The 57,671-nt window shown below is 43.6% G+C and carries 60 protein-coding genes; 6 read left to right on the top strand and 54 right to left on the bottom strand.

Annotated features, from left to right (window positions below; all coding sequences use genetic code 11):
* Positions 1-26: 26 nt before the first annotated feature.
* From D6024_RS21775 to D6024_RS21705, 14 genes are all read right to left on the bottom strand, one after another.
* Complete coding sequence (locus tag D6024_RS21775; RefSeq protein WP_121356934.1) at positions 27-1,055, bottom strand: fatty acid desaturase family protein; 1,029 nt, start codon at positions 1,053-1,055, stop codon at positions 27-29.
* Between the two features lie 343 nt (positions 1,056-1,398).
* Entirely contained in the window at positions 1,399-1,818 is a 420-nt protein-coding gene (locus tag D6024_RS21765; RefSeq protein ID WP_121356932.1) for a PepSY-like domain-containing protein, read from the bottom strand.
* Positions 1,819-2,530: 712 nt separating this feature from the next.
* Positions 2,531-3,004, bottom strand: a complete 474-nt coding sequence (locus tag D6024_RS21760) for a VOC family protein (RefSeq protein ID WP_121356931.1) — start codon at positions 3,002-3,004, stop codon at positions 2,531-2,533.
* Positions 3,005-3,219: 215 nt separating this feature from the next.
* Complete coding sequence (locus D6024_RS21755) at positions 3,220-3,429, bottom strand: hypothetical protein (RefSeq protein WP_121356930.1); 210 nt, start codon at positions 3,427-3,429, stop codon at positions 3,220-3,222.
* Positions 3,426-3,923 carry an SRPBCC family protein gene (locus tag D6024_RS21750; protein ID WP_121356929.1) on the bottom strand — a complete coding sequence of 166 codons (498 nt, stop codon included), beginning with the start codon at positions 3,921-3,923 and terminating at the stop codon, positions 3,426-3,428. The genes D6024_RS21755 and D6024_RS21750 overlap by 4 nt, the downstream gene beginning before the upstream one ends.
* Positions 3,920-4,240, bottom strand: coding sequence for an ArsR/SmtB family transcription factor (locus D6024_RS21745; RefSeq protein WP_121356928.1), 321 nt, complete (start codon positions 4,238-4,240; stop codon positions 3,920-3,922). Before D6024_RS21745 ends, D6024_RS21750 begins: the two co-directional genes overlap by 4 nt.
* Before the next feature lie 216 nt (positions 4,241-4,456).
* Entirely contained in the window at positions 4,457-4,867 is a 411-nt protein-coding gene (locus tag D6024_RS21740) for a VOC family protein (protein WP_121356927.1), read from the bottom strand.
* Between the two features lie 95 nt (positions 4,868-4,962).
* A complete protein-coding gene (locus D6024_RS21735) occupies positions 4,963-6,123 on the bottom strand; it encodes a DUF1624 domain-containing protein (RefSeq protein ID WP_121356926.1) in 1,161 nt (386 codons plus the stop codon).
* A 24-nt stretch (positions 6,124-6,147) separates the two neighbouring features.
* Positions 6,148-7,023 (bottom strand): alpha/beta hydrolase, encoded by an 876-nt coding sequence (locus tag D6024_RS21730; RefSeq protein ID WP_121356925.1) that lies wholly within the window; start codon positions 7,021-7,023, stop codon positions 6,148-6,150.
* A gap of 186 nt (positions 7,024-7,209) precedes the next feature.
* Positions 7,210-7,929, bottom strand: coding sequence for a LytR/AlgR family response regulator transcription factor (locus D6024_RS21725; protein ID WP_121356924.1), 720 nt, complete (start codon positions 7,927-7,929; stop codon positions 7,210-7,212).
* Entirely contained in the window at positions 7,895-8,968 is a 1,074-nt protein-coding gene (locus tag D6024_RS21720) for a sensor histidine kinase (protein ID WP_121356923.1), read from the bottom strand. The genes D6024_RS21725 and D6024_RS21720 overlap by 35 nt, the downstream gene beginning before the upstream one ends.
* Positions 8,969-9,111: 143 nt before the next feature.
* Positions 9,112-10,008, bottom strand: coding sequence for a DoxX family protein (locus D6024_RS21715; RefSeq protein ID WP_121356922.1), 897 nt, complete (start codon positions 10,006-10,008; stop codon positions 9,112-9,114).
* Between the two features lie 147 nt (positions 10,009-10,155).
* Positions 10,156-10,596 (bottom strand): DUF1569 domain-containing protein, encoded by a 441-nt coding sequence (locus D6024_RS21710; RefSeq protein WP_121356921.1) that lies wholly within the window; start codon positions 10,594-10,596, stop codon positions 10,156-10,158.
* A gap of 154 nt (positions 10,597-10,750) precedes the next feature.
* Positions 10,751-11,743: a GlxA family transcriptional regulator gene (locus tag D6024_RS21705; RefSeq protein WP_121356920.1), complete on the bottom strand. Its 993-nt coding sequence runs from the start codon at positions 11,741-11,743 to the stop codon at positions 10,751-10,753.
* Between the two features lie 153 nt (positions 11,744-11,896).
* Here D6024_RS21705 and D6024_RS21700 point away from each other — a divergent pair, with 153 nt between their 5' ends.
* Positions 11,897-12,355 carry an SRPBCC family protein gene (locus D6024_RS21700; RefSeq protein ID WP_121356919.1) on the top strand — a complete coding sequence of 153 codons (459 nt, stop codon included), beginning with the start codon at positions 11,897-11,899 and terminating at the stop codon, positions 12,353-12,355.
* Entirely contained in the window at positions 12,356-12,838 is a 483-nt protein-coding gene (locus D6024_RS21695; protein ID WP_240410118.1) for an SRPBCC family protein, read from the top strand. It begins immediately after the preceding gene.
* Positions 12,839-13,167: 329 nt separating this feature from the next.
* Here D6024_RS21695 and D6024_RS21690 read toward each other — a convergent pair whose 3' ends face one another.
* The 4 genes from D6024_RS21690 to D6024_RS21675 form a co-directional block, all read right to left on the bottom strand.
* The gene (locus D6024_RS21690) at positions 13,168-13,740 is read right to left on the bottom strand and encodes an ester cyclase (protein WP_205573347.1); all 573 of its coding nucleotides are present in this window, start codon (positions 13,738-13,740) and stop codon (positions 13,168-13,170) included.
* 38 nt (positions 13,741-13,778) lie between these two features.
* Positions 13,779-14,081: a phosphoribosylpyrophosphate synthetase gene (locus D6024_RS21685; RefSeq protein ID WP_121356918.1), complete on the bottom strand. Its 303-nt coding sequence runs from the start codon at positions 14,079-14,081 to the stop codon at positions 13,779-13,781.
* A gap of 62 nt (positions 14,082-14,143) precedes the next feature.
* Positions 14,144-14,488, bottom strand: coding sequence for a carboxymuconolactone decarboxylase family protein (locus tag D6024_RS21680; RefSeq protein WP_205573346.1), 345 nt, complete (start codon positions 14,486-14,488; stop codon positions 14,144-14,146).
* A 74-nt stretch (positions 14,489-14,562) separates the two neighbouring features.
* Positions 14,563-14,919 (bottom strand): cupin domain-containing protein, encoded by a 357-nt coding sequence (locus D6024_RS21675; RefSeq protein ID WP_121356917.1) that lies wholly within the window; start codon positions 14,917-14,919, stop codon positions 14,563-14,565.
* A 970-nt stretch (positions 14,920-15,889) separates the two neighbouring features.
* Between D6024_RS21675 and D6024_RS21665 the strand changes: the two genes are divergently transcribed.
* The gene (locus D6024_RS21665) at positions 15,890-18,568 is read left to right on the top strand and encodes an alkaline phosphatase family protein (protein WP_121356915.1); all 2,679 of its coding nucleotides are present in this window, start codon (positions 15,890-15,892) and stop codon (positions 18,566-18,568) included.
* A gap of 1,071 nt (positions 18,569-19,639) precedes the next feature.
* On the opposite strand, the gene D6024_RS21660 is transcribed toward D6024_RS21665, so the two are convergent.
* The 5 genes from D6024_RS21660 to D6024_RS27640 all read right to left on the bottom strand — a co-directional run bounded on the left by D6024_RS21660 (position 19,640) and on the right by D6024_RS27640 (position 25,207).
* Positions 19,640-20,404 carry a COG4705 family protein gene (locus tag D6024_RS21660; protein WP_121356914.1) on the bottom strand — a complete coding sequence of 255 codons (765 nt, stop codon included), beginning with the start codon at positions 20,402-20,404 and terminating at the stop codon, positions 19,640-19,642.
* Positions 20,405-20,527: 123 nt separating this feature from the next.
* The gene (locus tag D6024_RS21655; protein WP_162944927.1) at positions 20,528-20,725 is read right to left on the bottom strand and encodes a hypothetical protein; all 198 of its coding nucleotides are present in this window, start codon (positions 20,723-20,725) and stop codon (positions 20,528-20,530) included.
* Positions 20,726-21,523: 798 nt separating this feature from the next.
* Positions 21,524-21,826: a hypothetical protein gene (locus D6024_RS21650; RefSeq protein ID WP_121356912.1), complete on the bottom strand. Its 303-nt coding sequence runs from the start codon at positions 21,824-21,826 to the stop codon at positions 21,524-21,526.
* A 223-nt stretch (positions 21,827-22,049) separates the two neighbouring features.
* The gene (locus D6024_RS21645) at positions 22,050-24,509 is read right to left on the bottom strand and encodes a TonB-dependent receptor domain-containing protein (RefSeq protein ID WP_121356911.1); all 2,460 of its coding nucleotides are present in this window, start codon (positions 24,507-24,509) and stop codon (positions 22,050-22,052) included.
* 284 nt (positions 24,510-24,793) lie between these two features.
* Complete coding sequence (locus tag D6024_RS27640) at positions 24,794-25,207, bottom strand: phosphatase PAP2 family protein (protein ID WP_121356910.1); 414 nt, start codon at positions 25,205-25,207, stop codon at positions 24,794-24,796.
* 298 nt (positions 25,208-25,505) lie between these two features.
* Here D6024_RS27640 and D6024_RS21635 point away from each other — a divergent pair, with 298 nt between their 5' ends.
* Positions 25,506-25,937, top strand: a complete 432-nt coding sequence (locus tag D6024_RS21635) for a PepSY-like domain-containing protein (protein WP_162944926.1) — start codon at positions 25,506-25,508, stop codon at positions 25,935-25,937.
* Positions 25,938-26,144: 207 nt separating this feature from the next.
* On the opposite strand, the gene D6024_RS21630 is transcribed toward D6024_RS21635, so the two are convergent.
* The 4 genes from D6024_RS21630 to D6024_RS21615 all read right to left on the bottom strand — a co-directional run bounded on the left by D6024_RS21630 (position 26,145) and on the right by D6024_RS21615 (position 28,728).
* Positions 26,145-26,477, bottom strand: a complete 333-nt coding sequence (locus D6024_RS21630; protein WP_162944925.1) for a DedA family protein — start codon at positions 26,475-26,477, stop codon at positions 26,145-26,147.
* Positions 26,478-27,022: 545 nt separating this feature from the next.
* The gene (locus D6024_RS21625; RefSeq protein ID WP_121356907.1) at positions 27,023-27,589 is read right to left on the bottom strand and encodes a dihydrofolate reductase family protein; all 567 of its coding nucleotides are present in this window, start codon (positions 27,587-27,589) and stop codon (positions 27,023-27,025) included.
* A 77-nt stretch (positions 27,590-27,666) separates the two neighbouring features.
* Positions 27,667-28,089: a tetratricopeptide repeat protein gene (locus tag D6024_RS21620; RefSeq protein WP_121356999.1), complete on the bottom strand. Its 423-nt coding sequence runs from the start codon at positions 28,087-28,089 to the stop codon at positions 27,667-27,669.
* A gap of 108 nt (positions 28,090-28,197) precedes the next feature.
* Complete coding sequence (locus tag D6024_RS21615) at positions 28,198-28,728, bottom strand: Crp/Fnr family transcriptional regulator (protein ID WP_121356906.1); 531 nt, start codon at positions 28,726-28,728, stop codon at positions 28,198-28,200.
* 356 nt (positions 28,729-29,084) lie between these two features.
* Between D6024_RS21615 and D6024_RS21610 the strand changes: the two genes are divergently transcribed.
* Complete coding sequence (locus D6024_RS21610) at positions 29,085-29,654, top strand: cupin domain-containing protein (protein ID WP_121356905.1); 570 nt, start codon at positions 29,085-29,087, stop codon at positions 29,652-29,654.
* Between the two features lie 5 nt (positions 29,655-29,659).
* Here D6024_RS21610 and D6024_RS21605 read toward each other — a convergent pair whose 3' ends face one another.
* The 15 genes from D6024_RS21605 to D6024_RS26885 all read right to left on the bottom strand — a co-directional run bounded on the left by D6024_RS21605 (position 29,660) and on the right by D6024_RS26885 (position 43,941).
* Positions 29,660-30,061 (bottom strand): winged helix-turn-helix transcriptional regulator, encoded by a 402-nt coding sequence (locus tag D6024_RS21605; RefSeq protein WP_121356904.1) that lies wholly within the window; start codon positions 30,059-30,061, stop codon positions 29,660-29,662.
* Between the two features lie 185 nt (positions 30,062-30,246).
* A complete protein-coding gene (locus tag D6024_RS21600; protein WP_121356903.1) occupies positions 30,247-31,158 on the bottom strand; it encodes an amidohydrolase family protein in 912 nt (303 codons plus the stop codon).
* A 216-nt stretch (positions 31,159-31,374) separates the two neighbouring features.
* The gene (locus D6024_RS21595; protein ID WP_121356902.1) at positions 31,375-31,713 is read right to left on the bottom strand and encodes a hypothetical protein; all 339 of its coding nucleotides are present in this window, start codon (positions 31,711-31,713) and stop codon (positions 31,375-31,377) included.
* 226 nt (positions 31,714-31,939) lie between these two features.
* Positions 31,940-32,965, bottom strand: coding sequence for an LLM class flavin-dependent oxidoreductase (locus D6024_RS21590; protein WP_121356901.1), 1,026 nt, complete (start codon positions 32,963-32,965; stop codon positions 31,940-31,942).
* A 475-nt stretch (positions 32,966-33,440) separates the two neighbouring features.
* A complete protein-coding gene (locus tag D6024_RS21585; RefSeq protein WP_205573345.1) occupies positions 33,441-34,226 on the bottom strand; it encodes a bestrophin family protein in 786 nt (261 codons plus the stop codon).
* Between the two features lie 214 nt (positions 34,227-34,440).
* On the bottom strand, positions 34,441-35,535 hold the full coding sequence (locus D6024_RS21580) for a ligand-binding sensor domain-containing protein (RefSeq protein ID WP_121356900.1): 1,095 nt from the start codon (positions 35,533-35,535) through the stop codon (positions 34,441-34,443).
* Positions 35,536-35,789: 254 nt separating this feature from the next.
* Positions 35,790-37,112, bottom strand: a complete 1,323-nt coding sequence (locus D6024_RS21575) for a phosphatidylserine decarboxylase (protein ID WP_121356899.1) — start codon at positions 37,110-37,112, stop codon at positions 35,790-35,792.
* A gap of 281 nt (positions 37,113-37,393) precedes the next feature.
* The gene (locus D6024_RS21570) at positions 37,394-38,050 is read right to left on the bottom strand and encodes a DUF1579 family protein (protein WP_121356898.1); all 657 of its coding nucleotides are present in this window, start codon (positions 38,048-38,050) and stop codon (positions 37,394-37,396) included.
* Positions 38,051-38,129: 79 nt separating this feature from the next.
* Positions 38,130-39,491: an IS110 family RNA-guided transposase gene (locus D6024_RS21565; protein ID WP_121356897.1), complete on the bottom strand. Its 1,362-nt coding sequence runs from the start codon at positions 39,489-39,491 to the stop codon at positions 38,130-38,132.
* A 420-nt stretch (positions 39,492-39,911) separates the two neighbouring features.
* Complete coding sequence (locus D6024_RS21560; RefSeq protein ID WP_121356896.1) at positions 39,912-40,268, bottom strand: helix-turn-helix domain-containing protein; 357 nt, start codon at positions 40,266-40,268, stop codon at positions 39,912-39,914.
* A 5-nt stretch (positions 40,269-40,273) separates the two neighbouring features.
* Positions 40,274-40,549 (bottom strand): type II toxin-antitoxin system HigB family toxin, encoded by a 276-nt coding sequence (locus tag D6024_RS21555; RefSeq protein ID WP_240410116.1) that lies wholly within the window; start codon positions 40,547-40,549, stop codon positions 40,274-40,276.
* A 324-nt stretch (positions 40,550-40,873) separates the two neighbouring features.
* The gene (locus D6024_RS21550) at positions 40,874-41,815 is read right to left on the bottom strand and encodes an alpha/beta fold hydrolase (protein WP_121356895.1); all 942 of its coding nucleotides are present in this window, start codon (positions 41,813-41,815) and stop codon (positions 40,874-40,876) included.
* Between the two features lie 177 nt (positions 41,816-41,992).
* Positions 41,993-42,445: a DUF5990 family protein gene (locus D6024_RS21545; protein ID WP_121356894.1), complete on the bottom strand. Its 453-nt coding sequence runs from the start codon at positions 42,443-42,445 to the stop codon at positions 41,993-41,995.
* Between the two features lie 165 nt (positions 42,446-42,610).
* Positions 42,611-43,237: a hypothetical protein gene (locus tag D6024_RS21540; protein WP_121356893.1), complete on the bottom strand. Its 627-nt coding sequence runs from the start codon at positions 43,235-43,237 to the stop codon at positions 42,611-42,613.
* Positions 43,238-43,455: 218 nt separating this feature from the next.
* A complete protein-coding gene (locus tag D6024_RS26885; protein WP_162944924.1) occupies positions 43,456-43,941 on the bottom strand; it encodes a hypothetical protein in 486 nt (161 codons plus the stop codon).
* 394 nt (positions 43,942-44,335) lie between these two features.
* On the opposite strand from D6024_RS26885, the gene D6024_RS21530 reads away from it, so the two are divergent.
* Entirely contained in the window at positions 44,336-45,379 is a 1,044-nt protein-coding gene (locus tag D6024_RS21530; protein WP_121356891.1) for an IS110 family RNA-guided transposase, read from the top strand.
* A 438-nt stretch (positions 45,380-45,817) separates the two neighbouring features.
* On the opposite strand, the gene D6024_RS21525 is transcribed toward D6024_RS21530, so the two are convergent.
* The 12 genes from D6024_RS21525 to D6024_RS21470 form a co-directional block, all read right to left on the bottom strand.
* Positions 45,818-46,663, bottom strand: coding sequence for a hypothetical protein (locus tag D6024_RS21525; protein WP_121356890.1), 846 nt, complete (start codon positions 46,661-46,663; stop codon positions 45,818-45,820).
* 13 nt (positions 46,664-46,676) lie between these two features.
* On the bottom strand, positions 46,677-47,753 hold the full coding sequence (locus D6024_RS21520; RefSeq protein ID WP_162944923.1) for a hypothetical protein: 1,077 nt from the start codon (positions 47,751-47,753) through the stop codon (positions 46,677-46,679).
* A gap of 282 nt (positions 47,754-48,035) precedes the next feature.
* Entirely contained in the window at positions 48,036-49,139 is a 1,104-nt protein-coding gene (locus tag D6024_RS21515; protein ID WP_162944922.1) for a hypothetical protein, read from the bottom strand.
* 416 nt (positions 49,140-49,555) lie between these two features.
* The gene (locus tag D6024_RS21510; RefSeq protein WP_162944921.1) at positions 49,556-50,782 is read right to left on the bottom strand and encodes a tyrosine-type recombinase/integrase; all 1,227 of its coding nucleotides are present in this window, start codon (positions 50,780-50,782) and stop codon (positions 49,556-49,558) included.
* 1,000 nt (positions 50,783-51,782) lie between these two features.
* The gene (locus tag D6024_RS26880) at positions 51,783-51,959 is read right to left on the bottom strand and encodes a hypothetical protein (protein WP_162944920.1); all 177 of its coding nucleotides are present in this window, start codon (positions 51,957-51,959) and stop codon (positions 51,783-51,785) included.
* Entirely contained in the window at positions 51,943-52,356 is a 414-nt protein-coding gene (locus D6024_RS21500; protein ID WP_121356885.1) for a hypothetical protein, read from the bottom strand. Before D6024_RS21500 ends, D6024_RS26880 begins: the two co-directional genes overlap by 17 nt.
* A gap of 77 nt (positions 52,357-52,433) precedes the next feature.
* A complete protein-coding gene (locus D6024_RS21495; protein WP_121356884.1) occupies positions 52,434-52,733 on the bottom strand; it encodes a helix-turn-helix domain-containing protein in 300 nt (99 codons plus the stop codon).
* Between the two features lie 148 nt (positions 52,734-52,881).
* Positions 52,882-54,090, bottom strand: coding sequence for a site-specific integrase (locus D6024_RS21490; RefSeq protein WP_121356883.1), 1,209 nt, complete (start codon positions 54,088-54,090; stop codon positions 52,882-52,884).
* Between the two features lie 656 nt (positions 54,091-54,746).
* The gene (locus D6024_RS21485) at positions 54,747-55,169 is read right to left on the bottom strand and encodes a UPF0158 family protein (RefSeq protein ID WP_121356882.1); all 423 of its coding nucleotides are present in this window, start codon (positions 55,167-55,169) and stop codon (positions 54,747-54,749) included.
* Between the two features lie 161 nt (positions 55,170-55,330).
* Positions 55,331-55,879 carry a hypothetical protein gene (locus D6024_RS21480; RefSeq protein ID WP_121356881.1) on the bottom strand — a complete coding sequence of 183 codons (549 nt, stop codon included), beginning with the start codon at positions 55,877-55,879 and terminating at the stop codon, positions 55,331-55,333.
* A gap of 234 nt (positions 55,880-56,113) precedes the next feature.
* A complete protein-coding gene (locus D6024_RS21475) occupies positions 56,114-56,521 on the bottom strand; it encodes a hypothetical protein (RefSeq protein WP_121356880.1) in 408 nt (135 codons plus the stop codon).
* 169 nt (positions 56,522-56,690) lie between these two features.
* Complete coding sequence (locus D6024_RS21470) at positions 56,691-57,227, bottom strand: hypothetical protein (protein ID WP_121356879.1); 537 nt, start codon at positions 57,225-57,227, stop codon at positions 56,691-56,693.
* Positions 57,228-57,671 lie beyond the last annotated feature (444 nt).

The following is a 57,671-nucleotide window of genomic DNA, read 5'->3' as shown; positions in this document are numbered from 1 at the left end:
ACGATCCCAGAAATACGATCTGTGCTTTACTTCATCATGATGCGCCGGGTACGCGAACTTAAAAACGCCTGTATCTCAACACTGTTTTGCAGTTCCCCGTCAAGTGAAACAAATTTCTTAGCCAAGTAGCCGTAGTTTTTTGTCATCAGTAAGAACCAGATCTGGAAGTAATCGAGCCCGCTAAAAACAACCGCTCTGTTCGCCCTGTACTTATCGATATTCTTTAAAAAATCAGCCGGCATCTCCGTCCAATGCATGGCCGACCGCAGGTGATGACCGATGTGGTAGCCGTCGTTAAAACATTTTTTGTTATACACCGTATTGATACAGGTGATACTGTTGGTGTAAATATTATCGGGCTGCGCTTTATCAATAAAAGCATGTTGTGCCCAATTGCCCGCCATCATGGAAAAACGAGTGAACAGCAAGGGGCCAATAAAAACAACCAGCGTTGCCGTTAGGTTATAAAAGCAAAGGGCCACCATCAAAAGTATATAAATAGTTTCGCCGGTCAGTACCCTCCAGGCAAACTTATGCCGGTTCTTTTTGCTAAAATAGAATGAGAGGTGCAGCACCCCGAAAAAATAAAACTGAAGTAGGTAATGTAAGAAGGACCGGATGCTGTCGCGCCGGTACTTCATGGTGGAGCTTAAGTCCTCTTCCAGGTTATTTTCTGCATGGTGCATCGCAATATGATGATGGAAATATGTTTCAGGTGTCTCACCAAAGAAAAGCCCCAGGAACCAATGTATGTATTTGGTAAGAAAGGAGTACTGCTTTTTAAACAGCTTGCGGTGACAGGTATTGTGTAGCATGAGAATGTACGGCCCAAGGAAAAAAATATATAGCCCGGTATACGCCAGGTAAAAAAGCCAGTGAATGCCTTGGGCAAAGAAAAGAACCAGCGCAAATGGAACAACCGTGAACGTAATTTTCAGGGTGAGGTAAATAAAGGGAAGATCTCTTTTATCATTTATGAACCTCAGTATAAAGTCATCAAACAGGCTTGTGCGGTCGTTTGGATGATAAGTAGGGTCGGTTATTGTAATTGTCATATATGCTGATCAAGTTTTACAAAAAATATTTGTCGGTAGACCAGTCAAAGATTCATGCCAACCAAGGCCGAACCATGGAACTAGAAGGACCTTTCTACAATTACCGAGCTGATTTCGATAGTGTTGAGGTGAGAGAATGGGGAAGAACTTGGCATATCCTGTGGCAAAAGTTGTTGTTTAAGCTAAAGCAATCACAACCTGGAAGAATAGGTGAAACAAAGACAGTGTATTTGCGTTCCACGCAGGTATCGTCAGTGAATTTGGGCCTGTCGGTTGCGTAAAAAACAAAGGCTTATAGAAATAAGTCTTTTGATGTATTCGAGCTTGCCATAAACCCATCGGTTCAATCCTTGCCAAGGTACTTTCCATTCATATCAAAAATTAGGTCTTTCCGGTTAATTTCTGCCTCGTAGGTTTGCGTTCCTCTCGCGTCAGTTACCTTGCCCGCTTCCTTAATTTTTGCGCCGTTGAAATGTGCCTTCACATAAGTCACCACAGAGGCTGGCAACTCGCTTATTTCAATCGCATTGACAATTTCAACAAAATTGCCTGCGTGTGTAAACATTGCCGAATTATCCTCGCCGGATTTACCGCCCCAATTGGCCTCGTAGTTTCCTTTTTCTTTTTCCCAGGTCACCTTGGCGGCTTGGGGATATTTTTTTGTAAACGAAGTTTTGACAGCCGCAGGAACAGAAATTCCTTTTTGTGCATTAGCTACCAGGATTGCCAACAAGAGTACGGTCATACTGATTAGCTTTTTCATGAGATTTTTAATTAAGGCATAAACCTACCCGGTGATTCTGTAGAAATTTTGGCGTTGATGGGTAACGTGACCGTATTCACAGTTTATTTATGTTAATGAACCGGTAATTACTTTCCTGGCAATTTGAAATGCACCGTCAATACTCTGTACTCAGCCCGGAAAGTCATTGAATAGTGAATCTCTTGTCACGCCTTTCTCCCATTGAACATCAATGGCAAAATCGAGCAATGTGCCCTTCTATATTACATAAGCTTTGTTTCTGAAGAAAGAGCTATTATCATTGAAACAGTTCTCAAAACGACCCAATTGATGCTAAACGCGGGTAGTTCTCCCTCGTGTCACCTATTTTGAATTTGCATATGAAATTCACTGTCATAGAACAACTTATTCCAAAAGGTTCAAGTCCGGCAGGAGCCACGTAAGTAGTTTCAAAATCAGTCAATCCCTTGCATGGTAAATAACAAGCACCGCCTCTGCCTGTCAGCAAACACCCAATTTGTTATACAGCAGGTTTTTAATTGAAGAAGCTCTGAGCACGCTTATCTTCTATTGAACATAAATGGCAGAATCAATAGAAAAGACCTTCGGTGTAACGAAGGTCTTCTCACAAAACTTCATTTTTTATGATAGTCTACACCGAAATGTGGGTACCCCGCAATTAACCCTACACGAGATTGACTACTGGCATGAACCAATTCCTACCCGACAAACTTCATGCGGACGGCTTGTTGTTTTCTTTCAAGTATTCTTCAATGACAATCTTCCTCTGCTTCATCATTACTTTTGAAGCGTTGGGTTTGCTCATAAGTTCACCCAAATTCTTTGGCAACACTTGCCATCGAAGTCCGTATTTGTCGATGCACCAACCGCATTGCGATTCCTTTCCTTCGGAAGTAAAATAGACCCAATACTTGTCAATTTCAGTTTGGTCTTCACAATAGAGCACAAAAGATACAGCGTCATTCAGCGGATGATGTTCTTTCGCCGTGTTCAGAAAGACATAGTTACTTCCAAAGATGGTCACCTCACACATTTCGCTTTTCCCGCTCGGGGTGTCGCCAAGCGGCACGATTTTACCATGCGAAAAGTCACCGGAAAAAATGTTTCCGTAATACGCGATAAGATTTGCAAGACTGCCTTCATCAGCAGTAAACCATATGTTTGGGACGATTTTGTTCTTTTTCATGGATGTATTTTAAAGTTTGCTAAAATGTGCTTTTCGCCAAAGCTGTCTCATAAATCAGTAATCCTGTTTTTACAATGCTTACAGGCAGAGAATGGTCCGAAGAAGGCCATGCACCCTAAATCCTCAGATGAAACGAAGCACACACTAACAGGAGTACTACCTTTTAATAATGTTGGTCACCCTTGCCTGGCTTTTACTTTTGAAGCGCATCCTTCTTATTCCAATTCTTCACAATCAAATTTGTGCCATTTTAGCAAGCCTGTTATTTTGCGAACGACATCCTCTTCGCTGTCAATGCGCAAAATCTTATCGCAGTCATCGAGGTCAAAATTCCATTTTGCTGCCGGTAACAGGTTATCAATGTGTGGTGCCAGGGCCTTCGCCTGAAGCCTTGTTCTAACAGATGTTTTGAAAACGTAAATCATTTCCCGGATAAGGTTGCCAGCAGGTTTTCCAGGTTGTTCAATGACATTTTCATTCCCTTCGTGAAGCCATCAAGGATTCGCTCCATCCTTTCCAGGGATTCATTGTAAATAGAGATGGTCACTTTTGTTGTACCGTTCTGCTCACTGAACGTATGATCCCATTCAGAACCCGGTAATTCGGGGTTTTCGTCTTTGTCGGCAAAAGCATTGTACATTTTAAAGTTGGTCTTTGGTGTAATGGAAGTATATTCCTGAATGGCCCAACGTTCCCCGCCGTCGGGGCTGATCATCGCATAGAATCGTTTGCCGCCGACTTTAAAATCCTGGTATTTTGTTTTGGCTGTCATGGGGTGAGGTGGCAACCATTGGTCCAAAAGTTCCGCTTTGGTAAACGCATCCCAAACCAATGAAAGTTCAGCGTCAAATTCCCGGGTGATGTTGACCGTTTTTGCGGCTTTGTCAACGGTGAAATCAAAGACTAAGGTGTTGCTCATTTCTTCTGTTTTTTTATGGTTGATAATACATTGTCAAGTTGATTGAATCGGGTTTCCCAAAGTTTCCGGTATTGACTAAGCCAGTTGTCAACCTCTTTCAATTTTTGGAGTTCGAGTGAGTAGTAAATCTCCCGGCCTTGTTGTTCTTGCTTTACGAGTTCGCATTCGGTTAAAATGCGGAGATGTTTAGAAACTGCTTGTCTTGTCGTATGGAAGTTCTCGGCAATGGCGTTGGGCGTCATGGCCTGCAACGCCAGTAAGGCGATGATGGCCCGCCTCGTTGGGTCAGCGATTGCTTGAAAAATGTCCCGTCGCATGTTGCTTAAATTTTTTGCTTATGAAACCAACTGGTTGCAAATATATACGCAACCAGTTGGTTTCGCAAATTTATTTCAGTGTAGCTGATTAAATTTTTTCACCCAATATAAACGTTTGCCAACACCATCAACCGACCAACGTTTCACCTTACTAATTTCTCTTGCCTTACGATTGATACACCAAAAAACTTTCGGTATATCGGGATTGTAATGAGTTTAACTTTCGTTCAGCAACATCCAGGACGTTCCAAATTTGTCACGCAGCATGGCAAAGCGATTGGCAAAAAATGTCTTCTCCATCTTCATAAAGATTTCGCCACCCTCAGAAAGCAGGGCATAGACTTCTTCTGCCTTCTCGGCCGTATCAAATCGCAGGGTGAGGTAAGCGCTGCGCATCGGCTCAGCATTTGGGACGTCGGCGCCCCTCACAATTGTACCGCCAATCTCCACGATGGCATGAAGAATCGGTTTCGTCCATTCTATCGGAAAATGGGGAGGCGGTTGCTGATGCGCAGCCATCATCATGATCTTACCTCCAAGGTGCTGTTCGTAAAACTGAACAGCTTTTTCACAATGCCCCGGGTAGTTGATGTAAATGTCAAGTGCGATGGATTGTTCGGTCTGCATGATTATAAATTTTATTCAGTGCATTTAAGAAGCGGTTGACTGAATGGCAAAACATCTGGCAGGTTTACGTACGTTACTGCTACACGTCGTACCGGTCACAAGTACCGCAGCCATCGTTTCTCCCGGTGTTGTTCTTTGTACTGTCCATACCATTTGCACAGTGGATACAGGGCCGCCACCACTACGAGCCAGATCAGATAAACCCATCCAAGTTCAACGCCGCTTGTGCCCTTCGGCCGGCCAAAGTTGGTTCCAAATACGAGGTCAGACGAGTGATATCCCTGCAGAAAAACAATCAGAAACATGATCGGGTGAATAATGTACCAGTGAACGAGGAAATAAAACAGTGGCACTTTGCCGTAAACAGTTGTGATCCTGGCAAACGCATTTGTCAGGCCCTCTGCAAGCGCCAGCAGCAAAAACATGCACCCCAATGTTACCAGCGTGAACTCCAGGGAAGGCGGATACTTGGTAACGTTCATAAAGGAAAGAAAAGTGAAAACTCCATTTTTCTGCGAACTCCATGGCACAGGGTCGCCATAGATGTTAAAACCACGAACAACAAGAAAGAAAGCCAGCGAGATAGCTCCAGATTTCAGGAAAATGGCTCTCCGTTTCTTTTCCGTGTTTTCAAACAAGCGACCTGCTGCAAAGCCGGTTAAAAGGATGCCCAGCCATGGAATGGGTGGATAGCCCATTATAAACAGCCGACCTTCATCAAAAGGAAAAGCAGCCGGTCCGAAAAGCGGCATTAAGACCTGCTTGAAAAAGGAACTTTCTGGTAAAGGAACCAGCGGCGCCAGGTCATGAAGAAAAATAATCGTGAAGCCAATGATGGCGATGGTTTTTACAGATGCCTTTATCAATAAACTAAGAACAATAAATCCAACTCCAATGGCTGCAATGACATCAAATAGCAACACATTAAAATGAATGTCGAACCACACGCCGAAGTTAACCAAGGTAAATTCCAGGATCACCAGCCAAATTCCCCTTGTCAGCAGAAACCGCCTGGAAGCAGCGACGTCCACTTGGCCTTTAAAGGAAAGATAAGCGGAGGTGCCAGCCAAAAAGACAAAGGTAGGCGCACAGAGGTGGGTAATCCACCTTGTGAAAAAAAGCAGAGGAGTCGTAGTCAGGAGATTGGTTGGCTGTTGGCTTATAGAGTCAACATGAATCAAATCACGGGTATGGTCCAGGGCCATAATAATCATCACAATTCCTCTTACAATATCAATGCTGCGAATACGGTTCATGCTGCTGTTTTTGATGGGCTGGGTTTAGTTTTTCTTTTCTGACAAGGCAGGATTTAGCAAGCGCAACGCATTGGATACAGCCTGGTGAAGAATTGTCCCATGGTCCTCGTTTGGCAGGTAATCGAACCAAACCGAAACAGCCTTGCTTTTGGTTCCTTTTAATTTATCAGCCAACAGATTGGCATCCACTTCCATGACGCGTGGATTGTCGCCGGGAACCAGCCCTTCTTTTCCAACGCCGACATAAATCTTCGTCCTTAGTGAGAAGCTTTTGTTTAGCAACAACGGTTCCCCTGCCAGCAGCGAGCCGTTGTCCCACCACAGGCTTGGTGATACAATGATGTATTGATTGAACAATTGCGGCTTTTTGAACAAGATCTCCGTTGCCAACAATCCACCCAATGACTGGCCAATGATTGTTTTGGAGCTGTTGACATTGAATTTTCTTTCAATAAAGGGCTGAAGCTCCTTTTCGATAAATGAAATGAAATTGGCGGAACGACCGGCCGTTTGGTACTTTTTCCGGTCTTTTTCAATGGTGGTTGGGAAGGTAAAATCCCGACGCCTGTCGACGGTTGCAATGCCTACCACAATGGATTGAGGCACCCGGCCTACCCACAGAAAGCTGTTGAACTGGAATAGTCCTGCAATATAAATGAAATCCTCGTTCGCCGACCCATCCAGTAAATAAACAACCGGGTACCTTGTCGTGTCGGCTTTTTGATATCCTTCCGGAAGATAGATGTTCAAAACCCGCTTCTCCCCCAGTACGTCCGATTTCAATTCTTCGATAACACCAAGAATAAACGGTCTGCCGGTTTCAGTTGTCTTCGAACCATTGTTTTGCGTGTTCCCGTGAAGGGCAAGGAAGAGCAAAGTGATAATGAAAAAATGTTTCATAGTTAAGTGTTCCTGTACGATTTGATGAAAGACTGTCAGCGCCGATGGCGACTTTTTCGTTCATTAGTACAGATTTATTTCGCCAATCTACTGACCGATTGAGTCGGTGTTATAACTATTCATTGAACAACACACATTATCCTACAGAAAACTGTTTTCGTGGAAAAGAGATGACATTAGGTAAGGCTATTCTTTGGTTCCTTCCAGGACTTCCATCACCTGCTCTTTGTAATTTCTTCCAATTGGCAGCAGCTTACTGCCGATTTCAACGTCAGTCGCAGAAAAGGTTTCAATCTTATTCCTGGCAACAATGAATGACCGGTGTATGCGCAGGAAATGATGACGGGTCAGAAGCTCTTCGATTTGGTTTAACTGGAATTTAGTCAAAATGGATTTATGCGGTGTGGTGATGCGGATATATTCCTTCAGGCTTTCGATGTACAGAATCTCATCCAGGAAAATCTTCACCATTCTTTTATTGACGTTAAAAAACAGGTATGCTTTTTCTTCGGAAACCGGAACGGAACGGTGAGCATGGCTAGTGACCTGAATCGCCTGTTGCAGTTTGTTTACGGCCATCAAAAAGCGGGGCCATTCAATGGGTTTTAAAAGGTAATCCACCACGTTCAACTCATATCCCTGCAGGGCATATTCCTGGTAGGCCGTTGTAACGATGACTTTCGGGGGATGCTGCAATGTCCTGATAAAATCAAGGCCTTTCAGCTTTGGCAGATGAATATCCAGGAACATAAGGTCAATCGTTTGCTTTTGCAAGATCTCCAGCGCATAAATAGCATCGACGCACTTGGCCTTCAATTCAAGAAACGGAACCTGGTTGATATAATCTTCCAGCACTTCCGCAGCCAGGGGCTCATCTTCCAGAATAAGACAACTGATTTTTTTCATGCGCTTTTAAATTAACGAAAAGTGAAACGCTAAAAAGAGCGTCTTCGTTGTTGACCTGCAGGCTGTAGCCCGGGTACATTAGCTCCAGCTGCCGCTTTACGTTTCTCAACCCGATGTTTTCATTTACGCCATTCGACCCCGATTTTTCCTTCGTGTTCTCTATTGTAAAAGCCAGGCTGCCGTTTTGAACAATCAGCTCAATGTGAATTGATGAATCAAAATGACTTTCTCCAGGACCATGTTTAAATGCGTTTTCTACAAAAGGAAGCAGCAGCAACGGTGAGATTTCTTCATTGCTGTTGTCTATTTCCCGGTAAAAGTTAACCGTCAGCCGGCTGTTGTACCGGAGCTTTTCCAGTTCAATATAATCATCCAGTATCTTTACCTCCTCTCCAATTTTTATCAATGGCTTTGCACTCTCGTACAGCATAAACCGCAGCAGCTTGGATAATTTCATCACCACTTCAGGCGTCTGGTCGGATTTTTTCCTTGCCAGTGCATAGATGTTGTTCAATGTATTGAACAAAAAATGCGGATTGGTCTGGTTGCGAAGAAATTTCAACTCTGCCTCCAGTTTCTCCCGCACCAGGCTTTTTTCTCTTTCCCTGGCAGCAGCCTGCAGCCGCACTTGTTTGATGACAATGGCTGCACCCGAAACAAACCCGATATCCATCAGTGCCACAAGAAGTCCCAATGGGTAAAAGATGGTATGACCATCATTCCAGTGATAGATAAAAGGATTGACAACATACACCACGAGTGTCCTGTAAAGGAAGATGGTGAACAGTAGGGCAAAAACAGCCGTAACGATGCCTCTCTTGTAATCAGCCCTGCTGGCCAATTGTTTCAGTAAGACCCAAAGAACAAAATAAGTGAACAATAATTTTGGCAACAGGATGACCAGGCAGTTGACAGCAGCGAAGGCAAAATCAATTGGAGTAGGCTTTGGCAGCCGGGTCAAATTCACAAAAAAAATCAGGAGCACATCCTGAACAAAATAAAGGCTCCAGAAAGCCAGGTGTAAGCCGATTTTTTTCATGAGGAATTAAATTTCAGCAAAAAAGACACATCGATACAACAAATCTGCAAACAACTCTCCCGAAAGCATAAACAGCATTCTTTTTTGTTCAACGAAGAACAGTATCTAAAACGAAATTTGGCTTATTGCCTCTCCAAAGTTCTTCAGACCCGGATACGACTTTTTTCCACAGTATTACTGGGCCAACTGGCTTTCGCGACTTTGTTCTCTGGGTGCTTGTTTGTTTGTGAGAGCACCAATGCCACCCCGCAGAAAAGAAGGGCATCAAAAGCACTAACGATGGCATTTCCGTTTCCGGCAGCAGGATTCGCAATAGCGCCTGGAACATGAACGAGAAAGAACCAAAGGAAAAGCATGGTGGCCAACAACAAGGCAACTGGCTTTAAAAACAGCTTTAAGGCGATAGTAAAGCCAGCTCCGATCAGGGCAACGCCTCCAAAATAGGTCCAGAATTCAGGCATGCCCAACCACTTCGGTACCATTAGGGAAATAAACTGGCTGTACGCAAAATGGCAACACCCAAAGAGGAACATGGTTGTGCAAAAGAACAATCGTCCAACGGGAGCCAACTTTGCAATTAACAGATTGAACGAATGCCCTTCCCGGCCTGATGAGATTTCCTTTTTGTAAGAACCGGCGAGGACAAAAGCACCTCCGCAAAAAGCCAGTTCTTTCAGCAAATCACCCCATGACCCAAGATGAGAAAGTTTGTGCGGGTAAATAAACAGCAAGTAAGGAATTTGGCAAGTGAGGATAAGCACAAAAAAATAAAGTCCAACGTACAGGCAGACATTCCCTGGCGCCAGGGATTTCGTCTTCAACATGCCGGTGATCACTCCTCCCAACAGGACCATGGCAAGTCCCGTGACAATGGCAAAGACACTGTGTTGGTGTGCCCAGAAAGGAAAGGCCGGGAGTATCTGTGGTCTGAAATCTAAAATAACCAATTGCTGTATCCCGTAAGCGATGATGCCTGTTCCGTAAAAGATCTGTCCTGTTTTTAGAAGTGCATTCATGTGTGCTGATTTCGTGAAGAACAACCAGCAATCAAATTCACCAAAAAATCAGTTTGAGAAGTGAAAACTCAACGAACAACAACTTGCAACACACAGACAACCCTTATCATTTCAGTTCTGCTTTGACGCTTCACCTAAACGTCCTGTCCAGTACAGCTTCGCCACACTGATTTAACAATTGAATTGCCGCAGATGGTGGTCGATGTGTTTATAGGCCATGCGGCCGGCTTGCTCCGCAGTGAGCTTACCAAAAAATGGATGGACAAAGCCGGCGTTCTGCCGTCTGCCGTGTTCTGCAAGAAGGTTGATCCATTCAGCTTTTGCGGCTGCGACATTGCCGCCTCCTTTTATTCTGAACGAGGGAACCGTCGGTAAGTTCCGCTTCATCGGTTCATCTTTCAGCATATCCTTCAAGGCTATTTTCCCAAACAGACGCCCAAGAAGAGACTGGCGGTATTGTTTTTTGCCCAGCAACATTTCTTCCCAAAGAATGCAGTGTTTCAGCATCTGACAGACACTCATTTTACCCCATTGGGCTGTGCTATCTTCACTAAGTGAATGAATCCTGTGGATCACCTCTTCTCTTGTTGATTGTTCAAAAACTGACTTCATTTGAAAGGAATTGGTTTGTTGCAACAAACATATTTTTTATCCTCCAGATTGATGCTGTTTGAAAGCGACAAAAGAAAGGCTGACTGCGACAAACAAAGCAGCACAACGAATTTGTTGAAAGCAGGAATACCACTGGTCATACCACGCCTTGCGGTCAATTCATTAACTCAAATCTATCCTTGTTGTATTTACTACGATATTCCAGAGGAGATAAACCTGTTATCCTCCGGAAGACGTCACGAAACGCTTTTGGATCTGTATAACCAACGTCATACATGACTTCATTCACATTTTTCCTGGTAGCCTCAAAAGCTTTTTTTGCCGCTTCAATTCTCACCCGTTGCAAGTATTCGACAGGCGTATTGCCAGTGGCTTTTATAAATCTCCGGTCAAAGTTTCTTCTGCCAACTGCATACGTAGTGGATAACCGTTCCATTGATATTTTTTCATTCCAATGGCTTTCGATATAAGCCTGTGCCTGCTTTATCACTTCATCACCGTGTGATTTCAGGCCCTTGAATATGATGAAAGGTGACTGACTTTGCCGGTCCATCTCAATCTGGAAGACTTTTGAGCAGTAAATGGCGGTTTGCCTGCCATAATATTTTTCCACCAGGTAAAGGATCAAATTCAAAAAAGAATAAGCGCCGCCACTGGTATAAATTCCTTTTTCGTCAGTGATCAGTTTATCAACCTGCAAATGCACTGCAGGAAACATCTTCCTGAAACTGTCAGTCACCGCCCAATTGGTGGAGCAGATGCCACCATCAAGCAAACCGGAAGCAGCCAGTAAAAAGGCGCCGGTGCAAATACTGGCAACCTCCGCGCCATTTCTGTATTGCTGTTCAATCCAACGGACCAGTGGCACGTTTCTCTTCACTGCTTTTTGATAATTGTGATTCAGGGAAGGAATGATTATGAGATCGGTCTTCGCGATGGCTGAAATATGTGTATGCGGTTTTACGGAAAACAATCCATCATGGTATTCCACCTTCTTAGCAGTACCGGCTACTTCAATTTTAAACAGCGCTCTTCCTCCTGATTCCTTCTGGTAAGCATTGGCTCTTGTAAATATTTTATAACTGCCAACGATGCTGCTGATGTTGTTTCCTTCTCCTTCAGGTACAACGATGGTGAGATGCTTCATGCAAGAACTTTACGCAAAAATAAGCACATGCCCTGTCCAAATCAACCCGTCAGAATGTCCATTTCACCACCACTTAAAGCCATAAATGGGAGGTAAGTTTACATCTGATATTTAAAGAGAAATAACAAAATAGGAATCAATAAAACGTAACTCATGGTCAGCATCATTCATCGCATCGGTATCAGGTCAGCGCAAGACAAGGTTTACAACGCCCTATCAACAATAGACGGTCTTGCCAACTGGTGGACAGAAGAAGTGGAAGGTGAGGAAAAAAAGGGCGGAAGGATCAAATTCACGTTCCGCACAAAGGAAGGCGAGGTAAAAGGGCAAATGGTAATGGAAGTAAAGGAACTGAATCCACCAAATAATGTAAAGTGGCAATGTGTTGATGGGCCTGATGAATGGATCGGAACGGATCTTACGTTTGATCTGTCACAACAGGACGATCAGACGATCATCGTATTTGGACACAGGAACTGGCAGGAAGCCATTGAGTTCACTGCGCATTGCAGCATGAAGTGGGCCGTGTTCCTTTTAAGCCTTCGGGATTATGTGGAAACAGGCAAAGGGAGACCTTCACCCGATGATATTAAAATTGATAACTGGAATTAAATGCAAAAAATGAAAAGCCAGGATTTCACGACCACCATTTTGGTGGAACGCACACCGGAAGAAGTGTACAAGACCATCTTAAATGTAAGAGCATGGTGGTCGGGATTATTTGATGAAAAGTTTGAAGGAGCCTCCGAAAAAACAGGAGATGAATTCAGCTTTCGTGCTGGTGGCGGGGTTCATCACACAAAACAGAAACTGGTAGAACTGATACCAGGAAAAAAGTTGGTTTGGCTTGTGACAGATGCAAGTCTCAGCTTTGTAAGAAAAAAAGATGAATGGAAGGGAACGAAGATGTGTTTTGAGATTTTTCGCCAAGAGGACAAAACCAAAATTGTTTTCACTCACGCTGGGTTAGTTCCAGAGTTTGATTGTTACGACACTTGCGCACCGGTATGGACACAATACATACATGAGAGACTTGCGGAGGCATTGCGTTCCGGAGTGACAGTTGTGGATTCTCCAAAAACGACGCTTTCATAATACCAGCCCGGCAAGTTATTGAATAGTGGATCTCTTAGATGATTTCCTCGTTGAACATCACTGGCAAAATAGAGCAATGCGACCTTCGGTGTATCGAAGCTTTTGTTTCTGGAGAAAGAGCCATTATCTTCGAGACAGTTCTCAAAACGAGCTGAAACGAAGCAAAACGCGGGTCGTTCACCCTCGTGTCACCTATTTCTTTTTTGCAAGTGTAATTTACTAATCAACAACTACTTACCTGAAAAGATTCAAGTCCCTCAGGATCCACAGAGTAAGTTTCAAAATCAGTCAATCCCTTGCACCGCAAGATGTAAAACATCTTCCGGCGCTTATTGCGCCAAACCAATTTGCTTCATGAATGACTGGTTGTCCCAATGCAAATATTCTTCAATCATTTTTCCATCTTTCCAATGGCCAATGGTAGACATGCTCAATTTAAATTTTTTGCCGGTGGGTTGAATGACCTTTCCATTACCCAAGTCCATCGGTTTTGAGAAGGTGCCTTCCATTTCGCCAATAACGGCCGTCCAGTCGCCGCTTCCAAATTTTACGGGGTGGCTGGTAATCTTCGTATCTGGTGCGAACGCAAACATCGGTGTCAGCATATTTATATGGTTGGGATATAAACCCGTAGTAACTGTTCCGTCAGGATAATATACTTTGATGTTCTCATCGTGGCTTATAGCAAAGCTGTCCCATTTTTGATGGCTGTAAAATTGAAAGTCGAGACTATCAAAACGTCTCAGTCTTTCCTGCGTTAGTTGATCGTTGTTTGTCGAAGCTGTGTTATCAGTTTTTGTATTGTCAGCGTTAGTTTCTGATTTCCGATTGTCATTGCAAGACAATAGCAAAATGCCTGCAAGCATTGCTGAAAAAACGAAGCCGAAGGTTTTCTGTTTCATTTTGTTGGTTTTATTGTTAAGTAAAAATGCTGTAGACTTTAACGGGCAATTTTTAATTTATTCACCATCTCCGATGTAAGGCTATCTGCATAGACACCGTAAGCATCTACTATGGTACCTTTCAGTCCATCCTTTGATGATATCGCATAAATAATGGCATTGTCATCCGGGTTGCTGGCACCTTCAAAACGATAAAACTTATCGATCACGAATTCTTCCGGATATAGCTTTATATCGGGGGACACACATTCTACACAATCCGGTTTCAGGTTGAAGTCTAAGACATAGCCCTCCTCTTTCAGTGAATTGAGGGTATCAAAAACAGTTGAATAGGTATTCATGTTAAATCTTTTTTGAAGATTGCTTAGGACGAGTCATCTTTTTAAACTTGGCATTAATAACATTACACTGAAGTTTTTGCATTGAAGGCATCTATTACCCTTGATGAAAAAATCAAAGCGGCTCCGGCATTTACCGCTACGGCTACACTCAGTGCTTCAATAATTTCTTCTTTGGTGGCACCCTCTTTAATGGCAGCATCCGTGTGTGTTACAATACAACCATCACATTGTCGGGTAACGGCTACCGCTAAGGCAATTAGCTCCCTTACTTTTGGGCCAAGTAAATTGGTAGCATTTCCTGCGTTGCTAAGTCCGCGGTATCCTTTCAATATCTCGTGGTTGGCTCTGCCTATCTCCGCATTGTTGGAAGCAATTTGCTTTTGATATTCATTCCAGTCTAGCATCATGGTTGAAAAAATTAAGGTTAATAAAATAAATACTGCGCATACAATATACCGGTCAATGCAGCTTTGCGGTTCCGTTAATCAGGCAGCGTGATAAAAACGGATTTTCTCGCCTTTGGTTCCAGGTTTCTGGTCCGGTGGCCCTTTCCTTCAGTATCTTCTAATAATAGCACTTCGCCAGGCTGAAATCGCCTTTTTTCACCCAACGTCGTTTCAATTTCTATTCCGCCATCAATCAGTATAAGGTACTGCTTTTGCGGAGCATTGTGGAAATTATAATCATAGGATGCTTCCACTTCCCGAAAAATGATGGACTTCACGGGCAGGGCTTCTGATAATTTTCCAATGTCGCCTGCCTCTTTCAATGGAAAGGCTATGTCTTCAAATCTTGTATCACCATTGCTATCGCTGTATACTCTTGTTACCGGAAACATAGCATTGTATTTAAGTAGTAAATAGCAGTTTTTTTACCTGGACTATTTTATCCTGATTGATGGTGTGTCCCATAGTAACATAAATCTTTTCTGTAACCGCCGCATTCATATCTTTTAGTAGGTTAGTGGTAGAGTATATTCTTTCAAGGGGTATATGCTGGTCAGGATCGCTAGAGCCTATGAATATGGGAGTGTTCTGAAAATCGCCTGGCAAGGGATTGAACACCAAATTTAGTACTGCCCTCCTATCCAACTCGGCACCAATGGCAAAATCGAGAGCTTCGACCTACGATCTGTCGTAGGTGTCATTTTGGGATGATTACTGAAACAAAAGAATTCTTGAAAACGATAGCTGTTTATCTTTGAAAAAGTTCTTCAAAACGAGCCAAAACGATGCAGAACGCGGGTCGTTCACCCTCGTGTCACGTATTTCTTTTTTGCAAGTGTATTTTGCCGACAGACAACTGTTTACCCGAAAAGGTTCAAATCCCTCAGGAGCCGCCAGGTAAGTTTCAAAATCAGTCAATCCCTTGCACCGTTGGGAACAGAGCGCTGGACAGGATCATCCTTTCAGCTGAATTAAGCAATGACGATGAGTATATCTGCGCACAAAAACGCCAGCTGATCGTCAAGCACGAATTGACTATCCTTGCACTACAGGAAGCCCCGTGTTTTATCTTGAAGCGTCTTCACGTATGAATAAAAAAGAAAAGTAACTTCGGTGGTCGTGATGAACAAAACCGGTGGTAAATTATTTGTTACTTTAAAAAGTGATTGGTACCCCGAAACATTTGAGAAACTAAATGAAGATTTGCTAATGATGGAAACAATTAAGGACTACTCTTAGTGCTACCTTTTTCAAAGTAAATCTTTCCTCCGAAGTCAGTTTGCCTGCATCAACTTTATCTCAACCTTTCTTTTTTATTTTTACGCCACTCTTTTACCTATTACCAATTTAGCCGGAATAAGAATGAACAACCTTTGTAAAAACACATTTTCTTTCTTTTTTGCCATCACCACACTTTTCAGCCTTCCCTCCTGTTTCTTTCAGAAGGGATACAGGCTTTCAGAAGGAAGCTACCATAGCTCATATGACGATACTACATTGACGGTTGAAAACCGTTCGATCCTTCTGCCCTACAACCGGTTTATTGATCCCGCTGGCACCGTAATCCGCTTTGGAAGAGTCTCGCTTGAAAACCATAGCCTCGACCTCGCGTTGTTGCCTGCACGCAATCAGATGGTAGTGGAAGACCGCTATGGTCTTGCCTTCATCGATCATGCAACAAAAAAGCTTTTATTCCACCTGGACTACCCCGAGCCAGCCTACCGTGGTTTTATGAGCACGTTTTCCGGCATCAAAGTGTTGCAGGAAAACAATGTCACCCGCATTTTCTGGGGCGCTGCCAATCCGACGACCAAAGTTTCCGTTGTGATGGAAGCTGTTTGGGACGGCAAGAAAGCGTCCCTCAGCGATGCCATCCCGTTCAAGCCGGTTGCGCCAGCACCCATGTCGCTGCCCAATGATCTGGCACTGCGAAAAGAAGACGGTGAAGATTACCTGTATGTCGTCTTAAACGGAAACAACCAACTGGTAAAACTCCGGCTTCGTGACAAACAGGTGGTCTGGACGGCAAATACCGGGATGGCTCCTTTCGGTCTTGCGCTGACTGCCACAAGAGCATATGTAACCAATTGGGCCGGTCCGGTACCAACAGACACGAGGCGGGAAACAGCCGGTATTCCGTACGGGGATGTCTACGTGGACCCGCGCACAGGTGCTACAGCTCTGGGTTCAGTGTCGGTCATTGCTTTGCCAACGGGCAAAATGGAAAAGGAAATTGAAGTCGGTTTACACCCCAATGCGATCATCAGCAGTAAAGATGAAAAACGCTTGTACGTCGCAAACGGCAACAGCGACAATGTTTCCGTGATCAATACAGTAACCAATAACGTAATTGAAACAGTACCCGTTGGCCTGAATGCCGGCTTGAACAAGTTTATTGGCGCTTCTCCCAATGCCCTGGCCGTGGACGAGACAGGTGCCAGGTTATACGTTGCCAACGGGATGGATAATGCCATCGCTGTTGTTACACTTGGCGCTTCCGCTGCTGCAAACGGGAAAGAAACTACAGGAGTTGAAGGATTTATCCCAACCGAGGCTTATCCTTCCGGTCTTGTTATCAGCGACAACAACTTGCTTGTTGCAAACCTGGAAGGCGAAGGCGCACGGGCATCAAACAACAAACGATACAGTTCGCACCAGCAGGAAGCTACTGTTTCCATTATTCCGCTCCCGGACAAAGCCACGTTAACCAGGTTTACCAAACGGGTTGAAAATGCCAACCTTCTGTTCCGGACAAAGCTCTCCCAATTAACACCCAGGACCAATATGGCTCCCAGGCCAGTGCCGGAGCGAATTGGTGAGCCTTCTGTCTTCAAGCATGTCCTGTATATCATCAAAGAAAACAAAACCTACGACCAGGTACTAGGTGATATGCGGGAAGGAAACGGGATGCCGTCGCTATGTGTTTTTGGCGACAGCGTTACACCCAACCAGCATCAATTTGCCAGAGAGTTTCAGCTATTGGACAACTATTACGTTTCCGGTAAGTCATCCGCCGAAGGACATTCCTGGACGGATGCGGCGATTGTTACCGACTATGTCGAAAAAAATGTGCGGGCCTGGTACCGGAGTTACGGGCATGTGTTGACCGATGCACTCATCTACAACAAAGAGGGCTTCCTGTGGAACAACGCATTGGATCACGGCAAGACCGTTCGCATCTATGGGGAAGCCTGTACACCCAATTTGAAAAAAGGACTTGGCTGGAAAGATGTTTACCAGTTACACAAGGAAGGAAAAGAGGTTCCGTTTGAGAACGAAACGACCATTTCACGGGTAAAGCCCATTATGTCGGAAACCTTCCCGTGCTACGAGGGACAAACCTTTTCGGACCAGATCCGTGCAGATGCCTTTATCAAAGAATTGGCTGGGTACGAAAGAATGCCGGGTGATTCGTTGCCGCAACTTATGATCATGGCCTTGCCAGCCGACCACACGGCGGGAATGAGAGAAGGCTTTCCAACACCCAGGGCTGCCGTTGCAGACAATGATTTGACGGTGGGAAGAATTATCGAGGCACTGAGCAAAAGCCGTTTTTGGGATTCGACGGTAGTCTTTATCACTGAGGATGATTCGCAGTCGGGATGGGACCATGTATCGGCTTACCGGACCACGGGTTTTGTGGTGAGTCCTTTTTCCCATTTGCAAAAAACGGTTCACACCAACTATAACCAAACCTGCATTGTACGCACCATCGAGCAAATCCTGGGCATTCCGCCCATGAACATCATGGATGCAACCGCATTGCCGATGTTTGACTGCTTCAGCGATACGAAAAATACCAGTCCCTATGCTACGATCACCAACAAAATTCCGTTGGACGAATTGAACAAGCCCGCCAACAGTTTATCAGGCAAAGCCAAAAAGTATTCGGAGCTTTCTTCATCACCACTGTTTGCCAAAATTGACAGCGGCAACGATGACCTGCTGAACCGAATCATCTGGTATGCCACCATGGGTGATAAGCCTTATCCCAAAAAGATGACGCTTCCGAAAAAAGAAAGGGACGATGATGACGATTAAGCTTCCTTTTCCAGGCAAAATACACTTACCCTAAACCTCGATAACACTCACCATCAGGTAGAGCTGATTGCTAGAGAAATGACAAACAATCTTTAAGCGGTTTGCGATCAATTTATCCCGGCTGCAAGTTGTTGGGGACTGAAATTGTCAACCCCATCTCTACATTCGTATCCATGGTAGGATCGAAAAGACTAACCTACACTGGGCCGGGTAAGAGATTGAATATACCATCCAGTTGTCCCCTCCTATCCAACTCGGCACCAATGGCAAAATCGAGAGCTTCGACCTACGATCTGTCATAGGTGTTCTTCTGGAATGATTACTGAAACAAAAGAATTCTTGAAAACGAAAGCTGTTTATCATTGAAAGAGTTCTCGAAACGAGCCGAAACAACGCAAAACGCGGGTCGTTCTCCCTCGTGTCATTTTTTCTTATTGCAAGTATATTTTACTGATCAACAATTGTTTACGCCAAAAGGTTCAAGTCCCTCAGGATCCACCTAAGTAGTTTCAAAATCAGTCAATCCCTTGCAAATCAGTGGTGAACGCAGGGGGCTTTTTCTTTTATACCCCTCGGAATTACCCGCCTTTCGTCAGTTTTTAAGTCGCTCTTTTTTCACCGGGAAAATTCAGCACAACTGCCTTTTGTAGTTTGCAAAATATTTTCAACTGGTTCAAAAAATGGTTACAGTATCACCGACTTCACCTTCAAAACCATTTGTTATCAAAGACACCAATCACAATTATGGAGGCGGCTGCCTTTCAATTTTTCTTTTAAATGAAAATTAGCCGTTAGAATACCAGCACCAAACTGCAATTGGAAACGCATTAGTTGTTTCAAAGTTTTTATAAAATATCCATTGGTTCAACTAGCAATGGTCTTGGCCCTTTCATTATCAAACAAATCGCGGAGCTTCCGGCTTTATTTTTACGAACAACTTCACCGTTAACTAGCATAGTTCACTGTTCATTTCCATCCGGCAAATGCATGCCCTGCTTCTTAATTGACGATTGCACAAAAGCAGCTTCTGTTTACAAAACAAATTGCTGGAAGTTCAACCTGCATTTGCCATCACACATATGAAATATTATTTGCTTTTGTATTCCGTTGCGAAAAGTACATGAGGATCGCCATCAGTGCAGCCGTTACCAGGGCTGCGATGCCACGGCTAAAATTCAGGCCGCCTTTCTCAATCGGCTTTGTCAAAAAATCGCCAAAGGTGGCGCCAAAAGGACGGGTGAAAATAAAAGCAATCCAAAAGAGCAAAACTTCATTCAGCCTCGTGAAATAATGCAACACCACCACTAGCAAAATAATCCCCGCTGTAATGGCCGCACCTACCAAGTAGCTCAATCCCAGATCATCGCTCAAAAAATCGCCAAAGGCAGTTCCAAGGCTATTGGAAATTAAGATGGCACCCCAATAGTAAAGTTCTACGCGGCGTTGTGTAACAGGGTACACTTTAATTTGCCCTTCATGGCGATACCAGGCATACAACATAAGAAGTAAGGCGGTAAAAAGAAGGAGAGATCCCCAGGCATATCCTACACCCAAAGTGCGGTCCATCAGATCTGAAATTTCGGTGCCTACCGTAGTGGTGCCGATGATCACCAGCCAGTAAGTTGGCGCTAAATACGTTTTCTGACGGAGTTGTAAAAACAGAACAATCAAAAAGAAAAGCAAGGTGATCAAAAGGCCTACAATATAGCCGAGGTTTAGCGACATTGAAAAGAAGTCACCCAATATTTCACCAAGCGTGGTGGCCAAAATTTTCAGAACCCAGAAGATCAGTGTGATCCTGGCGACCTTGTTGCGTGCAATGTCTTTGTTTTCCATATTTTGCTTTTTAGGGATAACCGATTCTCCTACCTTTTAAAATTTCATACCTGATTATACAAAGCCGCAGGTTGCCTGTAGCAGTGTTCTTTCTTTTAGCCATATTTTTAAAAAGCAAAGCCCTCAGAAGAGGACTTTGCCGTCAGCGCTGACCTTTTCTGTCGTCAAAAAATTACCATACACTTCAGACAACACATTCCAGTTCGCTATCTTGCCTTCATAGGTAATTTCTCTCTCGGCACTGGTTGTCACAACTGCTTTGTAAGTAATGCTGTGGCCGCTGCTGCAGCCAGGTGCTTCTTCACAGGTTACTTGTTTCATAGTGTCCGCGAGCATGTAAGTTGCCGTCCGATTCTGTTTACATTTTGAACTTTCAATTGCAAAAAGAGGGATTAACCAAACCGTAAAGAAATACAAACATTGCTTTCACAACCTGGGGAAAGCACCAGCGGAACAGCAAAAGGATTCTCCATCTTCTTTGGTTAACCCCAGTTTGGAGCGGGACCGGGATTTACTTATCCTTAATTTATGGCGCCTTCTTTTCAGGCTGAAAAAGCGCATTTTTTCTGAATTTAAATAACATGTTTGCAACGCTTCATGTTTTTTCACAAGACAGATAAAACTCGTTCTTGCCTTTATAGGAAATGCCCTTCACCTGCCAGTCGACCGTTCGATCTTTTGTTAAGGCCAACTGTTGCGGTTGCCCGGAAAAAAATTGTCGTCTTTAAAGCCGTTGAATATCTACAGGAAAGGACGCTTGTAACCTTCTTGGTAGCCGACAAGTGCCAATTCATTTCCATCAGTAAGCGCCGTGTCAGTAACGAGGCCTTTAGTGTCGAAGAAGGCAAACGACCTTGCCGCATAGGGTCCTGGTGTTTTTGGCAATGCACATAGCTGCGTTTTCAAATCACCCTTCGTTTGGTGAATACATAAAGCGAGTCATGGCAACTAGGCATCGCCTCACAGTCATAATTATTCGTTTTTTCTGACCTCACCACGCCTTAATCCGGAAATCGGAAGACAATGAGTTCACCATCTACGGCGATATCCGGTTGGTTACCAATAGCGATTTCAGAATTCTTATAATGCTCCTCTTTCCTCTGACACCTTTGTTATCACCTACATCACCCACATAGAGATAGTCCTCATCAACCGCAACTGCTCCACATCATATGTCCGGTACTTTCTAACAGGAACGACCTGAATAACATTGCCCTGAAGGTCGAGTTTGAAAATATTTGCGTCGGCATTCCTGGTGTTACTGATAGCCCAAAGGGCATCGCCATCCTTTGCCGTACCGGAGATTTCGTGGAGTGTGGAAGGGAGTTCTTTTTTGTAAACGAAAGGAACAGTTTGCCCTGTTACTTGAATCGAAACAAAAGGAGTATCTGTTTTTTGAAACTTTTCGTTTACGACTGGCAAGCCATTTGTCGCGGCAGGGTTTGTGAAAACACATCAACTGAACCAAGGAGAGCAACCATCAACAACAAACCTTTTCTCATCGCGAATTATCTATTCTCAAACTATACACCGAATCTGAAAAAAATTTGAAGGAAAAAACTTCTACAGTTCAATTTTTCTCCAAAATTGTGGCAATCACAATGCCTGAAGCGTCGCCCCTGCCGCCGGGAGTGTAGGGCAAAGCTTACTGTTCAACCGGGACATTCATATTGTTGCCACCTTCTTCCCTCTTTGGCTTGAATTCAAGCTTTCCAAACTTCCAGGCAAAACTTAATCCAAAGGAACGGAAGGGAATTTTGCGAATACTGGTGGTGGTAAAATTGGAACTGAATAATCTGGTCTCCTGATTGATGTATTCGCTGAACGGATTTGTGGTGGTAAAAGCAAGGCTTCCTTTCTTGTTCCAGAACTGTTTGCGCAGCGCAATGGTATAAAATGTAAAGGATGGATAGAAGCCTTGTGCTTCACGCCGCGATGAATTGAAGTTTCCAAAAAATTCGCCGCTGAATGTTGGAGTGAACTGGTAAGCCGTGTTGATGTTAAACCGGTAATTGAAACTAAACGAATTAAAACCGGGATCAAGAATATTGATGGTGTGGCGGTGAAAAAGGAAGGCATTTGACCGCACCGTAAATTTATCAGATACATGAATGTCAGCAAAGAGACTGACACCTACATTCTTTTCCATTCCAATATTCTGACGGCGGTTGATGGTTACGTTTGTATAGACCGAATCACCCACCTGATAAGAAGGATAATAGGTAAGATAGGGCTGGATGTCGTGGTCGTTCATCCGGTAAAAAAGGCTTACCATAAAGGACCCAAGATTTTCCATTTCCTTGCTATAGCCCAACTCAATCCGGTTACCAATTTCCGGTTGGAGAGAAGGATTGCCTGCCGTTAAATTTTTGGGATCATTGGTATTGACAAAGGGGTTCAGGTCATGGTAATCGGGACGCTCGATCCTCCTGGAATAACTCAGTTTCAGGCTTTGCTTTTCATCGATATTTTTTGAAAGGTATACAGAAGGCACAAACGTATTGTATCCCGGCACTTTTATCTGATGCAGCGTATTGGAATAATACGAATTGATTTCTGTACGCTCATAGCGTCCGCCAATCTTTGCATTCAGGATTTTACCAACGGGAAAACTAATCTCGGAATACAGCGCATAAACGTATTGGTGATAGTCCAGCCCGTTGGATAAAGAAGAATTGAAAGCGTATGCCTTTTCCGATGGCATGTACCGCAGCACCTGCGAATTGCTGTTGATGTCATACAGGCTCAGTTTGCTGCCAATGCCTAAGGTGACATCTTTTTGTAACGGCTCCGTGTAATCAACCTTCACTTCGGTCTCACGGGTCTTCCCGGGATTTTGGCTGGTGGTACCATAGTACAACGAATCTTGCGGTAGTAAAAACTGGCTGTTGCTACCACCGGAATGATCATTGCCAAAACTGGAATTGACATTAATCTCCAGTTCACGATCTTCTTTGGCAAATGTGCGTTTGTAACTCAGGCCTGCATCAACATTATGGAACTGGAAATCATTGCGGCTTTGAATCCTCGAAAGAATATCACCCAGTGTACTGCCTGTATAATACTGCTGGTCCTGAAGCGAGCTGCCAGTGCCTTTGCTCCCGAAATGATTGAAGGAAAAAGAGCCGGAAAAGCTGTTGTGCTTTTGCGGAGTCCAGTCAAATCCAAGCCCGGTTTGATACCCGCTACGGGTGAATTGCCCCTGCCCTTCCTGGTGAAGGATCGTTTGCCGGTTGTCGGTGGTGGCAATCCGGTCCGATGTGGAATAAACGGTGGATTTCAGCCGTGCATTTCCACTGACAAAGGCATTCATGCCAAAGTTGCCATTGCGGACATTCAGGTTCAGGGAGCCATTCTCCTGCAACGTCCCCACCGTTAACGCAAGGCTTCCGTTATAGCCCTTTGCATTGCTCGACTTTAATATAATATTGATGATTCCCCCCATTCCGGCGGCATCGTATTTTGCACCAGGGTTGGTGATGACTTCAATGCTTTTTATCTGGCTCGCGGGGATGGATTGCAACACATCGGAAATACTGCTGCCAAAGGCGGTAGACGGTTTGCCGTTAATTAGAAAACGAACACCGCCGCTGCCGGCCAGTTGCACATTACCATCCGCATCTACCGAAACCTGCGGCACCTTTTTCAACACATCGGTGGCCACCCCGGATTGCGAAGTGACGTCCTTTTCTGCATTGAAGACCATTTTATCAATTTTGTTTTCAATGAGTCTTCCTTTTGCTGTAACAGTTATTCCCTGCAATGTTTTTGGCTGAGCGGCGAGCAGGATCGTTTTGAGGTTGATTGTTGAATGACTGGCAGTAACGTTTGGAATTCGTATGGGACTATAACCAATAAATTCACAGACAACTGTGTACGTGCTGTCCGCCACATCAGTAATGGTAAAGACACCATTTTTATCGGTGGCCGCGCCATTGATTGGTTTCGTAGGGTCGGCCAAATAAATGGAAACGGTTGCATATTCCAGGGGAGCTTTTGTAGCCGAATCAATTACTTTTCCGGTGATCGTACCCTTATTTCCATCCTGACCGAATCCGCAAATGACCGTCAAAAGCAGTAGTCCCACGAAACAAAATCTATTCACCCGTTAAAAATTTAGCGTACAAAGGTATCGGTGAATTCTGAAGCAACTCTGTTGTTTAACCTAAATTAAGGATGCACGAAAGGCGATTACCCAATCGGGACCGCGGAGTCGTTCCGCCAAAAGTTAACGGAGCCTGCAGTGAGAACTGTTTTGGTGATCATTCATTCCGGCGTGGAGCACGCCTCTTGCAGCATACAATAGCAAAACACAGGTAGGACATCCTTTTTTGCTGCACTAAACTTACTGTAAATACCCACTGGACACCTTAAATGATTCTGAAGCAATCACCGATAAGTAAGGCAAGGCTCGGGGTGATCAGAGTTAAACTTAATTCCGAACAACACGCTACCTTTTGCCGGATTATGGTTTTGCATATAGGCATATCGGTGATAATTGCGTACCACTTGCAGTCCTGTCATGTAACCAGGACCCGCGCCTGCAAACACATCACTGATCCGGTGTTTATTTTCCGTAATGCGGCTAAGCCCAGGCGGTGTAGCCGCTGCGTATGATAAAATCGGTACCCAATGCAGGTTACGATATTCATATGCAAATACCGTTGCGACGGCAAAGGCAGCCGTGGTGTGGGCGGAAGGAAAGGACGTGCTGCCATCCGTGCGGGAAAAAGCCGGCCCGTGAAACGCAGGGCTGGGCTCAGCGGTGCCATCGGCTAAATCGGTAGGCTGTACCCGAAGCAAGACTGCTACTCAGATGAACAAAAGTCTCTTCATCTCTGTTGCTGTTTTGAAGTAATAAACAATCCGTGCACAATTTTCGATCTAACCACAAGTTAGCCATAAAAGAAAAGCAGCCTGCGCAGCGTATTGGATAGTTTCCATCACTGACCCTTCTTCGCGGATTCATTTTTGAAGACCATTATCATCACTTAAGACATGCAATACATGACGGTGGAACAAGATGTACATTAACATTTTCCAACCCCTCACCTTCAAAATTTCAACGGATTCAGGGGATATGTTTATAAAAATTTTTGACATGAAAACATCGTTGATTTTAGCGGTTATACTGACCAGTTGCACGATGGCCGCCCGTGCACAAACAGTAAAATCAAACGAGGTGCCGGCACCCGTTAAAGCAGCCTTTCAAAAAAGCTATGCAAATGCCACACAGGTGACCTGGGAAAAAGAAAAAGGAAACTACGAGGCCAACTGGGGCGGTAAATCAGGCGAAGACCACTCCGTGCAGTACAGACCTTCCGGGGAGTTAATTGAAGTTATTCAGGCGATCCCCATAAGCCAGTTGCCCAAAGGCGTCAGCAGGTATGTAAAGGCGCACTACAAAGGAGCCAGGATTACCGAAGCTGGTCGGGTAACCGATGCAAAAGGAAAAGTCTCGTTTGAAGCAGAGGTGAATAAAAAAGACATTCTGTTTGATGAAAAAGGAAATTTTTTGAAAGTAGAAGATTAACAACGAGCATCTGCATTGAACAAGAGCAGGGTTGAAAGGTGATTGCATCCTTTTTACCCTGCTTTTCTATTAGAGGCGCTTATCACTGGGAACTTAACTCCCGCATCATTGCCTCTACACAAGACCTAGAATGCCATTCACATCTCCCACTATTCTTTAAAAGAAAGATCAGAAAGCTTGTGCAGGGCGATGTTGGCCAAAGGAAATTTAATCAGGCAAGGTGGGCACGATGATAATCACGGGAGGAATATAGTCAATGCGCTCTTTCATATCAAATCCGTTTTTCTTAAGTACAAACGTTTGCAAACAGTACCCTGATAAGTTCATGACCATCACCCGGCAAATAATTCCCAGACAATTGTTGAGTGAAAAGACGTAAACGACATTTTTGTGATTCCCGGCCGCCAATGGTGCAAACGTCATGATCACCCGTAGAAAATTAGAAAGAAAAACAGTGTATTTACCGTGCATGTCATAAAAATCCCTGGCGCGACAAATATGCTTTTTTATGAAAAAGAAACTGTCGTTCTTTTGGAACAAATAGCTTGCTTTTAGGTAGTCGATAAAACAACCCAGGTAACTGCCGGCAGCGGTAGCCATCATTAACAAAACAACGCGAAAAAGTTGCTGGGTATCTAAAATTTCCGCTCACATTCCTCCTCCCCCTTGTATGCCCAATGGCAGAATCGAGCAGGAGCACCTACAATCAATCGTAGGCAGTAAAAATCTTTGATTGTTTATTTTTTTGGTTTTTGCAAAACAAAAAGTCCTTTTATCGTTGAATCAGTTCTCAAAACGACCAGAAACGACGCGAAACGCGGGTAGTTCACCCACACGTCACCTGTTCCTTTTTTAGAAAGTGTACTGATCTGATAAAGAATTGCTTACTCCAAAAGGTTCAAGGCCCTCAGGATCCACAGAGCAAGTTTTAAAATCAGTCAATCCCTTGCACGGCAGCTGACAGGACCACTATTGTACTGGTGAACGACACGTCAACTGTACCGCATGAAAACCTGTTTTTCCAAACCCTGAAAACCAACGTAACTTATGAAACTTCCAGCTACCTCTTTACATAGGATTCGATGTTAGCGGTTTGTTGTTTTTTCTTCGGTCGGTTCATAGTAAAATATCGTTACACCTGAAGGTAGAGTTTTAGTCTTAATGAGTTTGAAAATTATCCTTTCCTCTATTTCTTCAAACAAATGCAATCCCTTTCCTTCAATCATAGGATGAATACAAATTTGAAATTCGTCAATAAGATGGCTATTTAAGAGTTGAATAATCAAACTCCGACTACCAACTAAAATATCTTGTCTTGATTGTTTCTTTAGTTCCAAAAGTTTTTCTTCTAGAGGTCGTTTTACTATTTCTGCTGTGTCCCATCCAGTGTCCTTTAATGTGTTAGAAAAAACGACTTTTTTGATTTTATCTATTGAAACCGCAAAGTCATTCATTGATTTTTGTTCAGATGGATTTGTCAATAATGTTTGCCAAAATTTCATAAGTTCAAAAGTTGTCCGACCATACAAAATCACTCCTGCACTATTTATGAGGTCGGAATAATGCTGATGAAGTTTTTCATCTACGACCCCTACAGTATGGTCGCAAACTCCATCAAGAGTCATATTGATTGCTGCAATTACTTTTCTCATATTTATTAATAGTTGTCTGAAATTGGTTTCAGTTTGGGTTGTGTATTAGCAGCTCGTTTTTCAAACTGATATAGGTCTTATTTTACTCTTTCTATACCATTAATAATCCCAGCTTTTATCGTATTTCCGTATCCGTTTTCGGGTAAATGGTTAGTAAATGAAAGTGCTATTTGATAATTCTTTCTTGCATTTTCAAAGTCGCCCAGGTCTTCGTAGCCTTTAGCAATGTTTAAATATAACGAAGGCAATGCGCCCTTAACATTGTCGTCATTTGACTTTAATGCCAGATGCAGAGCCGTTTCGTCCCATTTCAACTTACCTTCTACACTTTTCTGATGTCGAGCTACATAATGAGCCGCAGTGAATTTTTCAAAGTCGTTTGTAGCTTCGTTCCAGGCTTGGAGAAAGAGTTTGCTTGCCTCTTCTGATTTGCCTTTTCCTTCCATATCCATGCCTGCCGCACAAAGTTTAATTACATTGTTATTTGGGTTGAACCTCATATCATTTAATTGAAATGTGGACAGCAACATTAATAAGCTCAAATTTCCTGAACATTGACATAGGTCAAAAAACTCATTTTGATTTAAGCCTGCTTAAGGTTTCTTGAGTTATATCGAGGTAGGATGCAAATATCTTATTGAAAGTCGTTGAATGTACCCTGGATTCTCCGTCATTAACAAGTCATAGCGCTGTTTTGCTGAAAGAGTTACCAGGTTCTCTATTTTCTTCTTTTGAAAGAGATAAGCCGTTTCTAAAAGTGTTCTATAAATTTTTTCCCATTTGGGGGCATCATTTACTAACTGATAAAAATCATTATGGCTTATTACTGATAATTCAGAATTTTCAAGGGTACCAACAAATTCAAATGATTTCTGTTGAGAGATAAAACTGGAAATGGAAGTTGCAACGCTGTTTTTAAAAGCAATATATCCAGTCTTTTCATGTCCTTGGCTGGTGATATAATATGTGCGAATACAACCACTGTTAATGAAATAAAACTCCTTGCATATTTCTCCTTCCGAAAGTAGGACTGTATTCTTTTTTACGGTTTGAAACTTGAAGCATGAAATTATCCTTTCCATTTGTCTGCTATCAATATCTGCGCTAGCCCGTAGATAATACTTCAATTGTTCCGTCATTGGTTTTTATGTTGCAGAACCGTCCTTACAATGAGCGCAAACGTTTATCGGCATTCTGCTGTGCTGGTATTCTGTGTTCGGTCAGTCGAAGTGCAAGCCGGTAGATAATTTATTGTTCAAGATAAAAGCTTTTACTGAACGATGTTCTGCCAGCCAAAACTGCTGCCAATAGCAGAAAAGGTGACGATATGCGTTGAATCAGCCAGCATAGCAGGAAACCGCTGTTAGCCTCTTGTCTTTTTATTGAAAGTATGAATACTTCTTCGAACCTTTTATCATCTTACCTTTTGGTAAGTCCAGTAATTCTGCTGGGTTAACCTCGTAATTTTAAGTTCATTAAACTAAAGTTATTTGTTATGCCAACGAGAAAAACATTTTTGAAAACGATAGGAATTATGAGCACCATGTTTACAGTACCTGAAGCGTTTGCAAATATGAAAAATGAGGATGCGCTGCTGATGCCGATGCTTTCAAACAGAAATAAGGAGAATTCCTATTGGTATATAGGCCATTTAATGTCATTACTCGTTACCTCTAAGGAAACGGGTGGTCAATACGCTTTGATTCGTGCAACTGAACGCAAGGGCCTAGAACCTCCGCCACACACCCATACAAAAGAAGACGAAGCTTTTTTGATACTAGAAGGCGAAGTAATTTATACGGTAGGCAATCGAAAATTTAATGCAAAACAAGGTGATGTCATGTTTCTGCCTAAAAATATCCAGCATTCCTTTAAAATACAATCTGAAAAATTGGAAACTTTGATTTTGCTTACACCGGGTGGCTTGGAGAATTACTTTGTTGAAATGAGCAAACCTGCTGAGGAATTAGCGCTTCCGCCAATGCCGCAAGGATCTCCCGATATTAAAAAGTTAATAGCGACTGCTTCAAAATACGGTGTTAAGTTTCCAAAGATGAAAGCATAAAAACCTTATTCTTTTTCTGCCATGCCATTTTCAATTTCTTCAATAGCAGGCATGGGCGTCATGCTCATTTCTTTACTCATTTGTTCGTCTTGCAAGTATAAATAACCCCATTCTACGATTGAATTGATGAGAGGAATTAAACTCTCACCGATAGAGGTTAAAGCATACTCAGCTTTCCCGGTTTGAAATTCAAAAGCGTTACGTAGGATTATTTTTTTCTGAATAAAAAAGTCCAGTTCCTGCATGAGTATTTTATCTGATAGCCCCGGCAGTTTACTTTTAATTTCACCAAAACCCAGAGATTGATTTTTTAAATTCCATAAGATACCCATTTGCCATTTACCGGCAATAAATTGCCTGGCATGCTGAACTGGGCAGCCAATATATAATCTATCTACAGTGCTCATAATTTTGACTATTCTGTTTTGTGGTTAAGAACTGTCTGTCTAAGTAGCGCCTAACGTCCAGAGGATAGGTGAAGTAGCGGAATTTGAAAAACTTCTGCTTCACTCCTTTGCTGTTGTTGATTATTGTTTTACAGTTGAAAGATAGAGTTTCAGCCGTTATTTTGCCAATCCTGTGTTAGGCGCATTTAGTTTTTCAGGCCAAAAAACTTTGCTGCATTATTATAAAATATATCCTCTTTGTCTTGCTTTGTAAGAAAGTTCAAGCTATTTAGAAACCGCACTGACTTTTCAATGGCATAAGGCCATATCATCTGATCTGAGCCAAACATGATTCTATTTAAGTATCCAGCCTCCTTGGCATTTCGGAGCAACTCTTTTACATAGCGTTGTGTATTGGGTTCCACCCAAAGCAATACGGCAAGGTCAGTGTAGAGTTGGGGATAATAAGCCATGAGGCGGATCGCATGCTCAGGCCAATCTTCTCCCCCGCCGTGCATCAGGTAAATTCTAAGATTTGGGTATTTTACCAAAACATCTTCGATTAAATAAGGATCTGCAAGCCGTAGCCTGGCTTTCGGCGACCAGGAATACGTTCCTCCAGGATCACCACCACCCGTATGGACAGCGACTGGGATATTGTACTTTTCGCAGATTCTTAAATAAGGCTGCCAGATAGAATCACTCAATGTGGTTCCTCCATAATACGGTGCAATTTCTCCAAATACCTCAAGTTTTTTGTCCTTGATCATTTGCTCGAGTTTGACGCTGTCCATTCCATAATCATTGGGAGTGTACATCAAGATGCCCCGGATAACAATATGATGACTGTCTTTTTCGAACCATTCATCTACACTTTGTGGATTACCGCTTACAACTGCTTTCACGATATTTAATTTCTTAAATGCAGCAAAAGTGGCTGCACGATGAACGTCCGCATTGACAGCACCCTTGACTCCGTAGTGATCGGTTGCCGGCTCACGATCTCCGAAATCGCTGTTCGTGTAGGAATGGATGTGCATATCGATAATTCTCGTTTGCGGTTGGGCAAGCAAAACGTGAGTAAGTAGTGACAGAAAAATTGTGATGCATTTATTCATAAGAGCTGTTGTATGAGTGCGCCTAACGTGAAAGCATTGATGTCAGGTGTGGCATCGGCAGCAATGCAGTTCAGTAAAGATAATCAGCTGCCGTGCTATTCGTCAAGCTTCATAGCAGCAATTCGGCCACGCATGCAGTAATGCACTTTTAGTTGCCGTTTGTACCTCAGAGTATTTTTGATATTGTGCTTCCTTTATTTTAAGCCGCTGCATTAGTCATTTAATGTTTGCGGCAATGACAATTGCAATAACGATGAAACTAAATATTCCGGCACCCAAATAAGTAAACCAAGGATGTCGGAAGTTGCCTTTTACTTCGATAAAATTGCTAATCAAAGATGGGGTAAAAGGTATTCCATAGCGTTTCAATCCACATTTCTTACAGATGATGTTCGCATTCTTTTCAAAAGGGAAAATTGGAATCCAGTAAATGTGGTAATAGTTGCTTAATACCATGACATCTGCCCAATTTTGGGCCTCACAGCACGGGCACCGTACAAAAAGCTCGTCGACAGCGATCGGTGTCTGCCTGTTTCCATAAATGATCAGTCCCATAATTAGTTAGTTTGTAATTGTTCTTTTGCTAAATGGCAACTAACGTTAAGCGCTTGCTGATGTACCGGCATTCTATGTTCCTTCAGCTTAAATTTATTCTATATAGATGATTATAATTCATTTGATCAGCCATTATTCTGTAGCCGGTATATTGGCCAGCGCATGTTATATGCATTACTTCTCCCAATCGTCAGTTTTAACGAAAACAGTCTGATGCATCATTCACTTACTTGCGCCAACCGAGTCCTGGAGCCACATGTTCCAGGATTGAAGACAGCACATGAATGTTATAGTCTACTCCTAATGTATTCGGTATAGTCAAGAGAAGTGTGTCGGCTTCCTGTATGGCTTCATCCTTTGCCAACTCGTTAATAAGTTGATCAGGTTCTGCGGCGTAACTTCTTCCGAAAATGGCGTTCCTTCCCGGCTCAATCATTCCGATTTGATCAACGCGATCGGCCTCCCGGCCAAAGAAAAGCCGGTCCTGGTCAGTGACCAATGCGAAAATTGAGCGGCTCACCGATACCCTCGGCGCCCGCCCATGCCCTGCTTTTTTCCAGGCTTCTTTATATAACCTTATTTGCTCGGCCTGTTGTATGTGAAATGGCTTACCGCTTTCATCAAACTTCAGCGTGGAACTTTGCAGATGCATTCCGTTTTCTGCAGCCCATACGGCAGTCGCATTGGAAGCAGCTCCCCACCAGATACGCTCCCGCAATCCTTCTGAATGTGGTTCCAGGCGAAGTAGTCCAGGCGGGTTGGGAAACATCGGGGCCGGATTCGGCTTTGCAAACCCAACTCCCTTTAACTTATCAAGGAACTCCAGGGCTTTGCGACGCCCCATATCTGCATCGGTTTCTCCTGCTTTGGGTTCATAGCCGAAATAGCGCCACCCCTCGATAACCTGTTCCGGCGACCCTCTGCTAATTCCCAATTCTAACCGTCCTTTTGAAATTAAATCAGCAGCACCGGCATCTTCCACCATATACAACGGGTTTTCATACCGCATATCAATCACACCCGTTCCAATTTCTATTTTACTTGTTTTTGCACCGATTGCTGAAAGCAAAGGAAATGGAGATGCCAGCTGGGCTGCAAAATGGTGCACTCGAAAATAAGCTCCGTCCAAACCAATTTGTTCGGCAGCAACAGCCAGGTCAATTGATTGAAGTAAGGTGTCACTTGCTGTACGGGTTTTATAGGCCGGGTGATTAGCCCAATGTCCAAACGATAGAAATCCTAGTTTCTTCATCCTTTTCGATTTGTATTTTCCCCACGACAATAATAATTATTACGTGTTATCAAAAGTAGAATCAAATTTCCATGTCAAAGCTTTCAGCTTTGTCAAGCAAGCCAATAACCTTTGTATGTCCAGTCTGTTTCATCATAAGGTTGCGTACAACCTAGAACGGATTTCTGATGCCAAGGTATACTGTGTTCCTTTTGCTTCACTTCTGTTCTGCTGTGCAATAAAGTTATATTGTTTAGTTATGCTTCGTCAGCATTAGTTTCAGAAATCCGATGTTAGCAGTCCTTACTTTTTGAAGAATGTTTTCTCTCCTGTTATTTGCATATGAGAGCTATTTCGAGTACCTGCACATTTTTCAAGGTTTCGCGTTCATAGAATATAAAATGTATCTGAAGCTTCTGGCTTTGGCACATCCTCCAATCCCAATAATTGCTTGACATTGATTTCGATGTTTCTGGCAATTGCTGTAACTGGAACATCACTTGGCCGGTTTCGGAATGGATCTTGCAAGTGAAAGGCTGTTTTTTTCAAGTAGCAGAAATACGGAAGAAATGAGCACTAATAAAGGGATTTCAAAAATTGGCTCTATGTTTCGCAGCGCAATAGACAGGGTAATCACAAACAAATAAATGGCAAAATGCAGGAACAAACGATAAGTAGCGGGAAATACAGTAGAGTTAATTCTTTCAGCTTTTCCCATCGAATCACATAGCCGTACACAGGTTTGGTCCAGTTGGGTCTGTTGTATGCTGTCAATTTGGTTGTTCGTTTTTAGGTTCCTGATTTCTGAAGCATTCAGTTGCAGCAAGGCTAAAGGCTTGTTGGCGTGTCGACGAATAACATCCATGTCGTGGCGGCTGAGGTACTGTTCAAGGTTATCGAGTGGATCCAAACCTCTTAAGGATTGACCAAGTGCATAACACCAGGCAATTTGTCTTAATGCTATCCTCTCGATTGTTACATTATGATTTGATCCGACAAAGTTTTGTAGCTGCAACACAAAGCTTCTGGAGTCATTTACAATAGCACCCCATACCTTTCTACCCTCCCACCATCTGTCATAGGACTGGCTCATCTTAAAGGATAATAAAATGGAAATGGCAGTACCTAAAAAGGTAGGGACATTCAACGGCATTTCGGGCAGATGAGCCGAAAACAGGTTGGTCAAGAAATTGAAAACAACCCCGACTGCAAGAATGAAAATGAGATCTCTTCTTATCTCTTTGAATATATACGCCAAGGGAACTTTGTTATCTAAAATCATCTTCCTTTCTCCTAAATTACCTGTGGTTTAAACAACTGCTAACGGCTGGGGTATTTCTGCAGTAGCGGAAGGCTGTGTTCGTCAGCTTAAATTTATTGATAAAGTTGAGTAAAATTACAATCGCTCAGCACCTATTCTTCAGCAGCTATTGCTGAAATACCATTTTTAGCGGCAGCCGACCCTTTAAGGTCTATACCATTCATCACTTATTGTTCTATTCTGAAAACCGGGTAAAGCTTTTTCCGTCGTATCGGCACAAACCCATGTTACCGGTACCGAACCAAATGTTTCCGGCTCTGTCGGCTACAATGCAAAAAACTGAATTATTCGTCAATCCATCCTTCGTATTGAAATTGGTAAATGTTTTCCCATTGAAACGCCAAACACCGCCGTCTTCCCTGGCACCCAGTGATGCAAACCAGATGTTGCCAGTTTTATCTTCTACAATAGAACCGGTACCCGTGGTGTCAAAGCCTTTCTTTTCGCCAACAACTGTAAAGGTTTTCCCGTCGAAACGGGACAAACCTTTGTGCCGGCAAGCCACCCACAATGTGCCGTTTTTATCCTCAAAAATAGAACGAACCCAATCATCGCCATTTGGTTTAAAACTGGTCAGGTATCGGCCATCAAAACGACACAGTCCTTCTTTCTCCCCTAACCCGGAACCGAACCAAACGTTGCCTGCTTTGTCTTCCAACATACACTGCACCATTTTAAGACGCAACCCACTGTCATTGACAATATTTTGATTCTCTAAAAAGCGGGTAAAGGACGTTCCATTGTAGCAATAAACCCCTTCACTTGTTCCAAACCAAATGGTTCCAACTTTGTCTTGCATAATACTCCAAACACTATTTTTCACAGCCGGGGATTGTTTTGCAGTCATTGCATTACCATAATTACCATGAGAAACAGTTACTGGAATACGGGAAATCGTTTTCCCATCGTAACGACAGATACCACTGTCCGTGCCAAACCAAATGTTACCGGCTTTATCCTCCCAAAGGGACCAAATAATATCACTGCTCAAACCATCTTTTGTAGTCAAATTGGTAAATGAGCTTCCGTTGTACCGATAGACACCTTCGCCTGTCGTGCCAAACCATAGGTTGCCTGCTTTGTCTTGCAAACCGCAATGAACATTCCCGGCAGTTCCCGCGCCTTGTCTCTTAACCAGTTTTGTTTGTATACTCAGTGAGGGTTTTAGTTCATCTGCATTTTCTTTCAGCAAGTTTGTCTTTGCTTGTCCGTTACAGGCAGAGAAAAACGTTACTGCAATCAGTAAGGAGATAATTTGATAATTAATCAATGTCGCTTTGTTTTATGCGTCTTTGTCTCTCATCCAGGTAGAGTCCAATGGTTGCCTCTAACGAACAGCGCTTTGTGAAGGTGGGGGAAATGGGAAAACGTCAGCTTCACTTATTTCCTACTGCCGAATAAAGTTAATTGGTTGAACCCTTATTCATCAGCCCTTGTTTTTTAAAGCTAATGTTGTGCGTCTGTCTGATGTGTTTACCATTAAGCCACCTCGTTAAAGTTTAAGAAACTATTCTTTCAAAAAGTTCAATGTTGCTTTGAAGTTGTCAAAAGCGTTAGTTTCCCATAGCGTTCTCCCATCAATAAATGTTTGAATGAATGACGGCCTTCCTCCTTTGGGCAAGTAATGGTGAAGTCAGCCTGCTTTTGAAACACCATGACAAAATCAGAACCACCAAAAAGAAACATACCCATCTCATCTCCTTTCTTTATCCTGCTCCCTTGTTTTATTGCTGTGCTAAATTGAATTGAGCTAACCGGCGACATGCCAATCGGCAGCAACGCTACCAAGCCATATTGATCGGTTTCTAAAATAACGCACCCCCTTGTTTCGATAGCCTGCCAGCCAATGCTTCCCGGGTTAAATACATATCTTTTTTCCCTTGCATCCCAGGTCACATAACCGCCTGCCGTGTTGGTAGCAGAAATCACCCGGGCTTCTTTTACAGTTCCACTCAACGGAAAGTGATAGCGGTGATAGTCTCCCACGTCAAGAAAGGTATGTGTGATGGTTCCGCCTTGAAATGCATCTTTATATTGACTGCTGTCCCCGATAAGCGATTTCACAGAATATACCGTTGCCGTTTTTATCGGCACACCTTCTTGCCCAACAATTCCGGAATTGCTGTCAATTTTCCAAACACCCTGTGGGGCAGCGTCTGCTGGCGATACAACAATGGACTCGTCTGAGGGAGAAGAAACGGGTCTTTTGTCGGGCGATTTCAAACGCCTGGTAAAAAACTGGTTAAAGGTTTCCCAGTGTGAAGGATCTTCGTACCAGTCATTTTGCAAACCGAATTTTTCTTCAGACAGGGCTAGCTTGTAATAAGCTGCATTCCATGACTGTTTCGTGTCGAGAAAACTTCCCCATCCTTTGTCAAAACTTGTGAGCCATGAACAAAAAGGCTCTTCATATTGAAGGGAATTGTTGAAATAACCCTTCCCTTCCAATTCAGGCAACGGAATGTCGGTGATAAAAAACAAATAGCCCAAACTCTGGTCGATCCGGTTGTAGAGTGTTGCATGTTCCGTATGTCGAATCAAGTCCCAGGGCATAGCGGTTTCAGCCCATGAGACAAACTGATAAAAGTCTTCCAGATTTTTTACGGGGTTGGTGGTTGTGTCCGGATTAATTTCCCTTCCCTTGTTGATAGCATGGGCCAGAAGGGATTTCATTTTTGGATATTTCGCTACTATGGCAATCAATTCTCTTGTTTTTGCCCCGTAACTATTTTTAGGCTGAGTATCTCCGTTGTTACAGGATAGAAACAATATTGCAGTAATTGCAATGCAGGCACAATAAACCGATTTCGAAAAATAGAACCGATTTGCTTTCTTGTCATTTTTCATTGCAGTTGTTTGTTTCTATTCTCTCACTTCTGTAAGTGCGTCTGCCAGTATGGCGCACAACGGTGACGGCTTTGCGACGGCGGCATGTTTGAAAGACGTCTGCCGAGAACTGCAGCCGATTGATGAGTTAAAGTACAAACTTTTTGAAAAGTCCATACTACTTCCGTCAGCCTAGAACTTAAGATGAACAATGCTCGGAAGCCGATTGACTTTCCGTCGCCCGCCGCTGGCGCAAAGCTAATGTTGTGCGTTCGTGCTTCTAAATTTCAGGTTATCCCAATTTATTTTCTTCTGACTCTTGTATATCTTATTTCTGTGTCCTTTATAATCTTGTTTTGCCTTTCCCGGTAGATCTCCACTCTGTAATGGTCGTTATCCAGCATTTTAAAATGCTCATAGGTTTTCATACTAACCCCTGGTATCAATGTTTCAACTCGTTGATAAATGATTGTTTTAGTAGTTGAATCATACGCCCCTTCTGAATAGGACAGATCGCTTCCAAGGTGATTACCAATTCTCGTTTTAACGAATTCCCGTTTAATATTGTCATATCCTTCAGTCTCAATTTCTTTCGAGTCAACTTCCATGGATTTACCATTTTGGATTGGCATTTGTATTTTTTCACCTTTAAACTCTGAAATAAAATAGCGCCCGCTTGCGAAAGACTTTCTTTCCATGGTTCCCCTAAACGTCACTTCAATTTTATTTGAATCAGGATTGGGATCGCCCGTGAAATGATTGCCAACGAATGACCAAGAGCCCACTAAATTGGATAACAGTTGGTGATATTTACCCGGTCTGGAGTAGTTTACCCATTGCGTAAAAAAGTTATTTTCTGTTGCTGATGAGTCTCCCTTGGTCTGCGCGAAAGCTGCGGATTGTACACTAAATATTACAAAGTTGAAAAGGATTGATTTAGAGAGTTTTGGTAAGCTCATGGTAACCAATTTTACAAATCGATTCGTTGAATGAGAAGGCCACAGCCTTGAATGTTCGCTTAGTATTCTGACTAACGTCTCACAACGGGCTGGTTTGCAGTCCCAGGTCGTCAGTTGTGAGATTAAACTTAGTGATTAGTTTTTTCATTTCCTGCACTTTGCGTTTTCGTTTTTGATCAAGGAACTCATAATTAGTTGGTGGTTGATATGAGATCCCTTTCACGACCATGTTCCAGATGATCACTGCCAACTTTCGTGCGGTAGCGGATACCGCAGCGGCCCTGCCCCGCCGGTATAATACCCTTCTGAAAAAATTGGAGAGATGCGTGTCTTTTAAATTGCCGATGCTATTGGCTGCGTTGCGAAGAGCAATCTTTAGCCGGTTGCTGCCTTTTGGAATGCGGTTGCTCAATACCTTGCCCCCAGAGATCTTGTTATTTGGAGCAAGCCTGAGCCAACACGCAAATTGTTTGGCACAGGAAAACTTTTTCAGTCCAGCATTCCCTACTTCACTCATTAGCATAATCACAGTACTATGACTAACGCCTTCAATGGCCATTAGATCCACACCATCGAAATATTGGTAAGCAAGCTGGTTCAAATCCATGTTCTTTGGGGCATTTTTGTTCACTCGCTTGTATGGTTTGGCTTCAGCATTCAACTCTCTTTTTGCACTGTCACATTCGATTTGTTCTTTGAGCAACAGTTCAATCGCTCTATCACACGCCGCAATTTTCCCACGCACCAATTTATAGAGCTCCAACTCCTGCTGCAAAGCAAATAGGTAATCCTGTCGCTCATTACTCTGAAGTGCCTTTGCAATTTCTTCTTTGGACTTGCGACAGTTGTAGTGCCGATGGGATGCCAATGCTGCTGCATCACTTTCACCCTTGCAAACCGCTTCAATAATGGAAAGGCCCGTTTCGCCTGTTACATCCTTTACCACTACATCGAGCCTTAAATTCAACAGCCGAAGATATTGCTGCATCTTACGAGTGGCATCCGCCGCCATATCAATGAGGTGACTTCTGTGCCTGCAATAGGTACGCAGTTGTTCTGTAGCTGCATCCGGAAGAAAGCTGCCGGTGAGTAGGCCGATGCTGTGGAGCTTCTGAATCCACTGGCAGTCTTTGACATCGGTTTTTTTGCCGTGGATGTTTTTAGTGAACTTGCCATTCACCAGGATAACTTGCAATCCCGCCTCCTGCAATGTGCTGTACAGGTTCTGCCAATAGGTGCCGGTGCTTTCCATGGCAGTTGTGGTAATGCCATTGTCCAGTAACCATTTTGCTAGTGCTTGCAAATCTTCTGCATAGACGCCAAACTGCCGCACGTCATCTTTTCCCTGCCCAATGGCGACATAATGAGAACGACTACCCACATCAATGCCGGCAGCATGGGGATTGATCATTTCCAAGGAGACCTTTTTCTTTCGTGCCATAAACAAAGCGTGTTTTGGTGAATAAAAAATGCTCTATAGGAAATGTATCTTTGAGTAGTAATTATTCTGAACGGGGTAAGTCAACGACTCCACCACTGAAATTATCACAGAAGCCTTTGGTTGGGAAAGAACCAGAGGCTTTTTACATTTCAACCAGAATGACGCAGGGGCTTGAGAGCACCTATCTTAAATCGGCCTTGCTATAGAGCACTACCAAGTTAAACGACCCACGTTAGCTGCAGAAATGATTTTCGTCCCGAAAAATGGGGAATGACGCACAACGAACAGCGCTTTGTAAAGGTGGGGAACTTGGAAAACTTCAGCTTCACTTTTGCACTGGTGTTGATTATTGTTTTGCTGTTGAAAAGCAGCACGCCTGCCCCACTTCTACAAAGCGACCTGCTGGCTGAAGTGCGGTCGTCAATAGCTCTGAATAAGAACGTCAGTTGGGATGCCCAGTGCCTGATGCAGCTGGCGGATCATCTCCAAAGTTAGCTTCCGCTTTTTGCTGAGGATTTCACTGGCCCTGCTTTTCAGGCCGACCACCTTGGCCAGGTCACTTTGGCTATAACCCAGTTGCTCCATGCGGAATTTGATGGCCTCAATTGGGTCAGGATAGCCAATGGGATAATGTTCCTGCTCGTACTTGTCGATCAGAATGCCCAACACTTCCAGTTCGTCTCCTTCCGGTGTGCCGGGCTTTGCATCAAAAATCACTTCCAGCCGGTTCATGGCGGCTTGGTAGTCTTTTTTTGTCTTTATGGGTTTAATGTCCATTGTGTTTAGATTTTTGTTGCGTCAACCTTGTTATACTCGGCATGGGTGCCCACAAAACGGATCCACACCATGCCGTAAGAATAATTGATTTTCACAATCAGTCGGTAATGGTTGCCTTTGATGTTGAACACGACCCGGTTGTCAGCCAAAAAAGAAGCAGTGGGATAATCCCCTTTAATGTCGTTGGGTCCTTTCCAGCCTGCATCTTCCGCTTCCTGGTACCAGGCTTTAAGCTGCTGTTCGCAGTCAGGATGTTTCTCCCAAAAGTCGCACAGTGTCATTTTGGCTATTACTCGCAAATCGTCTTTTCGCCAAAGATAAAAAAAAGTTCCCAAAATGGGAAATCCATTTAGAACGGAGTCTCTTTGAGCGTTTCAGCCAACGTCCAGGGCTTTCTTCTGTGCTGATATTCCGTGTTACTTCAGCCCGGTACTGTCGCTGATTAAAGATAGACGGCTGAGGAGATATTCCAAAGCTAAAACGAAGATCGTCAGTTGGGACTGAAGCCGATTGGCGATATGTCGATGAAGATATATTCTGAAGCCAGCATTGCAGAAAACCCCTTGTTGTAAGCAGCTCTTCTAAATTTCTGCATTCGACCTCTATTAATGTTTATCTATAAAGCCAAGCACTATTTTATTAAATTCAGCCGGATTTTCATATTCCAATCCATGCGAAGCGTTGGGAAGTGTTACACGTTCTTTATTACTTAAACAGCGATCCAGTTCATCTATAATTTTTCTGAAAAAGAGAGGTGATCTATCCCCTTGCAACAATAATACAGGTATTTTTATTTTCTTGAGATCATCACAGTTAATATCAGGGAAACCCATTTTGGGGTAAAGCATAGAGCCTTTCAGTTGCACCGTATTTGCCATGAAAATTTCTCTGATTCTCTGGGGATGCTTGGCTAAATATTGGCTGTCATCCATCACGGTATTGATAAATATTTCAGCCGCTTTTTCGTCTTCATTGTTTTTAAATTTTTCAATACCGGGAAAGACCATTTTCCCAAAATTCGCCTCCAATGTGTCACCACCAGGAATATTTTTCAGCAATGACATTACGGGTGGTTCCGCAAGTATAAGGCTTCTAACCAATTCCGGATGCTCTATTGTAGTTAGTAAGGTTGCAAAAGCTCCGGATGAATGTCCCACCAGGTGAACAGGCTCCAGTTTGAGTGCTTTAAGCAATTCAATAAGATCTTTGGTATTTTGACTAAGCGAATAATCGGCAGCACTATCCAATATTTGCTTATTTGGATACCCATAGCGGAGGCTGTAAGCAATCACCCGATTGTTTCTGGAAAAATCATTCATTTGTGCTTCCCAGGTACGGTAATCGCCCATTACGCCATGTACGAGAACAATCGGATCTCCATTACCTATATCTACGTAATGGATACTGTCGCCGTTAATAAAAACACTTTTCACTTCAGGAACCGCTTGGGTTTCATTGTGTGTAGTTGTGCCAGTATTATTGTTATTACAAGAGCTTAAATAAACCAGCAATAAGAAAAAGCTGAATGGAAAAAGTTTCTTTTTCATATTGCGCTGTTTAAGAATTAATTAATTAACAGCCTCTTGACCGGGTTCCTTACAACGTGGCGAGGCTTTAAGCAGTACGGGAATTTGTTGTACTTCAGCCTGACTTATCTGATGAAGCAAAATAGCAATTCTTCTGTAGAAAATATATTCGGCTGCCCGTATTGCTTGAAGCCTGTGTTATGCGCCTGCTCCATCGACTTGGTTGTTTACCGACCATCCTCCAAAAGGCTTCACCGTTGCAAAAACAGGTTTCCCATCGCTATTTCTGCCAGGGACTGTGCAGGACCAGAGAGAACCTCCTTCATCAGATCGTATGTTTTGGAAAGTCGCTTCCGGAAGGGGAACCTTCATGCGGCCACTCAAGGCGGCTCCCGGTTGACCGGCATAGCTGCCAATACCAATATAAACGAACCGGTTCCCTGCTGGGCCCTGAACAAAAGGACCAGTGATGGTGGGAAGCGACCCATCTGCATCTTTTAGGTGAACAGTAAACTCAAAGGTCAAATCCCGGCCATCTCCGAGTTGAGCCTGCACGGTCTCATAGTCAGGACCCTTACCTTTCTGCAGCCCATAGATGGTCCCCTCAACTGGGTTTTGTAGCACTATTTTCAGGCTAATTTCTTTCGACATAGTTGGAATGGTGGATTGAACCTTGGCGCATAACTCAGCAGCGCTTTGTGAAGGTGGGGTATTTGGAAATATATTGCCTCACTTCTGCACTGCTGTTGAATATTATTTTGTTATCAAAAACTAGCACATCTGCCCCGCTTTCAAAAAGCGTCCTGTTAGCGGCGCCTATTTTGTGTGTAAACCTGCTCCTTTTGTTATCCCTATTTCAATGCCAGTCTTGGCAAAAAAACTCTTTAGTAAGTCGTACTTCCCATCACAAAACTCTCCCGTGTTTACCTTCTTTGAACTAACCCGGTGACCACCGCATTCAAAACAAAGTTCCATGAAGGCGAACGCCTTGCCATGTTTGTTAACGAATAGAATGGCGTTTCTTGGATTGTAACAGCCTGCCCCAGTCATGGTGAATATGCCTCTTCCAAAGCCGGTGTTGTATAGGATGTCAGTCAGGGTATCTATTTGCCTTTCCTCCAGTTGCCTCATTTCATCAAGTGCAGCAAAATCGATAGTGTCGTTTTTCATCGGGAGCCTATTACCGCCAATTTCAATCATACCGTTAACATCTGGTTTGTTGTCAAAGGAGGCCACTATGACTTTAGCAGCACTGTTGAAAGGATAAAAAAGAAGCCTTTGTTTAGATGTGTACTTGTCTCTGTGGACACAGGTATGATTTTTCTCTTCTTGCTGCAGTTGTTTTTGCGTCGGAAATTTCGGAGAAGGTGGCAATCGATGCTTTTGCCCTTTGGCACAGTTCGCGAAAAATGCAACAAGCACAAAAAGAATAATCCTAGTCATTTGTCTTCATATTTAGGTGTACTTCTTTTCGCCGCTAACGGAAAGGGCTTTGCGTTCGTGTGGGCATTCCTTGAACATCTGCCTAAATTTATTACAAAAGTTCAATAAACTTGATTAGTTGAGTCTATGTATGTCGGCCCACATGACGCAAAACCGTTGTTGTGCGTTCGGCATATGTAAGGATACGGTCACGATAACAAAATGCAAATGCTTGTTTACTAGAAACCTTGTTCGATTGTATTTGGTTGCTGTAATTGCAGCTCCAATGCCTCGTGTGCGCTTCTTATGAATTTGCCCAATTTATCATCTTCCCAACTTTTCTCATTGTATGTATTTGCAAATTCAATCCTTATTTTATAAACACCATTGTTTTCAATTTTGTTAAGCTCTTCTTGGTTCAATGAATAAATAGACGAATAGTAGTCAATTTTTTTTGTAGAGATCACAGTAGAGGTAGTCGTCACAGGGTAGCGAGTAGGTGCTGTCACGGTAGATGAATACGCGGAGGACAAATCGACTTGGCCTGTATGTACATTATTGGCAATCAGTTTTAGTACCTCATTATTCCCGAGCTTAATTAAAACAACAGAATTGGTCTCTATCCGAGAGAATGAACTAATCAAAAGGCAATAGTCTTTTGAAACTGGTCCAGAAAATACCGTCAAACTAAAATTGTAAGTTGCATGGCCAATCTTCGTTTCCAATGATTTTGATCCAATATGACGCACATTCCCCTCTTCTCTCCTGTCCCAACTGATTTTTGTTAGTGGAGCAGCGCAAGATGAAAAAGCAAGTGATAATACTAGAAGGCACCTCATTTAAAATTGAAGATAATGCTTTCCGCAGGTTTCGTCAATGCTGACGCACAACGTCCATCGGCTTTCTGCTGTGCTGGTATTCCGTGTTCGGTCAGCCCGGAAGAGAAGCCGATTTGAAAACTAATGTACAAGTTTTATTCTGATGTTCAGTTGCGTTCCGTCTGACGAATATGTAGCTGATAAGCGATTTGTTGTTGATATTTATTCCGTCAGCCAGCATAGCAGAAAGCATTCATGTAAAAGAGTAGCTTACCTGAACTAAACCAAATGGAGGTAAGTTATGAAACAACTTTTTATTGGACTTGACGTTCACAAGAAGTCATGGGCGGTTACCATCCAGGAAGGACAACTGGTACTGAAGCGGTTCTCGATGGAAGCCGATGCCGGTCTGTTGATCGCCTATGTTTCCAAGCACTATCCCAAACATGAAGTGGAGTGCTGCTACGAGGCTTGCTGCCTGGGCTTTGGCATTTATCATGAACTCACCAAAGTCGGCTGGCAGGTGGTGGTGGTGAACCCGGCTGACATTCCCCGGGGCAACAAGCAATCCACCACGAAAACCGATAAAGTAGACAGTGCCTATTTGGCTAAACAATTGGCTGCTGGACATCTCAAAGCCATCTATGTGCCCACGCACAAACAAGAGCAGTTCCGTAGTCTTTTCCGCCGGCGCAATGACCTGGTGAAAAACCTTCGCCGCATCAAGTGTCACATTAAATCGATGCTGCTCTATTTTGGCACTTCCATTCCGCTTCAGTATGATAATATCAATTGGAGCAAAGACTTTATCCAATGGCTTCATAAACAGCACTGGTCCTATACGCCGGCCACCGAGACGCTGAAAAGCAGGCTCTCGGAATACCAGTTTCTCAGAAAGGAATACCTGCACATCTGTAACGAACTCAGAGCCTATGCCCGCAAGCAGTACCGCAAAGAATACTACCTCTTGCGGAGCATTCCCGGTGTCGGTCCCTTTATTGCTATTGGGCTATTGGCAGAAGTGGGTGACATCCGGCGGTTCCGGGGCATTGATAAACTTTCCAGCTACATTGGACTGGTGCCTTCGGTACGCAGCAGTGGCGAGAAAAGTTATACCTGTGGCATCACGTACCGCAGCAAAGGACTACTCCGGAGTTACCTGATTGAAGCTGCCTGGATCGCGGCAAAGAAAGACCCGGTGCTCATGCAGTACTACCAGGAGCGAAAAGGCGCTGACCACAAAAAGCTAATCATCAAACTGGCCGCCAAGACCCTGAGCCGGATCTATCATGTGATCAAAACAGGTGAACCGTATCAGCTCACCCCGCAACCAGCAACGGTCTAGGTGCAGGCTGAAAACACTTCTTTACCTGAAAGTTCTCTTGAAATGCAAACGCAGAGATGAAAGAAACTAACAATAAAAGTGGCGACTGTAAAACATCGTGTGCAGCTACACCCGTAGACTGCTTCCAGAAAGCATACAGCGCCACTTCCTTTACTTTTACAAATGCTTGCAGCGGTTTTATACCGACTGCTGATAGGATGCTGAGACAAAGGTAAGAAGGATAGAAAAACGACCCTGAAAGGCAGCTGGCGTAGGTTTTCAGTAATCAAACGGGAAACGGATTAAGGGTTACGGCAGCTGGCAGGAAGACTATTGTACTGGTGAACGACACATCTCCTGCACCGCATGAAAACTTGTTTTTCCAAACCCTGAAAACCAATGTAACTTTATGAAACCCCCAGCTATCTCTTTACATAGGAACCGCTGTTGGCAGCCGTTCTACCAAACTATTTCATCTCTCTCAATGTCAAAAGAAGTTGCTTGATTTATTCCTGTCTCCTTGAAATTAGTTTGCAAATGATTTTTCTCAACTGTTATCTCATTTCTAATTACAGTCAAAAGTTTGAAGTTGAAATGATTTGCAACACCTGAATTAAATGCAAAGTTCATAGCCCGGTCTTGTTTTGCTATAACACTGGGGTAATATATGCCGTCAGCACTCTCTTTCGCAAGACACAGCGAGAGATTGCAATAAGCTGACGTAATTAAATATGTATGCAAATCACCTGCATCATTCCTAAACTTGCAAAACAAATACCTGTATATTCTCACAAATGCTTTCCTTTCTTCGTCTTGAGATTGAGAAATGAAATCGTCTAAATGACTTCCGTAATACTTGTCAAAAGCTGATGTTCGCAAATTAGCATCTGGCGAAGTAACTATTACTAAGTTGAAATCTCTCTGCGTTTCCCACTGACCAACAGTTACCAATAATTTCTCCTTATTATTGAAACTTTTTGTCCAACTTCTAACCAGTTCTATGTAAGACGTAGGTCTATTCTCTGAACCATAAAGCTTTGACTGAAATGGTTTGTTACAACGAGCATAGGATGAAACGACTTTAGGTGGTGGAATAAAAACATCGCTAACCTTGTTGAAAAATTGCTCATCATTATAGTGTGTTCTGCTTCTACATATTTTTGTACCCTTCTCAACCTTGTCTATGAAAACCGGAAAGCGACCTAAATATAGAAATGTCTTAACTGCTTCTTCATAAGCAAATTCGGCTTCAGGATTAATTTTTTCAAGTGCGTCTATCACTTCTTTAGCAATCGTCTCTGTCATTTTATCTCCATTTTCATTTAATCACATCACCATTTTCTAATACAACTGCCGTAGGCGTAAACCTTGTTTTTAGTGTATTGCCTTCTTGAATTAAACGCTTGATTTTTTCAAACAAGTAGCTGTTCAAATTGAGTTTGTAGGAATTATAATTCATTACTCGCCACTCCTGCTTAGCCGGACTTCTAAGCGGTGTTCTGAACTTGTAAATCAATTCCGTTTTTGTAAGTGTGTCATCATACGCATCCATTATCGAAAGTATTCCTTTACATTCGGTAATATCTTCATCAATTACATGCGTAGCATAAGTTTCACTGTTTGCATTGATAGTTATTACTGGTTCAGGGTTTGAACTGAAGCTGAAAAAGCTTGTATCAGCAGCCATAGAGTTTTCATCGTATCTTATCTTTGGTGGGTCAAAGTTTATCCAGACTACTTCTTCAGGCTTTAGTTCTTTTCTTCTTCGCTCTCTTTCTTTTGCGTAATCAGCTTCATATGATTTGCTTTTAATTTCTAAGTATGCCAGTGTGTAGAATGGAACTTTTACAGGAACGCCCCAAAATAAACCATCTTCCTTCTTTCCATGAGTAAGAAGTAAATCAGCTTCTTTTGTTTCGTACTTATAAATTGTGTCGTTGCCAAATGTTCCTTTATTGGTTGAAAAAACGCCACTGCCATATTTTTTGTCAAGATATGACTTCAATTTCTCGAAATCAGAAGCCTTGAAAATTTCCCAGTGAGTTACTTTGTAGCCATCTTTGCTAACGGTGTCATTGCCAGACTGTGCAAACGGCACGGTGGTTAAACTATAATCATAACTTCTAAGAGGTCCTGTTTTTAGAGCATCTGAATTAAAATAAACTTGAGCTTTGTAAATATTTCCATCTACGTCAATGTTATGATAATAGGTTGTGTCATCACCCTTTACTTCCAAAAAAACTTCTCCATCTTTTACTAATCTGTTTGTTTCGGCTTTCATCAATGTGTCAGACAAACCAAACTTGATGTTCATCAAAAAGTCTTTCCTTTTGCATGATGCTGCTCCAAGTATTAAGAGACTAATAAGGATGATTGATACTAAGTTAACTCTCATGTCAGTCAGTTTAGCAGTGTTAGTGTTTGTTGTCTTTACAATTTACATCGGATGAATGGCTGTATCAAGAATGGCTGCCAACGTTAATCGGCTTTCTGCTGTGCTGGTGTCCAGCGTTTGGTCAGCCGAAGCGTAAGCCGGTTAACGGTTTAGAGTACAATATAAATTCTTTTGATGATTGATGTTTCGTCTGTCCAAACTGTCGTTGGTAGCAATTTGTTGCGGATGTTTCATCCGTCAGCCAGCATAGTAGAAAGCCGCTGTTGGCGGCTGTTGTTGCAGTTAAGGATACCACCGATAGTTTTCCTTGGTCGTGTCAATGGGTTCTTCGTGTCGGTCAATCGGAATGCTAAGTCGCCACTTCGCTAGTTCTTCAGCTTTCGGCTTGATTTTCTGTCTCAGTGCTGCATAGGCAGGGCAAGGATGGTCCCACACCTCTTCGATAAGGACATTGATGATTGATTCTTTGTCAGACAAAGACGTATACTTTGGCAGGTATGTAAGAATCGTGTCCAGTAGGCCTGCGCTTTTTTCGTTTTGCTGTGCCACCAAGGCCTGAATAAAATCTTCTGGGGCCGCTCTATCCGAGGGAAACCCGGAAAAACCGCCCGGCCTTTTACCCGAAAACTTATAAAATTGCCGGTGATGGTAAGTCTGTAGAACGTCAAAATAGGCCGTATCAGGATATTCTTTCAGTAAGCGAAAAGACGTCCTGCTCAACTTCCAGATATTCGCCATCAATCTTTGCTTGATGATGTCGATATCCGCCTGTCGTTTAAACTTGGAAAGTCCGTAGAGAGCGTACTCAAGGTCGCCAAAAGGCACTTCGTCGCCACCATAAGGATCTACACGCCGCTGACGTGTTGCCATGTCCTTAATGAAGGGGTAGTATTTTTGTTGTGGCTCCAAGTCCTCCAAAATGATATACGCAGACCGCAAAAAGTTGTGTTTGGTGAGGACTTGGTCAACTGTCTTGGCCTTTGCTTCCTTTGTTTTCCAGGCTGCTTCCTGCAAAATGTCGTCTGAAACCTTTCTATCCCAGATGCCAAATTCTCCTGCGTCCGTGAAAACAAGGGCTGTGTCGTCAAGATGCGCCATTAGTATATCAAAATGATTGAAGGACTTCCGCTGCAGCATTTCCCGGAAAGCTGTGGCCCGAAGAATTGGATGCTCAGACATGCCAAGACGTTCAAGTTCCGCATCAGTTGCCATGTGTCGTAAGGCGCTGTCGCTGTGCATCACAATCCCCTTGTCAACTATTTTTACCAAATAAGGCTGAAGTTTTTTTCCGAAGTCTTTGATGGCATAGGGATATTTACTGCTGTTATTGCAGGAATAAAAGATGAACATCAACAGAAGAGTGGTAAGTTGTTTTGGTTGTAACATAAGCTTAAAGTCTCACATTAATTGGCGAACTGACAATAGCCGCCAACGTTGGGGCGGCTTTATGCTGTGCCAACACGAACTATAAATTATTAACCTGCCTTACAGGCATAGCATAAAACCGCTTGTTAGGCGCATTATTCAAAAGATGATAGACATACAAAAAGCCTCATATCAAGAACTATTAGCCGAATGGGAATTGTGCGATAGCCTGTGGAGCAAATATTCATGTGATTGTTTTGGGTTCTACATTTCAGCACTTGGGCGAAGGATAGTAGAATTGGGCGGGTGGCCTGCTCGGTGATTGCGCCTAACAGTAGTGTTAACGAATAATCCGAAACTAAACAATTTTCCTAAGCTGTTCAGTTTCATCACTTGCCCCTTTCGTTTTATTTTTTCTGCCGTTTCGTTTATCCAACTTACCCCTCCCAGCTTTTGCCGGCATACAGCGCGTCCAAAGGGTTGACGATGGTGATGAGCTCTTCTTTCTTCACATGCAAATACCGCTCGGTGGTTTTGATGCTAAAGTGTCCCAGCAGGTCCTTGATGTAGCGGATGTCAATGCCTTTTTCCAGCAGGTGTGTGGCAAAGCTGTGCCGGAGTACATGAAAGCTCACCCGCTTTTGAATGCCTGCCTTTTGCCTTGCCTGATGAAAGATCAGTTGAGCACTGCGTGCGGAGTAAGGATCTCCTGGTCGGTCTCCTTCAAACAAATAGAGCTGGGGCCGGGGCTTTGCTTTTTTCAGATAGGCCCTCAGCACGTCCAGGAGCAATACGCTAAGGCCTACATAGCGGTCCTTTTTGCCCTTTGCCTGTTCGATTCGGATCTGCATGCGGCCGCTGTCCACATCGGCAATCTTTAGATTCACTACTTCTGAGACCCGCAGGCCAGCACTGTAGGCGGTAAACAGTAGCGCCTTATGCTTGATGTTGTAAATAGCGGAGAACATCCGTTCCAGTTCCCGCTCACTGAGCACTTTAGGCAGTAGGTGTGGTTTCTTCGGACGCGGAATCTCCCAAAAGAACTTTTCGCGACGCAGCACCTGTTCAAAGTAAAACTTCAGGGCATTGAGCCTGCTGTGGGCTGAGGCCTCGCTGATGCCCTCCTTTTCCATGGCATAGACCATGTAGCGGCGAAGATCATCCGGCGTTAGTTCATTGGCTGGTTTTGATTTCAGCAGTTGCAGCAGTTGCAAAAACTCACTTCGGTAGGTTCGAATGGTGCTAGGACTATAGGCCCGCAGTTTCAGCTCCTGAACAAAGTGGTTAAGTGCTGCTAGATTTTCTTCACTGAGGTGCCAGGCGGGTGTATGAGCCGGCAGGGTACGGGAGAAACAGGACTTCTCTTTGCCTTTCTGTTTTCTAGCGGTATCCTTCGACGCTACAAGGCTTTCCTGGACGACATTTTTTCTTGCGAGATACTGCGCCAGTGCATGGTAGTCGATTTCGGCTAGCGGACGCAGGGCAGTCACAACGGCATCGTACGAAGCTTTGCCCCAAGGCATGTACCACACGCGGTGGGTCCCACTCCACTTGACACCGGCAAGCTTTCGGATAGCGTCGTTGAGCTCTCCGATTTTGGGTGCCTCAATGGCAATGGTTTCTTTGCCGCGGTGGTAAAGTGGGTGAAGGGAAACGGTAGCCATATGCTGACGGTTTGGTCTGTCGCGGCGTTGTCTCTGGGTACCACTTGCAAAATAAACCTTCTTCTGTCCTGCTCTGCTTATGTGCCGTTGATTGCCCCTGACAGCCAAAGGCATCAGTCACAAACCTGTGTTTTACACGGATGAAAACCGCGCTTTGGGCAAAGCGCTGCTCTTCCTCACTCACAGGCAAGGAAACGCAGCAAGCGGCTGGTGCACCATGCAGTACAGGCAAGAACAAATCTATTTCGCCAAGCCTCATCAGAAAATACCCTTTTTGGGGGATAAAAGGAACCCACTGCCGTGTTTCGCACAGCATTTCCGCAAGTTCCGGTCGATGGAAACGCGTTTGGGATCGTCAAGGTCATTATCGGTTTTTGAAAAGACAGGCGAAACGGAGCAACAAAATGTCACCGGTTTTTCGGTTGCGACCTACAGAACCGCCCTGTTTTCCTGCATTAACGCGCTGAGCAGGCTAAGCTGCAAAAGGTCTTTCCATGCTGCTTTTTCAGGACTGTGTATTGGGTTGGCAGCAAGGTCATTTTCCTGGTTAACATGTCCTTACTTGTGGCAATGATGAAAAACGCCTGTTCTTCCCGGTTAACACCGAAAAACGCACCACAACACCCGGAAAAATGCGGCCAGTGCAGGTTTTAGGGTTTTTGGTCAGCTGTCAGTTGCCGGTTTACACGCAAAAACACCAAATCCGTTTTGCGTAAACAGGTGAACCCACCTGTCTTTACCGGTAACCGCCTGTTCTTAGAGGTTTACACGCGTTTGCTTTTGTGCAAAACCGCTTTTCCTTTGCTCCTTCTTCCTTCAATTAAATACAATTGAACGACCGGGTAATGCCAATTGATTTGGCACTCTTTGTCCAGCACATTTTGCTTCAGGCTTTGTTTGCGTTGTACCCGCAGACAGCAAAAAAGCCTTCGTTATCCTGAGGCTTTGACGTTGCACACAGCGGATGTGCCAAACGCTCGATTGACTGAGGTGGACTGGCTTAGTGCTTTTCTTCTTTCGCCTGTTGCTTTATATGAACGAACACAAGAAGAGTGATGGTCACTGTCACGCCCAGGCTCACCCACAGCAGGGTGTTGGCCCGTTGCAGGCGTTGGAGTTCGCCGGTCCTGCCAGCGATAAAGTCCAGAAACGGTGTGTTGTCAACGGGTGTATACATGATCAATGATTTGAAAGGTGTCGTCATCCAGCTGGTGGACCTGGTGATGCAGAAAGGAAAAGAACGGACGGCCGGCGGAAAGCCCCGTTTCCACCGCCCGGTACAGGGCAATGCCGTATTGGTTCAGGTCGTCCACCCGCACCCGCTCTCCTTTGGCTTTTTTTAAAATGGCCAGGGCGCGGGAGGTTTGCTTTTGATAGGCCACCAGTTGGAGATATGGCTGGTCAGCCTCGCTTCGCTGCGCATTGTGATAATCATCGCGGCAGCTGCGCACCCTGCCATCCACAAGCACCGTTCTGGGGCAAAACTCGGTGGCCCCGTGCGCCTGATCCGCGATCGGCGTACCGCAGTGGCGACATTTCCGCCCAGCAGTGTAGGTTTTTAGATCTTCATGCATATAATAGTTTTAAAATTTAGATACTAACATCCCATCACACCAGTTTAAAAGTTCGCCTCGCAGTACATTTTTGCAGATTATAACTTGATCCTTATTTGGTTCTTTTTGGCAGGAATAGCATTTTTTTCAATCGCAGCCAGTACGTCAGAGAGCTTGTAATAAATTTTTCCCATCAGGCGTGAATGTTTAATTAAACCCTCCTGTCTCCAGGTTGCCGTCGTACGCTTTGATACGTTGAGCATTGAACGCAGTTCGACATCATCCAAAATGGTCTCTTCTGCAGGACGCCTCGTTTGCTGAATCTCCAAAATCAATTCCTGGAAGAACTCAACGAGTTCAGGATAGCGCTTTTGTAGAATTTCATAACTCTGTGCCATTGGTTGCGGTTTGTATTCGCAATCATACCAATGCTTTAGGTGATGAGCAATTTCTTACATGCAATGCGTAAATGACTTCACGCAATGATTTCCTCCGACACCCGCACCCAAACTCCATTTTACGTTCAAACACCATTGTGCAAAGATTTTAACTGAACAAAGCTTTTATCCGGCTCATATCCGCTTTAATCTTGGTCGCAATGATTTTTGCATAGTGCTGCGTCTGGGTTAGAGAGGCATGCCCCAGCATGCGGCTGACCGTTTCAATGGGTATACCGTTCGACAAGGTAACTGTGGTGGCAAATGTGTGCCGGGCGAGGTGCATATGCAGCGGTTTTGCGATCCCTGCTTTTTCACCGATAAGCTTCAGGCGTTGATTCATCTTCTGATTCGAAGAGACCCGCCACCGAAAATCCCTGAAATCACCTGTTATGCTGTACTTCTGCAAAATAGTGATGGCTACCGGAAGTAAGGGAATGATACTTTCCTGCCCTGTTTTCTGGCGACATTTTCGAATATGATAATTCTCATCATCATCCCTGATAATATGCAACCGTGATAACTGCTTGATATCGCAATAGGCAAGTCCGGTATAACAGGCAAACAAAAAGATATTGCGGATTCGGTCCAGTTCTGGCGTTAGTGCCACGGCTTTTAAAAATGAAATTTCCTCGTTTGTCAAAAAATCTTTTGGTACAGGCTTCTTCCGAAACTTCACTTGGCGAAACGGATCCGATTTAACGGTCCCACCCCGAATGGCCGGCATTAAAACGGTTTTAAAAAAGGTGAGGTATTTTACCGCCACATTGTGCGAGATCTTTTTTGTTCCTTTCAGGTATTGAAAGTAACGTTCCAGGAAGAGGCCGTCAATGCGGGCGAGGGGATAGTTTTTGATCTTGTATTCAGTAAACAGAAATTGCTGCACATGGGTGGCGCTCCGCCGGTACTTGTCATAGGTGGCCGGTGTGATATCTACCCCCCTTCGTTTGCGAAGGTTCTCCTTTTCCTGTTCCAGATAGTCCATCAACAGCTCGGGCTTTTCGTCCTCTCCTTTTATTTTACTCACCAGTTCATCGATGGTAAACGCAAAACCGGAATACTTCAGCTGGTTGAAGGCCTCGTGTGCACTGCGTTGGATCGCATCCAAATTGTCATTGAAAACATTGGTTTGTTTGTTCAGCCGGTGAAGTCTGCCGGCTTTGGGATTCCATTGGTCCTTGTGACAATAAAGTCCGGTAAAAATATCCCTGCGTTCCCTGTTCCAGGTGACACGAAGCACCAGGGCACTATTGCCTTCTGCATTGGTGCGGGTTGTACGACAGAGAAACGAAAAACGAACGGTTAATAACTCCAGCATATCATCAAGTTTTAATGACGGTGTAAAACTCTTTTGCTGGGTGTACTTTTAGACGTGCAATAAGAAGCAAAGCGCGGCAAGTTGAAGACCGGGGGGTTCGGGAACCACTTTTCTGGTCTCTGAAAGTACACCAAAAAAGTGGTGTACTTTGCAGGAATTTGCAGTTATCTGCATTTTTCATCAACTAAAAAAGCATGGAATTCAGCGAATTGCAGGCTTTTGCAAATAAAAGTGCGGAGACTGAGGGATTTACCCCTACTCCATAATCAGTTTCCTATCAATAATATAGAGAAACTTAGCTTTTTGAGTCCCGATTGAGTCCCTTTTCCAGGTTACTGTAAATCGTGCTATAAAGGTAAGAAAACAACGCCGCTTTACTGGTAAAAGTGAACTTACTGTTTGTAATAGAATTGAAAAAAAGTGAGCAGAGGCAATGCTTTCCTTCAGTATGGCTTAACAACTAACTAAACGACAACTCTGACAGATCGAAACTCGCAAAGCTCTTTTGCGTTTACTGTAAACTCTCACCCATATCAGAAGGCTGGGCCTTAAGTTCCTCCAGGCCCACTCAAATTATTTCACTTTCCGATAAAACTTTGCAATGGTATTGTCTTGTAACTGCCGGTATTTATGACAGACGTGTGTAGTACGCCTGGTTAATGCATCACTTCCATTTGCTCCCCGACCCACTCCCTCATTTTTCGGTCTCGGAACTGGAACCACCTTTCCCGGTAAACGCCAGCGCCATCAATCTGCGCCTTGAAGTGAGCAAAAGGTTTTTTTTGATCAATCGCTCTTAAAAGCCTGTCCTTTAATGGCAGATCGTTAAGGGTGGAAATAAAATCTTCCATCACCCGAAAGGATTCATGTGGCTCCATACCCTCAATTTCAAGGTATTTCTCCCTCTCCTTTCTGATAGCCTGGATTTCCTTTTTCCACATGGAGGGTTCAAAGCTTGCGCACCTGTCTTCGTTTGGATAAGTGATCAATTTATGGGTCTCGCGGTGAAGAAAAACCCGGAAGCCGCACTCCAACCAGTCGGCAATTTCCTGAACCGTCTCTTGTGGAACCTGGGTCATGAGAATGCAGGTTTTACTTTTGAATAAGGGCTGCCGCCGTCGGAAGGGGCGGCACCGGCAGCTCCATTGCCCTATAAAATTATACTTTTTACCGCTTGTTCGCCAGCTGAATGGTGGACCATTCAGCCAGCTTTCCAGTAAGCAGCTGTCATGGCAGCCGCTCAGAGGATCTCGGTGGTAATGGCTTTATTGGCCCTTGCTTCCCGATAATCACCTTCCAGGCTTCTTTTGATTCCTGGGCCCAACAAGACGTCGTACGGCTGAAGAAAGCCGTCGTAAATGATCTTGTTTGCGTATGGAACAAGCGTGGTCCTGCACAAAGCCGGAAAGGTGCTGAAAAAGACCGGGAATGGGTCTGACAAGGCTTTCACCGCGTAAACGGAGCTACTATTTGTATCCATAAAGACCGCATGCTTGCTCAAGCACCTCAGGATGACGAAATCGCCTTGGATGCTCCTGCGGAAGTTATTGAGAATCTGCAGGTCTGCTTCTGTGAGCCTTTCCTGGTTTTCCCTGATGTAAGTGTCCAACAGCTCTCCCATGTTTCGATAAAATGCTTCCCGACAGCGAAACTTTCGGTCAGAATGGTAGTCGAGAAAAGCCGTAAAACTTGCCTTCGCAGGAATAATGTGTTCCCTGAGTCCTACAAAGTACAACAGTCCGAGGTGTGTACTTATGTACTGGTGGTATTCGGCTGTGTCGAGCGTCACTGCAATATTTTTTGTCTGCCTAATACGCCAAAGTCCTTCCTCAACTGCGGTACTGGCAGCTCAAGCGTTAAATTAAGACATTGTGTTTACAGATTGTTCGTCAGCCTCAACTCAATTCGTCTCGCCGCTATTTTGGCAAGTCTTAGTTGGCAGCGGACAGTAAGGTCGCCGTCAAATGATATACTCTCAACCGACCGTAGCCGGACCGTGTTTTAAACTTCCTATTCTGAAATATTACTGATTATGGATAATAAGCTCTCCGCGGTCATTTACAATTTTCTTCAAGACCGTTTTCAACTGGGTGAACTCATTTTTCGACGGTTTGATCTCTATGTCGTATATATGATTGTCCCGATACAATAAAAATCTCTCCGGATGTAGCTCGATTCTAAAATTTTGCAATTCTCCCGATCCCGTTTCGTCACTTGTTTCAAAATAATAATAATCCTTTTCAAATTCATCTTCTGGATAGCTTCTCTGAAGCATAATATACTTGCCAATTGACCCTGCACCTTCACTTGGCGTCATTTTTCGGAGAACCGCGGAATCCTCCTCATTATACTCGTCTCGATTTTCAGAAAATGAAATATTACATCCGAATTCGTCATCATTAATTGATATATCCAGACAGAGAAATTTCATATTTGCGGATAAGCGTTTTTACTGGTTTGATGCTAACGTTTTAAAGCTTTAGGCAGTAGTGGCATTCATTTATATTCAGCCTCACTATTGCACAAAAGCTGAAAAAAGATATTTGGTTCAGCCCATGCGGGCAAGCCACTATTGCCAAAAGCTGCTGTTGTGTGTAGTTCTATTTATTCCAGACTGCTTTTGGTTTAAAAGAAATTGGAAGCGGGAAAGCATAAATTTTTATTGTCGTACGTGAAGTGTCGTTGGGATTACCTAACAGGTGTGAACCCATATACTGAAAGTTCACTAAAATATCACTACCTGGCTTTAATCCCTTCATAAATTGGAAAATTGAATCCCAGCGACTTGGCATATCCCTTTTGAAATTCAAAGTATACTGAAATGCAATATCATTATTACTATGAAGTTCAGTCGTAACAGCTAAGCCATTTATTATTACAGTGTCTACATGCACTTCAACACTGTCAACGATATCTTCTGATAGATAATCAAAGAATTTTTCATTGTATTTATTGATTATACTGTCTTTCGATATACCTACACCAATATTATATTCTGTCCGAAAGCTATCAACGAGTGCTTGGATTCGGCTTTGTGAATGTGATAAGTAGTTAACTGACTTTGTTGGTGAACCCGTTTTAGAATCATTATTGCACCCGAATAAAACAAACATAGCAAAAATGAGAATTATTTTCATTGAGTCTCGATTAAAGCTTCAGTCGTTGGAGTTTGAAGAATTACACACAACGGACCGCAGCTTTTGACAGGAGCGGTCCTTGGTGATTCATTGCTGCACGAATGTAGTGCAGCCCAATAGCATTTCCAATGCCCAGCCCTGGTACTGCTGCCGCTCCTGTCAAAAGCTGGTGTTGGCCGATGCCCTCGCCTCTTGCACTGTCGGAACCTTCATATCTACCTGGCTGTAGGAACTGCTCTTGCTGTAAGTCGTCCAATAAGGGAAAGCAGGATAAAGCAAGAAAACGTGCATTGGCTTGACTGTACCCATAGGGTTTTGGCCAACGTCGAACTGCTTTCCGCAGCAGCGATATTGGCAGTTCTGTCTTAGAATAAAGTTATAAAGTAAACTAATTGTTCTTCAATTTCATAGTAGCATTTCAGCCGCTGTTGTGGAAAGCAACTG

The sequence above is a fragment of the Flavisolibacter nicotianae genome (assembly GCF_003628535.1).
Taxonomy (GTDB): Bacteria; Bacteroidota; Bacteroidia; order Chitinophagales; family Chitinophagaceae; genus Flavisolibacter; species Flavisolibacter nicotianae.
Note: the sequence above shows the minus strand (reverse complement) of the source record. Positions and strands in the feature narration are given on the sequence as shown.

Excerpts from the sequence above, each read along its gene's own strand:
- D6024_RS21775 (WP_121356934.1), bottom strand. The coding sequence starts at position 1,055 with ATGACAATTACAATAACCGACCCTACTTATCATCCAAACGACCGCACA.
- D6024_RS21765 (WP_121356932.1), bottom strand. The coding sequence starts at position 1,818 with ATGAAAAAGCTAATCAGTATGACCGTACTCTTGTTGGCAATCCTGGTA.
- D6024_RS21760 (WP_121356931.1), bottom strand. The coding sequence starts at position 3,004 with ATGAAAAAGAACAAAATCGTCCCAAACATATGGTTTACTGCTGATGAA.
- D6024_RS21755 (WP_121356930.1), bottom strand. The coding sequence starts at position 3,429 with ATGATTTACGTTTTCAAAACATCTGTTAGAACAAGGCTTCAGGCGAAG.
- D6024_RS21750 (WP_121356929.1), bottom strand. The coding sequence starts at position 3,923 with ATGAGCAACACCTTAGTCTTTGATTTCACCGTTGACAAAGCCGCAAAA.
- D6024_RS21745 (WP_121356928.1), bottom strand. The coding sequence starts at position 4,240 with ATGCGACGGGACATTTTTCAAGCAATCGCTGACCCAACGAGGCGGGCC.
- D6024_RS21740 (WP_121356927.1), bottom strand. The coding sequence starts at position 4,867 with ATGCAGACCGAACAATCCATCGCACTTGACATTTACATCAACTACCCG.
- D6024_RS21735 (WP_121356926.1), bottom strand. The coding sequence starts at position 6,123 with ATGAACCGTATTCGCAGCATTGATATTGTAAGAGGAATTGTGATGATT.
- D6024_RS21730 (WP_121356925.1), bottom strand. The coding sequence starts at position 7,023 with ATGAAACATTTTTTCATTATCACTTTGCTCTTCCTTGCCCTTCACGGG.
- D6024_RS21725 (WP_121356924.1), bottom strand. The coding sequence starts at position 7,929 with ATGAAAAAAATCAGTTGTCTTATTCTGGAAGATGAGCCCCTGGCTGCG.
- D6024_RS21720 (WP_121356923.1), bottom strand. The coding sequence starts at position 8,968 with ATGAAAAAAATCGGCTTACACCTGGCTTTCTGGAGCCTTTATTTTGTT.
- D6024_RS21710 (WP_121356921.1), bottom strand. The coding sequence starts at position 10,596 with ATGAAGTCAGTTTTTGAACAATCAACAAGAGAAGAGGTGATCCACAGG.
- D6024_RS21705 (WP_121356920.1), bottom strand. The coding sequence starts at position 11,743 with ATGAAGCATCTCACCATCGTTGTACCTGAAGGAGAAGGAAACAACATC.
- D6024_RS21700 (WP_121356919.1), top strand. The coding sequence starts at position 11,897 with ATGGTCAGCATCATTCATCGCATCGGTATCAGGTCAGCGCAAGACAAG.
- D6024_RS21695 (WP_240410118.1), top strand. The coding sequence starts at position 12,356 with ATGCAAAAAATGAAAAGCCAGGATTTCACGACCACCATTTTGGTGGAA.
- D6024_RS21690 (WP_205573347.1), bottom strand. The coding sequence starts at position 13,740 with ATGAAACAGAAAACCTTCGGCTTCGTTTTTTCAGCAATGCTTGCAGGC.
- D6024_RS21685 (WP_121356918.1), bottom strand. The coding sequence starts at position 14,081 with ATGAATACCTATTCAACTGTTTTTGATACCCTCAATTCACTGAAAGAG.
- D6024_RS21680 (WP_205573346.1), bottom strand. The coding sequence starts at position 14,488 with ATGATGCTAGACTGGAATGAATATCAAAAGCAAATTGCTTCCAACAAT.
- D6024_RS21675 (WP_121356917.1), bottom strand. The coding sequence starts at position 14,919 with ATGTTTCCGGTAACAAGAGTATACAGCGATAGCAATGGTGATACAAGA.
- D6024_RS21665 (WP_121356915.1), top strand. The coding sequence starts at position 15,890 with ATGAACAACCTTTGTAAAAACACATTTTCTTTCTTTTTTGCCATCACC.
- D6024_RS21660 (WP_121356914.1), bottom strand. The coding sequence starts at position 20,404 with ATGGAAAACAAAGACATTGCACGCAACAAGGTCGCCAGGATCACACTG.
- D6024_RS21655 (WP_162944927.1), bottom strand. The coding sequence starts at position 20,725 with ATGAAACAAGTAACCTGTGAAGAAGCACCTGGCTGCAGCAGCGGCCAC.
- D6024_RS21635 (WP_162944926.1), top strand. The coding sequence starts at position 25,506 with ATGAAAACATCGTTGATTTTAGCGGTTATACTGACCAGTTGCACGATG.
- D6024_RS21625 (WP_121356907.1), bottom strand. The coding sequence starts at position 27,589 with ATGAGAAAAGTAATTGCAGCAATCAATATGACTCTTGATGGAGTTTGC.
- D6024_RS21620 (WP_121356999.1), bottom strand. The coding sequence starts at position 28,089 with ATGAGGTTCAACCCAAATAACAATGTAATTAAACTTTGTGCGGCAGGC.
- D6024_RS21615 (WP_121356906.1), bottom strand. The coding sequence starts at position 28,728 with ATGACGGAACAATTGAAGTATTATCTACGGGCTAGCGCAGATATTGAT.
- D6024_RS21610 (WP_121356905.1), top strand. The coding sequence starts at position 29,085 with ATGCCAACGAGAAAAACATTTTTGAAAACGATAGGAATTATGAGCACC.
- D6024_RS21605 (WP_121356904.1), bottom strand. The coding sequence starts at position 30,061 with ATGAGCACTGTAGATAGATTATATATTGGCTGCCCAGTTCAGCATGCC.
- D6024_RS21600 (WP_121356903.1), bottom strand. The coding sequence starts at position 31,158 with ATGAATAAATGCATCACAATTTTTCTGTCACTACTTACTCACGTTTTG.
- D6024_RS21595 (WP_121356902.1), bottom strand. The coding sequence starts at position 31,713 with ATGGGACTGATCATTTATGGAAACAGGCAGACACCGATCGCTGTCGAC.
- D6024_RS21590 (WP_121356901.1), bottom strand. The coding sequence starts at position 32,965 with ATGAAGAAACTAGGATTTCTATCGTTTGGACATTGGGCTAATCACCCG.
- D6024_RS21585 (WP_205573345.1), bottom strand. The coding sequence starts at position 34,226 with ATGATTTTAGATAACAAAGTTCCCTTGGCGTATATATTCAAAGAGATA.
- D6024_RS21575 (WP_121356899.1), bottom strand. The coding sequence starts at position 37,112 with ATGAAAAATGACAAGAAAGCAAATCGGTTCTATTTTTCGAAATCGGTT.
- D6024_RS21570 (WP_121356898.1), bottom strand. The coding sequence starts at position 38,050 with ATGAGCTTACCAAAACTCTCTAAATCAATCCTTTTCAACTTTGTAATA.
- D6024_RS21565 (WP_121356897.1), bottom strand. The coding sequence starts at position 39,491 with ATGGCACGAAAGAAAAAGGTCTCCTTGGAAATGATCAATCCCCATGCT.
- D6024_RS21560 (WP_121356896.1), bottom strand. The coding sequence starts at position 40,268 with ATGGACATTAAACCCATAAAGACAAAAAAAGACTACCAAGCCGCCATG.
- D6024_RS21555 (WP_240410116.1), bottom strand. The coding sequence starts at position 40,549 with ATGACACTGTGCGACTTTTGGGAGAAACATCCTGACTGCGAACAGCAG.
- D6024_RS21550 (WP_121356895.1), bottom strand. The coding sequence starts at position 41,815 with ATGAAAAAGAAACTTTTTCCATTCAGCTTTTTCTTATTGCTGGTTTAT.
- D6024_RS21545 (WP_121356894.1), bottom strand. The coding sequence starts at position 42,445 with ATGTCGAAAGAAATTAGCCTGAAAATAGTGCTACAAAACCCAGTTGAG.
- D6024_RS21540 (WP_121356893.1), bottom strand. The coding sequence starts at position 43,237 with ATGACTAGGATTATTCTTTTTGTGCTTGTTGCATTTTTCGCGAACTGT.
- D6024_RS21530 (WP_121356891.1), top strand. The coding sequence starts at position 44,336 with ATGAAACAACTTTTTATTGGACTTGACGTTCACAAGAAGTCATGGGCG.
- D6024_RS21525 (WP_121356890.1), bottom strand. The coding sequence starts at position 46,663 with ATGACAGAGACGATTGCTAAAGAAGTGATAGACGCACTTGAAAAAATT.
- D6024_RS21520 (WP_162944923.1), bottom strand. The coding sequence starts at position 47,753 with ATGAGAGTTAACTTAGTATCAATCATCCTTATTAGTCTCTTAATACTT.
- D6024_RS21515 (WP_162944922.1), bottom strand. The coding sequence starts at position 49,139 with ATGTTACAACCAAAACAACTTACCACTCTTCTGTTGATGTTCATCTTT.
- D6024_RS21510 (WP_162944921.1), bottom strand. The coding sequence starts at position 50,782 with ATGGCTACCGTTTCCCTTCACCCACTTTACCACCGCGGCAAAGAAACC.
- D6024_RS26880 (WP_162944920.1), bottom strand. The coding sequence starts at position 51,959 with ATGTATACACCCGTTGACAACACACCGTTTCTGGACTTTATCGCTGGC.
- D6024_RS21500 (WP_121356885.1), bottom strand. The coding sequence starts at position 52,356 with ATGCATGAAGATCTAAAAACCTACACTGCTGGGCGGAAATGTCGCCAC.
- D6024_RS21495 (WP_121356884.1), bottom strand. The coding sequence starts at position 52,733 with ATGGCACAGAGTTATGAAATTCTACAAAAGCGCTATCCTGAACTCGTT.
- D6024_RS21490 (WP_121356883.1), bottom strand. The coding sequence starts at position 54,090 with ATGCTGGAGTTATTAACCGTTCGTTTTTCGTTTCTCTGTCGTACAACC.
- D6024_RS21485 (WP_121356882.1), bottom strand. The coding sequence starts at position 55,169 with ATGACCCAGGTTCCACAAGAGACGGTTCAGGAAATTGCCGACTGGTTG.
- D6024_RS21475 (WP_121356880.1), bottom strand. The coding sequence starts at position 56,521 with ATGAAATTTCTCTGTCTGGATATATCAATTAATGATGACGAATTCGGA.
- D6024_RS21470 (WP_121356879.1), bottom strand. The coding sequence starts at position 57,227 with ATGAAAATAATTCTCATTTTTGCTATGTTTGTTTTATTCGGGTGCAAT.